Annotated in this window: 53 protein-coding genes and 1 tRNA gene (2 of these 54 cut by a window edge); 29 read left to right on the top strand and 25 right to left on the bottom strand. The window is 66.7% G+C overall.

Features of this window, described 5'->3' with window-relative positions; all coding sequences use genetic code 11:
- Positions 1-549, bottom strand: the start of a protein-coding gene (locus ABD104_RS23145) for an aldehyde dehydrogenase (RefSeq protein WP_279816069.1). The gene continues 930 nt to the left of window position 1, outside the view; the window shows 549 of its 1,479 coding nt (coding positions 1-549); its start codon is at positions 547-549; the stop codon falls past the left edge of the window.
- Positions 550-813: 264 nt separating this feature from the next.
- Here ABD104_RS23145 and ABD104_RS23140 point away from each other — a divergent pair, with 264 nt between their 5' ends.
- The 11 genes from ABD104_RS23140 (at position 814) to ABD104_RS23090 (ending at position 13,746) form a co-directional block, all read left to right on the top strand.
- Positions 814-2,460: a GMC family oxidoreductase gene (locus ABD104_RS23140; RefSeq protein WP_343928281.1), complete on the top strand. Its 1,647-nt coding sequence runs from the start codon at positions 814-816 to the stop codon at positions 2,458-2,460.
- Between the two features lie 47 nt (positions 2,461-2,507).
- On the top strand, positions 2,508-3,485 hold the full coding sequence (locus tag ABD104_RS23135; RefSeq protein ID WP_279816064.1) for a Bug family tripartite tricarboxylate transporter substrate binding protein: 978 nt from the start codon (positions 2,508-2,510) through the stop codon (positions 3,483-3,485).
- A 140-nt stretch (positions 3,486-3,625) separates the two neighbouring features.
- Entirely contained in the window at positions 3,626-4,432 is an 807-nt protein-coding gene (locus tag ABD104_RS23130) for a TrbG/VirB9 family P-type conjugative transfer protein (RefSeq protein ID WP_165963056.1), read from the top strand.
- A gap of 54 nt (positions 4,433-4,486) precedes the next feature.
- Positions 4,487-6,046 (top strand): hypothetical protein, encoded by a 1,560-nt coding sequence (locus tag ABD104_RS23125; RefSeq protein ID WP_343928280.1) that lies wholly within the window; start codon positions 4,487-4,489, stop codon positions 6,044-6,046.
- Between the two features lie 6 nt (positions 6,047-6,052).
- Positions 6,053-7,366, top strand: a complete 1,314-nt coding sequence (locus ABD104_RS23120; RefSeq protein WP_343928279.1) for a type IV pilus inner membrane component PilO — start codon at positions 6,053-6,055, stop codon at positions 7,364-7,366.
- Entirely contained in the window at positions 7,353-7,883 is a 531-nt protein-coding gene (locus tag ABD104_RS23115) for a hypothetical protein (RefSeq protein ID WP_087839928.1), read from the top strand. Before ABD104_RS23120 ends, ABD104_RS23115 begins: the two co-directional genes overlap by 14 nt.
- The gene (locus tag ABD104_RS23110) at positions 7,880-9,805 is read left to right on the top strand and encodes a GspE/PulE family protein (protein WP_087839927.1); all 1,926 of its coding nucleotides are present in this window, start codon (positions 7,880-7,882) and stop codon (positions 9,803-9,805) included. The genes ABD104_RS23115 and ABD104_RS23110 overlap by 4 nt, the downstream gene beginning before the upstream one ends.
- Complete coding sequence (locus tag ABD104_RS23105) at positions 9,802-10,905, top strand: hypothetical protein (RefSeq protein WP_343928278.1); 1,104 nt, start codon at positions 9,802-9,804, stop codon at positions 10,903-10,905. The genes ABD104_RS23110 and ABD104_RS23105 overlap by 4 nt, the downstream gene beginning before the upstream one ends.
- A 9-nt stretch (positions 10,906-10,914) precedes the next feature.
- On the top strand, positions 10,915-11,499 hold the full coding sequence (locus ABD104_RS23100) for a prepilin-type N-terminal cleavage/methylation domain-containing protein (protein WP_087839925.1): 585 nt from the start codon (positions 10,915-10,917) through the stop codon (positions 11,497-11,499).
- Positions 11,500-11,508: 9 nt separating this feature from the next.
- Complete coding sequence (locus ABD104_RS23095) at positions 11,509-13,077, top strand: type II secretion system protein (protein ID WP_343928277.1); 1,569 nt, start codon at positions 11,509-11,511, stop codon at positions 13,075-13,077.
- A 9-nt stretch (positions 13,078-13,086) separates the two neighbouring features.
- Positions 13,087-13,746, top strand: a complete 660-nt coding sequence (locus tag ABD104_RS23090; RefSeq protein WP_343928276.1) for a hypothetical protein — start codon at positions 13,087-13,089, stop codon at positions 13,744-13,746.
- A gap of 29 nt (positions 13,747-13,775) precedes the next feature.
- Here ABD104_RS23090 and ABD104_RS23085 read toward each other — a convergent pair whose 3' ends face one another.
- Entirely contained in the window at positions 13,776-14,636 is an 861-nt protein-coding gene (locus ABD104_RS23085) for a CAP domain-containing protein (protein ID WP_165963057.1), read from the bottom strand.
- Positions 14,637-15,008: 372 nt separating this feature from the next.
- Here ABD104_RS23085 and ABD104_RS23080 point away from each other — a divergent pair, with 372 nt between their 5' ends.
- The 4 genes from ABD104_RS23080 (at position 15,009) to ABD104_RS23065 (ending at position 19,479) form a co-directional block, all read left to right on the top strand.
- Positions 15,009-15,200: a YqaE/Pmp3 family membrane protein gene (locus tag ABD104_RS23080; RefSeq protein WP_343928275.1), complete on the top strand. Its 192-nt coding sequence runs from the start codon at positions 15,009-15,011 to the stop codon at positions 15,198-15,200.
- Between the two features lie 164 nt (positions 15,201-15,364).
- The gene (gene alaS, locus ABD104_RS23075) at positions 15,365-17,980 is read left to right on the top strand and encodes an alanine--tRNA ligase (RefSeq protein ID WP_087839921.1); all 2,616 of its coding nucleotides are present in this window, start codon (positions 15,365-15,367) and stop codon (positions 17,978-17,980) included.
- A gap of 23 nt (positions 17,981-18,003) precedes the next feature.
- Complete coding sequence (locus ABD104_RS23070; protein WP_425543355.1) at positions 18,004-18,246, top strand: sulfurtransferase TusA family protein; 243 nt, start codon at positions 18,004-18,006, stop codon at positions 18,244-18,246.
- A 108-nt stretch (positions 18,247-18,354) separates the two neighbouring features.
- Positions 18,355-19,479 carry an SGNH/GDSL hydrolase family protein gene (locus ABD104_RS23065; protein ID WP_343928274.1) on the top strand — a complete coding sequence of 375 codons (1,125 nt, stop codon included), beginning with the start codon at positions 18,355-18,357 and terminating at the stop codon, positions 19,477-19,479.
- 17 nt (positions 19,480-19,496) lie between these two features.
- On the opposite strand, the gene ABD104_RS23060 is transcribed toward ABD104_RS23065, so the two are convergent.
- The 6 genes from ABD104_RS23060 to ABD104_RS23035 form a co-directional block, all read right to left on the bottom strand.
- A complete protein-coding gene (locus ABD104_RS23060) occupies positions 19,497-19,799 on the bottom strand; it encodes an addiction module antidote protein (RefSeq protein ID WP_087839919.1) in 303 nt (100 codons plus the stop codon).
- Entirely contained in the window at positions 19,796-20,137 is a 342-nt protein-coding gene (locus ABD104_RS23055) for a type II toxin-antitoxin system RelE/ParE family toxin (RefSeq protein ID WP_343928273.1), read from the bottom strand. The genes ABD104_RS23060 and ABD104_RS23055 overlap by 4 nt, the downstream gene beginning before the upstream one ends.
- Positions 20,138-20,259: 122 nt before the next feature.
- Complete coding sequence (locus ABD104_RS23050; RefSeq protein WP_087839917.1) at positions 20,260-23,109, bottom strand: valine--tRNA ligase; 2,850 nt, start codon at positions 23,107-23,109, stop codon at positions 20,260-20,262.
- 108 nt (positions 23,110-23,217) lie between these two features.
- On the bottom strand, positions 23,218-23,622 hold the full coding sequence (locus ABD104_RS23045) for a hypothetical protein (protein ID WP_087839916.1): 405 nt from the start codon (positions 23,620-23,622) through the stop codon (positions 23,218-23,220).
- A 6-nt stretch (positions 23,623-23,628) separates the two neighbouring features.
- Entirely contained in the window at positions 23,629-24,060 is a 432-nt protein-coding gene (locus tag ABD104_RS23040; RefSeq protein WP_087839915.1) for a DNA polymerase III subunit chi, read from the bottom strand.
- A gap of 13 nt (positions 24,061-24,073) precedes the next feature.
- Positions 24,074-25,582: a leucyl aminopeptidase gene (locus tag ABD104_RS23035; protein ID WP_343928272.1), complete on the bottom strand. Its 1,509-nt coding sequence runs from the start codon at positions 25,580-25,582 to the stop codon at positions 24,074-24,076.
- A 76-nt stretch (positions 25,583-25,658) separates the two neighbouring features.
- On the opposite strand from ABD104_RS23035, the gene lptF reads away from it, so the two are divergent.
- The 3 genes from lptF to ABD104_RS23020 all read left to right on the top strand — a co-directional run bounded on the left by lptF (position 25,659) and on the right by ABD104_RS23020 (position 28,359).
- Entirely contained in the window at positions 25,659-26,738 is a 1,080-nt protein-coding gene (gene lptF / locus ABD104_RS23030; protein WP_132979232.1) for an LPS export ABC transporter permease LptF, read from the top strand.
- A 159-nt stretch (positions 26,739-26,897) separates the two neighbouring features.
- On the top strand, positions 26,898-27,845 hold the full coding sequence (locus tag ABD104_RS23025; protein WP_087839912.1) for a CysB family HTH-type transcriptional regulator: 948 nt from the start codon (positions 26,898-26,900) through the stop codon (positions 27,843-27,845).
- Positions 27,846-27,972: 127 nt separating this feature from the next.
- Entirely contained in the window at positions 27,973-28,359 is a 387-nt protein-coding gene (locus tag ABD104_RS23020) for a DUF2325 domain-containing protein (protein WP_371695436.1), read from the top strand.
- Here ABD104_RS23020 and ABD104_RS23015 read toward each other — a convergent pair.
- The gene (locus tag ABD104_RS23015) at positions 28,313-28,948 is read right to left on the bottom strand and encodes a C40 family peptidase (RefSeq protein ID WP_343928271.1); all 636 of its coding nucleotides are present in this window, start codon (positions 28,946-28,948) and stop codon (positions 28,313-28,315) included. The genes ABD104_RS23020 and ABD104_RS23015 overlap by 47 nt on opposite strands.
- A gap of 252 nt (positions 28,949-29,200) precedes the next feature.
- On the opposite strand from ABD104_RS23015, the gene ABD104_RS23010 reads away from it, so the two are divergent.
- Positions 29,201-29,608 (top strand): GlcG/HbpS family heme-binding protein, encoded by a 408-nt coding sequence (locus ABD104_RS23010; protein ID WP_087839910.1) that lies wholly within the window; start codon positions 29,201-29,203, stop codon positions 29,606-29,608.
- A gap of 23 nt (positions 29,609-29,631) precedes the next feature.
- On the top strand, positions 29,632-30,957 hold the full coding sequence (locus tag ABD104_RS23005) for an MFS transporter (RefSeq protein ID WP_279816034.1): 1,326 nt from the start codon (positions 29,632-29,634) through the stop codon (positions 30,955-30,957).
- Here ABD104_RS23005 and ABD104_RS23000 read toward each other — a convergent pair.
- The 3 genes from ABD104_RS23000 to ABD104_RS22990 form a co-directional block, all read right to left on the bottom strand.
- The gene (locus tag ABD104_RS23000) at positions 30,938-31,336 is read right to left on the bottom strand and encodes a hypothetical protein (RefSeq protein ID WP_132979234.1); all 399 of its coding nucleotides are present in this window, start codon (positions 31,334-31,336) and stop codon (positions 30,938-30,940) included. The genes ABD104_RS23005 and ABD104_RS23000 overlap by 20 nt on opposite strands.
- Before the next feature lie 184 nt (positions 31,337-31,520).
- A complete protein-coding gene (locus ABD104_RS22995; protein WP_132979235.1) occupies positions 31,521-33,032 on the bottom strand; it encodes a fumarate hydratase in 1,512 nt (503 codons plus the stop codon).
- Positions 33,033-33,099: 67 nt separating this feature from the next.
- Entirely contained in the window at positions 33,100-33,738 is a 639-nt protein-coding gene (locus ABD104_RS22990) for a YqhA family protein (protein WP_242621400.1), read from the bottom strand.
- Between the two features lie 239 nt (positions 33,739-33,977).
- Here ABD104_RS22990 and acs point away from each other — a divergent pair, with 239 nt between their 5' ends.
- Together acs and ABD104_RS22980 are read left to right on the top strand one after the other, a co-directional pair.
- On the top strand, positions 33,978-35,957 hold the full coding sequence (gene acs, locus ABD104_RS22985) for an acetate--CoA ligase (protein ID WP_279816029.1): 1,980 nt from the start codon (positions 33,978-33,980) through the stop codon (positions 35,955-35,957).
- A 424-nt stretch (positions 35,958-36,381) separates the two neighbouring features.
- Positions 36,382-36,471, top strand: a tRNA-Ser gene (locus ABD104_RS22980).
- A gap of 137 nt (positions 36,472-36,608) precedes the next feature.
- Here ABD104_RS22980 and arsH read toward each other — a convergent pair.
- The 5 genes from arsH to ABD104_RS22955 are packed head-to-tail and all read right to left on the bottom strand — an operon-like array spanning position 36,609 to position 39,697.
- Complete coding sequence (gene arsH / locus ABD104_RS22975) at positions 36,609-37,349, bottom strand: arsenical resistance protein ArsH (RefSeq protein ID WP_165963058.1); 741 nt, start codon at positions 37,347-37,349, stop codon at positions 36,609-36,611.
- The gene (gene arsC, locus ABD104_RS22970) at positions 37,327-37,749 is read right to left on the bottom strand and encodes an arsenate reductase (glutaredoxin) (RefSeq protein WP_087839905.1); all 423 of its coding nucleotides are present in this window, start codon (positions 37,747-37,749) and stop codon (positions 37,327-37,329) included. The genes arsH and arsC overlap by 23 nt, the downstream gene beginning before the upstream one ends.
- A 21-nt stretch (positions 37,750-37,770) precedes the next feature.
- The gene (arsB, locus tag ABD104_RS22965) at positions 37,771-38,790 is read right to left on the bottom strand and encodes an ACR3 family arsenite efflux transporter (RefSeq protein ID WP_371695439.1); all 1,020 of its coding nucleotides are present in this window, start codon (positions 38,788-38,790) and stop codon (positions 37,771-37,773) included.
- A gap of 57 nt (positions 38,791-38,847) precedes the next feature.
- Positions 38,848-39,339, bottom strand: coding sequence for an arsenate reductase ArsC (locus ABD104_RS22960; protein ID WP_087839903.1), 492 nt, complete (start codon positions 39,337-39,339; stop codon positions 38,848-38,850).
- Between the two features lie 31 nt (positions 39,340-39,370).
- Entirely contained in the window at positions 39,371-39,697 is a 327-nt protein-coding gene (locus tag ABD104_RS22955; RefSeq protein WP_087839902.1) for an ArsR/SmtB family transcription factor, read from the bottom strand.
- Between the two features lie 331 nt (positions 39,698-40,028).
- Between ABD104_RS22955 and ABD104_RS22950 the strand changes: the two genes are divergently transcribed.
- Entirely contained in the window at positions 40,029-40,772 is a 744-nt protein-coding gene (locus tag ABD104_RS22950; protein ID WP_279815993.1) for a sulfite exporter TauE/SafE family protein, read from the top strand.
- Between the two features lie 19 nt (positions 40,773-40,791).
- On the opposite strand, the gene ABD104_RS22945 is transcribed toward ABD104_RS22950, so the two are convergent.
- Positions 40,792-42,735 carry an FAD-binding monooxygenase gene (locus ABD104_RS22945; RefSeq protein WP_343928270.1) on the bottom strand — a complete coding sequence of 648 codons (1,944 nt, stop codon included), beginning with the start codon at positions 42,733-42,735 and terminating at the stop codon, positions 40,792-40,794.
- 119 nt (positions 42,736-42,854) lie between these two features.
- On the opposite strand from ABD104_RS22945, the gene ABD104_RS22940 reads away from it, so the two are divergent.
- The gene (locus tag ABD104_RS22940) at positions 42,855-44,237 is read left to right on the top strand and encodes a GntP family permease (protein WP_087839899.1); all 1,383 of its coding nucleotides are present in this window, start codon (positions 42,855-42,857) and stop codon (positions 44,235-44,237) included.
- Between the two features lie 31 nt (positions 44,238-44,268).
- Here the strand turns inward: ABD104_RS22940 and ABD104_RS22935 are convergent, their stop codons facing one another.
- From ABD104_RS22935 to ABD104_RS22925, 3 genes are all read right to left on the bottom strand, one after another.
- Complete coding sequence (locus ABD104_RS22935; RefSeq protein WP_087839898.1) at positions 44,269-44,748, bottom strand: bacteriohemerythrin; 480 nt, start codon at positions 44,746-44,748, stop codon at positions 44,269-44,271.
- A gap of 94 nt (positions 44,749-44,842) precedes the next feature.
- Positions 44,843-45,319 (bottom strand): hemerythrin domain-containing protein, encoded by a 477-nt coding sequence (locus ABD104_RS22930; protein ID WP_087839897.1) that lies wholly within the window; start codon positions 45,317-45,319, stop codon positions 44,843-44,845.
- 61 nt (positions 45,320-45,380) lie between these two features.
- Entirely contained in the window at positions 45,381-46,274 is an 894-nt protein-coding gene (locus ABD104_RS22925; RefSeq protein WP_087839896.1) for a LysR family transcriptional regulator, read from the bottom strand.
- Positions 46,275-46,389: 115 nt separating this feature from the next.
- On the opposite strand from ABD104_RS22925, the gene ABD104_RS22920 reads away from it, so the two are divergent.
- The 3 genes from ABD104_RS22920 to gtdA are packed head-to-tail and all read left to right on the top strand — an operon-like array spanning position 46,390 to position 49,480.
- Complete coding sequence (locus tag ABD104_RS22920; protein ID WP_087839895.1) at positions 46,390-47,265, top strand: fumarylacetoacetate hydrolase family protein; 876 nt, start codon at positions 46,390-46,392, stop codon at positions 47,263-47,265.
- The gene (locus ABD104_RS22915; RefSeq protein ID WP_338618146.1) at positions 47,262-48,452 is read left to right on the top strand and encodes a 3-hydroxybenzoate 6-monooxygenase; all 1,191 of its coding nucleotides are present in this window, start codon (positions 47,262-47,264) and stop codon (positions 48,450-48,452) included. Before ABD104_RS22920 ends, ABD104_RS22915 begins: the two co-directional genes overlap by 4 nt.
- Positions 48,449-49,480 carry a gentisate 1,2-dioxygenase gene (gene gtdA, locus ABD104_RS22910; protein ID WP_087839893.1) on the top strand — a complete coding sequence of 344 codons (1,032 nt, stop codon included), beginning with the start codon at positions 48,449-48,451 and terminating at the stop codon, positions 49,478-49,480. The genes ABD104_RS22915 and gtdA overlap by 4 nt, the downstream gene beginning before the upstream one ends.
- A 9-nt stretch (positions 49,481-49,489) precedes the next feature.
- On the opposite strand, the gene ABD104_RS22905 is transcribed toward gtdA, so the two are convergent.
- A complete protein-coding gene (locus ABD104_RS22905; RefSeq protein ID WP_087839892.1) occupies positions 49,490-50,383 on the bottom strand; it encodes a LysR substrate-binding domain-containing protein in 894 nt (297 codons plus the stop codon).
- Between the two features lie 107 nt (positions 50,384-50,490).
- Between ABD104_RS22905 and ABD104_RS22900 the strand changes: the two genes are divergently transcribed.
- Together ABD104_RS22900 and ABD104_RS22895 are read left to right on the top strand one after the other, a co-directional pair.
- Positions 50,491-51,474, top strand: coding sequence for a Bug family tripartite tricarboxylate transporter substrate binding protein (locus ABD104_RS22900; protein ID WP_087839891.1), 984 nt, complete (start codon positions 50,491-50,493; stop codon positions 51,472-51,474).
- A gap of 22 nt (positions 51,475-51,496) precedes the next feature.
- Positions 51,497-53,176, top strand: coding sequence for an FAD-dependent monooxygenase (locus ABD104_RS22895; RefSeq protein ID WP_132979244.1), 1,680 nt, complete (start codon positions 51,497-51,499; stop codon positions 53,174-53,176).
- A 123-nt stretch (positions 53,177-53,299) separates the two neighbouring features.
- Here the strand turns inward: ABD104_RS22895 and ABD104_RS22890 are convergent, their stop codons facing one another.
- The 3 genes from ABD104_RS22890 to ABD104_RS22880 all read right to left on the bottom strand — a co-directional run.
- Positions 53,300-54,241, bottom strand: coding sequence for a VOC family protein (locus ABD104_RS22890; protein WP_343928269.1), 942 nt, complete (start codon positions 54,239-54,241; stop codon positions 53,300-53,302).
- Positions 54,242-54,275: 34 nt separating this feature from the next.
- Positions 54,276-55,112 carry a fumarylacetoacetate hydrolase family protein gene (locus ABD104_RS22885; RefSeq protein ID WP_343928268.1) on the bottom strand — a complete coding sequence of 279 codons (837 nt, stop codon included), beginning with the start codon at positions 55,110-55,112 and terminating at the stop codon, positions 54,276-54,278.
- 223 nt (positions 55,113-55,335) lie between these two features.
- Positions 55,336-55,796: the 3' end of an amidohydrolase family protein gene (locus ABD104_RS22880; RefSeq protein ID WP_087839888.1), read on the bottom strand. The gene runs 562 nt beyond the window's last position; the window shows 461 of its 1,023 coding nt (coding positions 563-1,023); its start codon lies off the right edge, out of view; it ends in the stop codon at positions 55,336-55,338.

Raw genomic sequence — 55,796 nt, 5'->3', positions numbered from 1 at the left:
CGTGACGGACGCGTGCTCCGAGGGCTTGATCACCACGCAGTTGCCGGCCGCGAGGGCGGCCGGCAACTTGTTCCCCAGCAATGCGATAGGGGAGTTCCACGCGGTGATAATGCCGACCACCCCATAGGGTTCGCGCACCACGTAGTCGAACACGTCGCGCTGGTCCAGCGGAATCACCGCGCCCCAGATCTTGTCGGCGTAGCCGGCGTAGAAACGGAAGATGCGCGCCACGTAATGCATCTGGGCGCGCGTTTCGCGTATGGCCTTGCCGTTGTCCGAGCTTTCCATGACGGACATCCGTTCGGCGTGTCGGTCGAGCAGGTCTCCCAGCCGGTGCAGCAGGCGCCCGCGTTCGGTGCCGGACACCTTGCGCCAGGTCGTCTCGTATGCACGGCGGGCGGCGGCAACCGCTTCGGCGACGTCCTCCGGCGTACCTTCGGCGACCTGGGCCCAGACTTCCTGGTTGTAGGGATTGATCGCGGGGAACATCGCGCCGCGCGCGCCGTCCCGCCATTGACCATCGATATACAGCCGGTACTCCTGGACCATGTTCGGTGTCTCCTCGGCCGGGCGCGTGTCGTCCCCCCAGGGAAACTTACTCTTGGGCGGCATGACTGAAAAATAATATTTGGGCATTCCAGTATCAGGTCAGGGAATGCTGAATCCGCTCGTCGGCGCGCATCGTCAGGATGCGAATGCGGAATGGAAGGATTCAAAAATATTATTTTCTGTAATGCTGCCGCTCCTGTACCTTGGGCCGCCAACAAGGTTCGCATCGACTCACCTGAGCGCCTGGCCGAAGAAAGGAGCGAGATGTTTGCTGAATCATTGCCGCGGGATGCGCAGTTCGACTACATCGTGTGCGGCGCGGGCAGCGCCGGCTGCATCGTGGCGGAACGCCTGTCCGCGGACCCGAGCAATCAGGTGCTGTTGCTGGAGGCCGGAGGCCGTGACAACGACATCAACGTCAAGGTGCCCTTGATGGTGGTGAACCTGATCAACAATCCCGAGGTGACCTGGCCTTACATGACCGAGCCGCAGGTGCACCTGAACGGCAAGCCGCAGCGCTGGACGCGGGGCCGCGTCATCGGCGGCTCGGGCGCCATCAACGGCAACCTTTTCGCACGGGGCGATCCCGCGGAATACGATCACTGGCGCGACCTGGGGTGCACGGGTTGGGGGTATGCCGACCTGCTGCCGGTATTCATGCGCATGGAGGATTTCCCCGAGGGCGATCCGGCGGTCCGCGGCAGGGGCGGACCCATCCACTGTACCCGCCTGGACAAGTTCGATCCCTTGTCCGATGCCTTCATCCAGGCCTGCCGGCAGGCCGGCTATCGCGAGCTGGCGGATTACAACGACGGTAGCTACGAGGGCGTGTTCTATCTCCAGTACACCACCCGCCGGGGGCTGCGCAACAATTCGGCGGCCGGCTATCTGCGGCCCGCCCGCCGGCGGCCCAACCTGACCGTGTTGACGCGCGCCATGGTGGCACGCGTGCTGTTCGAGGGCACGCGCGCAATCGGCGTGGAATACCTCGCGGCAGGGGAGCGCCGCCGTGCCACGGCGCGGCGGGAAGTCGTGCTGAGCGCGGGACCCCTTGCCTCGCCGCAACTGCTCGAGCTGTCGGGCATCGGCAACCAGGACATTCTGCGCAAGCACGGCGTGCGGCCCATCCATCATCTGCCCGGCGTGGGCGAAAACCTGCGGGATCATCCGAACACCCGGCTGACGTTCGAGTGCGCCCAGCCCATCACTGTCAACGATGTCCTGCGCAGCCCGCTGCGCAAGCTGCGCGAGGGGCTGCGGTTCATCCTCCGGCGCGAAGGGCTGCTGAGCATCTGCTCGGCCACGGCGCAGATGAACTACCGCAGCCGGCCCGACCTGAAGCAGGCCGATCTCGTCCTGCGCCTGCAACCGTTGTCCGGGGGCGACCGCTATGCCCGGACCCCGACCACGGGCATGGACATGTTCCCCGGTTTCACGTTCGGGGTGACCACGCTCCAGCCCAAATCCGTCGGTGCGCTGCACATCCAGTCGCCGGATCCCACGCGGCAGGCGAGCATGGATCCGCGCTACCTGTCGCACGAGGACGATGCGCAGCTGTTCCTGCGCGGCATGCGGATCTCGCGCGGCATCGCCGGCATGGAGGCGCTCAAGCCCCTGGTGGTGCGCGAAACCCGTCCGGGACCGGGCGTGGTCGACGACCGCGACATGCTGGCCTATGTCCGGGAGACCTTGCAGACCTCCTGGCACATGGTGGGGACCTGCAAGATGGGAGTGGACCCCATGTCCGTGGTCGATCCCAGGTTGCGCGTCCATGGGGTGCAGGGCCTGAGGGTGATCGATTCGTCCATCTGCCCGACCCTGCCTTCATCGGGGACCAATGTGCCGACGATGGCCATTGCCGAAAAGGGTGCCGAGATGCTGCTGGAGGATGGAAACCGGCACCGTACATGAATAACCATGAGCCGGAACGGCCACGCCGGGCCGGCAGGAGACCGATCATGTTGAACCTCAAGGCTTGCGCGTTCGCGTTGTCGTTGGCGTTACCGTGGGCGCCCGCCGGCGCCTGGGCGCAGGCCGCCTATCCGGCCAAGCCGGTGAAGGTGGTGGTGGGTTTCACCGCCGGCGGCCCGACCGACGTGGTGGCCCGCGTGATCGCACAGCACCTGGGCGAGCGCATGGGGCAGCCTTTCATCGTGGAGAACCGGGCCGGGGCAGCGGGTTCGATCGGCGCGGCAGCCGTCGCGCGCGCCGCGCCGGACGGCTACACCCTTTATCTGGCGGTCCAGACCACGCACGCCGTCGCACCCGCCCTTTATCCGGATGTGGGTTACGACCCCATCAAGGATTTCCGCGGCGTGGTGCGCATCGTCCACAATCCCCTGATGATGGTGGTCGACCCGGCGTTGCCGGTGCGCACGGTGGCCGACTTGGTGGACTACGCGAAAGCCCGTCCCGGCAAGCTCAACTACGCGACGGGCGGCCTGGGATCTTCGCCGCACATGTCCGTGGAGCTGTTCAAGAAGGTGTCCGGCGTCGAGCTGACGCCAGTCCATTACAAAGGGGATTCGGCCGCCATCGTCGACCTGCTGGGCGGCCAGGTGCAGATGATGATGTCCAGCATCTCCGGCCTGCTTCCCAACGTGCAGAACGGCAAGCTGCGGCCCATCGCGGTAACGGGCAGGACGCGGTCCCCGACCATGCCCGACCTGCCTACCATCGCCGAGTCGGGCTATCCCGATTTCGAGGTCATCACCTGGTTCGGCCTGGTCGCGCCGGCCAGGACCCCGGATGCCGTCGTCGCGCGCCTGAACCGGGAAGTGCTGCAGGTGCTCAAGCAGCCGGAGGTCAGGGAGAAACTGACCGGCATGGGATTCGAGGTGGTGCCGAATTCGGCGGAAGCGTTCTCGCGCTTCATGGCCGAGGAGAACGTCAAGTGGGGCTCGCTGGTGCGCGAACTGGGGCTGAAGGGACAGTGATGGATGTCCTGCCCGCCATCGCCGGACCTGGATGAAAACATCCGGCAGTAAGTAGTTCACACGCTACCCGGGCACAGAGCTGCCCGGCACGATGCATGCCTGGGCGCGGTCTGGCCGCGCCGCTTTGCCAAGGGTCCTCTATGCATCCGTGTCTCATCACCATCGCCGCCGCATGGCTCGCTTGCGGAACCGCCGCGGCGCAAGCCCTGCCTGCGCCGCACGCCGGCAGGGATGGCGCTTTCGATTTTTCCTATCGCATCGTGGGCGACAAGCGCGTGGCGCCCGTGCAGGTCTTCGACGACGGGCGGCAGACCTATCTGCAATTTCGCGTCGGGCAGGTGTTGCCTGCCGTCTTCAGCGTCGGCGCGCAAGGGGAAAGGCTGGCGCCGGTCGCATGGCAGGGCGGCTACGCGGTGGTGGCCGGCACGGCGGGCGAGTACCTGTTGCGGATAGGCGAAGTCGTGGCGCGTGCCCAGTACCACGGGGGCCGCGGCCGCGCCGGCACGAGTGGTTCCGGCGGAGCGGGCGGCTACCCATCCGACCCGGACGATTCGTCTTTCGCCGCACCAGGCTATCCCGGGCCAGTCCAGGGGCAGACGGTCGCCATCGGCAGCGGGCGTCCCGCAGCGGACCCCGCGCCCGTCCGTCGGGGAACGTACGACGCCACGCCGGCGGACCGGACCATGCGCCAGGCCCTGCGGCGGTGGGCCATGGCCGCGGGCTGGACCTTCGACCCCGAACACTGGACGGTCGACGTCGACATACCGCTTGCCGGGTCGGCCAGCCTGGGCAGCGACTTCAAGACGGCCGTGCGCGAACTGCTGGCCTCCACCGAACTGTCCACCCATCCCCTGCAGCCGTGTTTCTACTCGAACCGCGTGCTGCGCGTCGTCCCCCATGCGGAATCGTGCGACCGTACCAGCACGCCGACGGGACGCCAGGGGTAGGCCATGGTCCATGCATGCAGTGTGTCGCCGCGGTTCCTCCGCGGCACGGCGGCCATGGTTCTTTTCGTGTCGGGCTGCGGGCAGTTCGAGGCCATGCGCCACATCGACGCCGACGCGGCGCGTGCGTCCGACAACATCGCCACCGCCCGCATTCCGTTCCAGCAGTCCGTGGCGGGCGGGCCCGGGCGCGCACGTGCCCAGGAAGTCGCCCGGCCCTGGCTGGCGGGCAAGCCCCAGCCATTGTCGCGCGAGGTCACGCTGCCCGAGGCGCTCCGGGCGTCGGTCGAGACGGCATTGATGTTTCCCGGAGGCCGGGTCGACCTGCCCACGCTGGGCGAACAGATTGCGCTTGCCACCGGCATACAGGTGCGCATCCAGCCGGACGCGCTCCTGCCGCAGGAAGCCTTTCTTCCGCGCCTGACCCTGGCGCAGGCGGCCGGCGCGGGGACGCCATCCGCCGTCCAGGTCAGCCTGCCGACGGGGCTGCATCCGCTGCCCCGCCTGCTGGACCTGGCGGCCAACCGGCTGGGCGTGCACTGGAAGTACCAGGCCGGCGCCATCGTCTTCTTCCGCACGGATACCCGGGTATTCAACGTACGCGCGCTTACCTTGAAGGCCTCCGCGGCCGCCAGCCTGGGACGGGCGGGCGGCGGCAACGCAGGCGCTTTCGAAAGCACATCGTCCACGCGCATCGAATCGACGGGCAGCGACGCCCTGGGGGCGGTCAAGGCCAAGCTCGAACCCTTCCTCACGCGTGCCGGCACGCTGGTCGCCAATGGCGACGCCTCGGGGCTCATCGTCGTCACCGACACCCCCGAGGCGCTGGACCGTGTCGCGGCTTTCCTGGAACGCGAGAACAAGGCCCTGACCCGGCGCGTGCGCCTGATGTTCGAGGAGATCGAGCTGGTGGCCAGGAATCAGACCGAGCAAGGCATAGACTGGAACCTGGTCTATCGCCGTACACGGGATGCCGCCCAGGCCGGCTCCCCGGCATCGCTGGTGTCGGACGTCGCGGGGTCGGGCCTGGGCCTGTCCATCGCCGGCGGCCGCTGGGACGGCTCGGCGGTGGTACTGAAGGCACTGAGCGAGATCGCCACCATCACCCGCCATACCACGGTGCCGTTGCAGACCCTGAACCGGCGCCCGGTCACGCATGCGGTCCGCACCACCTTCACTTATATCGACCAGGTGCAGGTCACTACCGTCGCGTCGTCGGCGGGCACGTCCACCGCGCCGTCGGTCACGCAGAAGGAGGAAACCGTCGGGTCCTTCCTGACCGTGATTCCCGATGCGCAGGACGACGGCCAGATCCTCCTCACGATCGCCTACGACAACACGGTCGCCCAGCCTCTCAAGACGCTGACTTTCGGCGCCAGCGGCAACCAGGTCCAGTTGCAGCAGAAAACCGTGGATGGCATGGGGACCGTGCAGCAGGTCGAGCTGAGGCCCGGCCAGCCGGTGCTGGTGTCGGGTTTCGAGCGCTCGCAGGACCAGTACGACAAGCGCCGGCTGGACGAGGGGGCGCCGATGCTGCTGGGCGGCTCGGGCAAGACCGCGCGCGAGCGTCGCAATACGGTCGTGCTCATCACCGCGCAGGTCGAGGAAGGCTTCTGACTCGCCATGAACGATTACGTCCTGCTTCGATTCGACGGCGACGAGCGCGTGCTGGTCCTGGGCATGCGCTGGCACACCATCCTGGGCAGCCGGCTGGACCAGCGGGCGCGCCAGAAGGCTCGGGAGGCCAGGGCTTCGCACTATGCCCATGCGCCCGGTTCGGAGGCCGTCGGCGTGGTCCGTCTGAGCCGTGCCGATCGTGGCCTGGCGGCCAGTCTCCACAGCGGGGCGCTGGCCTTCGCCGCCGACCACAGGCAAGGGGTGGTCGCGCTGCGGGCGGTGCTGCCCGACGGGCGCATATGGGTGGTCGCCTCGCAGGGTGGCAAGGTACTCACGCATTCGGACCGCGTCCATGACACCGCCGCCGATGCCCAGGAGGCCCTGGACGCCCTGGCCGCGCATCACGGCGACGAACTCGTCGTCCTGGACGCCGACTCGGAAAATTCCGGCGACGTCTCGCTGCCGGCGCTGCTGGGCGAATCGCCGGATCCATACCGGCTCCAGCCATGCGGTTGGAGCATGCCGACGCTGCCGCGGCCGCTGGTCGTCGCGACCCTGGGGTGTGCCGCCGCATTTCTGCTGCGGGCCGGCTGGGACTGGTATCGCCACCTGGGCGGCACCCAGGCGCCCGCGCCGGCAAGCATCGATCCCGACGCGGCATGGGCCCGCGTGTTCGAGACCTTTCGACAGCGGGTACGCCTGCACGCCCAGGAGGACGGGCTGGCCGTCCTGGATGCGCTGGCCGAGCTGCCCGCCGAATTGGGAGGCTGGAAGCTGTCGTCCGCCCAGTGCACGCGAGATGCCGGGCCGGGCTGGACGTGCCGCGCCGGGTATGGCAGGGGGCATCGCCTGGCCACCAACGCCAGCTTTCTCGCGGCCCGCCCGCCAGGCTGGAAAGAGACATGGCAGCCCATGGATGCCGTCGTGGCGCACTTTTCCATCGCCGGCGGCGGCCAGGCGCTCGAGCCATCGCGGCTCAGGAGCCAGGAGGAGCATGACGACCAGACCGTCACGGCCCTGCAGCAGGTCATGCCGCTATTGTCGGGCATCACGCTGGGAGACGCGGCGCCCGCGCGGCTGGAGCCTCCACGCGACGAATACGGGGCCGTCATTCCCGCGCCGCCTTCGATGCCGGCCATATTCGAGCGGCCGCTGGCGCTGGAAGGACCGTTGCGGTCCCTGTTCCTGATGCCGGAGCTGCTGGCCGGCCAGGTCGAATGGCGGTCGGCCTCGCTTACCGTGGCTCCCGACGCCGAACTTTCCTTGAATCGGAGCCGGCTCATGGCCGGCATTTCTGGAGTCCTCTATGCGCGTGATTGAGTGGGGCGGGCGGCCCGCCGTGGCCATGATCGCCGCCCTGTTCCTGATCCATCCCCGGGTGGAAGCGGCTGAAAGCGAACTGGACAAGGTGCGCGAGATGCTACGCATCGATACCGCCCGCGCCCTGGCCGCGGAGCGAGCCCGCCAGGCGCCTGCCCCGAGGGCGGCCGCGGCGCCGGCCCGCCATGGCGACAAAATCGTCCTGACTTCCCTGTATGGCTTGAGCGGGGGCTTGAACGCGGTCGTGCTGGTCAATGGCGAATCGCGGCTGTATCGCCAGGGCAGCGAGCTGCCTCGCGGTACGACCCATCCGGGCCGGGAATATCGGTTGCAGCGTATCGACGACGGCTGCGTCTATCTGAAAAAAGGCGCGGAAGAACGTTCGGCCTGCATCCCGCCCGCCGTGCCCATGCCGGCCGCGGCGGCGGGAGCCGGTTCGGCCGGCATGGCGCCGGTGCCGGCGCCGGCGCCGGCAATGCTGCCCATGCTCGTTCCCGCACTCGGAGCGCGGCCATGAGCCCGCTCATCTGGGGCCGGCCGGGCGTGTCGGCGCTGCTGGCCGGCAGCCGCCTGAGGGCGTCGGGCGCTACCGCCGCGGCGTCCGCGGACAAAGAAAAGGATCCGTCCGCATGCAAGGGCATCGCGTTCCCGGAGCTCGTCATGCGGCTGGACGGCCGCGACCAGCTCGCCCGGATGACGCCAGCCTTCCGGCGGGTGCTGCGTTCCGGCTTCGACGTCGGCAACCTGCTGGACAAGCTCTGTCCCGTCGAACTCGAGGACGGCCGGGTGGCCCTGTTCACCGTCGATGATTATGCGCGCAGCGAGCAGATCGAGGAGTTCGAGCGCATGGTGCAGGCGCGCGGCCGAACGCTGGCCAGTCCCGCCCGCGTCGTGGTGCCGGCGACGCTGTTGCTGTCGATCGTGCGTGGCCAGATCACGGGGGATACCCTGCGGTCGCGCCGCCGGGTACTGCTCGATCCCGTCAAGAGCTCCATGGCTTCGGCTTTCCACGACATCGTCGCCTGGGGCGCGCGCCACGGTGCGAGCGACATCCATGTCAACCTGCGATCCGCGCATCCGGAATCCGAGATCCGATACACCCTGGGCGGCCGCTACGTGATGCCCGAACGCTTCCGTGGCATGCAGACCAGTACGCTGCGCGAGGTGCTGGCCGTCGCCTATATGGATATACAAGGCGGCAACGGCGCGGTCTTCGACCCGATGATCGAGCAGCAGGGCAGCATCCTGCACGATGTGGAAGGGGTGTCGTTCATGTTGCGCTGGGCGTCGCTCGCCACCGATGCCGGGGCGTCGGTCACCATGCGCCTGCTGCGCATGGACATGCGTGAACAGCCCCCGGATTTCGCCCGGCTGGGGTATCTGCCTTCCCAGGTACGAGTGGTCGAACGCGCCTTGGTGGCCGAAGGGGGAGCCATCGTGCTGGCAGGGGTGGTGGGATCCGGCAAATCGACCACCATCGCCTCGATGATGTCCCGCATCCCGTCCACCCGCAAGGTCATCACGCTCGAGGACCCGGTCGAATATCTCATTCCCAACGCGCTGCAGAACAGCGTCAGCCGGTCGCTCGACGGTTCGGTTTCCAACGAGTTCGACGCCAAGCTCAAGACCATCAAGCGATCGGCCATGAACGACCTGCTCATCGGCGAGATACGCGATCGCTCCACCGGCAGGGCGTTCATGGACCTCGCCAGCTCGGGCAGCAACCTGTACACCACGACGCATGCGGGCGGCGCGGCCCTGATCCCGGACCGCCTGGCCTCGGACTTCATCGGCGTTTCCCGAAGGCTGCTGGCGACGCCCGGGATACTGAAGCTCCTGGTCTATCAGACGCTGTTGCCGGCGTTGTGCCCCGCCTGCGCCTTGCCGTTGTCCAGCCTGTTCGACCGGGCCGGCGGGGGCGGCATGGCCAGCCACGAGCCCGATCACTGGCGACGCTATGCCGATCGGCTCCATGCCTTGTACGCCATCGACGTCAACGCGCTGAAGGTCCGCAATCCCGATGGATGCCCCGCCTGCCGGCAGAGCACCCTGCCGGAACTGCATGGCTACGCCGGGCGCACCGTCGCCGCCGAAATGATCGATCCCACCGTCGACGACGGGTTCCTGCGGCTGGTGCGCGACGCGGACACGCTGGCGTTGCGCGACTACTTCCGGTTCCAGCGGCGCAGCGCGTTCGATCATGCCGACATGACGGGCAAGACGGCGATGGAGTGCGCGATCTACAAGGCGTCGCAAGGGCTGGTCGATCCCCGCGACATCGAACCGAGATTCGTCAGTTTCGAGACCGTCGAACTGCGGAGGACCCGCGCGCCACAGGTGCCGCCTGGGCGCAGGCGGCCCCGCAGGTTGGCCTCCGGCCGGGTGCAGGCGCCGCTCGGGCGCCGCCGGGATGCCGAACGGGGAGGCCGTCCGGCATGAACACGCTTCGCGAACGCGCGCGCATCGCGTGGTGCGCGGCGCAGTTCCGGCCCGGCCGCGCCGATTACTACGACTATCTGGCCGATGTCATGGACGCCTGCAATGGCCGCAAGACATTGCGCGATATCTTCCTGGACGACGCCCGGCGCTATGGAGACCATCCGCGGGGCGTGTTGTCCGCGTACTGGGCGGCGCGCTATCAGCATGCGGGCGGCGATCTCCACGAGACCCTGCGTTCGACGCTGCCGGACGACGACCTGGTCCTGCTTCGCATGGCCCAGCGAGGCGGCGCGGGTGCGCTCGAACAGACCTTGCGCGACGTGGCGGCGGTGACGAGATTGGCCGACGAGGCACGGCGCACGTTGTCCGCCACGCTGTCGGCGGCCCTTGCCGCCGTGCTGGTCTCGTTTGGCATGATCGTCGCCGTGCCCATGTTCACCGTGCCGCGCCTGAAGCGGGCGTTCGGTGCCGTTCCCGACGAATTCCTGGGCAGCCTGACCCGGCGTCTCTATGCCTTCGCCGAGCTCGTCCAGGCGCACCTGTTCGTGTCCGCGCTGGCCGTGGGCCTGGCCGTCTACTTCGTGGCCTGGTCCATGCCCAACCTTACCGGCCGTGTCCGCCGTGTGCTGGACCGGTATTTTGTCTGGCGCCTGTATCGGGACCTGCAGGGCATACGCTTCCTGGCGTCGTTGGCGACCATGGTGAAGTGGCGCGGCAACGTCAGTACCGCGCTGCGCGAAGCTCTGGAACTGCAGGTGGAGGGCGCCAATCCGTGGCGGCGCTGGCACCTGGAAAGAATGATCGCGAATATCGACGACGGCCGCGTGGGCAGCGCCACCTTCGACACCGGCATCGTCGAGCCCGAGACCTTGTGGTTCCTGGCCGACCTGATCTCGGCCCGCGGCATGGACAGCGCCTTGCAGCAGACGCGCGTGCGCCTGGAGGCGCGGTCGCTGGGACAGGTTGCCAGGAAAGCGGCCGCCGCCCGCTGGGTGCTGCTGCTGGCCGCCGTAGGCGTCGCGTTGTCCCTGGTCTTCTGGCATGTCGGCGTCGTCAACGAAATGCGTTCCGCCTTGACCAACTATTACTCCAGCCGATGAGGTATCCCCATGTCTCGCTTTCTTCACGTTCGTCCCGGGCGCCAGCAGGGCTTCACCCTGGTGGAGGTCGCCATCGTCGCCGCCATCGTCCTGATCGCCGCCATCATCGGCATTCCCGCCATCAACGGCTATGTCATCGAGAACAAGGTGCCGGCGGTGGGGCAGGAACTGCATCGCTTCATCGCGCGCACCAAGGTCTCCAGCCAGGGGTTGGGCAACACGCCCTATACGGGCATAGGAATCGCCCAGCTCGCCAATTCGCTGCGCAGCAGCAGCGTCATCACCGTCGCGGGCTCGGGGGCCACGGCCACGGTCCGGCATGGCCTTGGCGCCACGGACGGCAGGATCGTGCTCGCTGCCGATACCCTGACTTCGTCCGGGGATGCCTTCGGACTGACGCTGGACAAGGTCAATGAAGCGGCATGCCCGGCGCTGGCCGCGGTCATGCAGCGGGTGTCCGAGCGCATCGTCATCAACAGTGTCACCGTCAAGCAGCCGGGCACCGGCGGAGCGGCGGGCACCTATAACGCCGCCGGCGCGGACGCCGCCTGCACCAGCGGCGATACGAACTCCTTCTCGTTCACCGCACGATAGGGCGCGCCCATGTCGCATACGACGGCTCTCCATGCCGCGCCGGCTGCCCGCGCGGCACGCCAGCGCGGATGGACCCTGATCGAACTGGCCATCGCCGCCAGCATCGCCATGGTGCTGGCCGTCCTGGCGGGGAGCCGCCTGGTGCGCGAGGTGGACGACGCGGCGGCCCAGGCGACGGGAACGTACCTGCTCGCGATCAAGGGAGCCATGGATGGCTACCTGGTCCGGCACTACGACGCGCTGGCCGGCGGAGCACCCGTTGCCGGCGTGGCGCAGGCATTCGCGCCCACCCTGGCCGAACTGAGGGAGGCCGGACTGCTGCAGCGCGGATTTCCCGATCGCACGCCGTTCAACCAGGCTGTCGCCATCCGTGTCGAGCGCAGCGGCTCCTGCCCAGGGACCGGATGCAGGGTGGATGCGCTGGTGCATACCGCCACGCCGCTGCGCGCGCCGGGGGCTTCCGAGCCGGATCCCGGCATCCTGGCCCAGGTCGTCATGGCCACCGCCGGATACGGCGCCGCCGCCTATCCCGACCAGCCGGCGCTGATGCGCGGCGCGACACACGTCCTTCCCAATCCATTGGGCGCGACGGCGGGTGTCGTGGGAGCCCTGGCAAGCCTGGATACGACCTTGTTCCAGCAGTTCGTGCGCATGCGGGATAGCCGCAATCCCGACCTGCAGGGGAGCCTGGATGTGCGAGGCGGCGTGCGGCTGCACGATTCCCTGGCGCTGCGGGGTACGGCCGGCGATTGCCTGACGGCGACCAACACCGGCGTGCTGACCGTGCAGTGCGCCGGCGTGCTGCAGACCAAGACCGGCCTGTTCCGGGCCGACAACGGCAGCATCGTCCAGATCGATCCAGTCTCGGGCATCGTCGCCAGCCAGCGGGTCCGTGCCGCCGCGGGACTGTCCACCGACCGGGGATCGATCTTCGACGCCGCCGACGCGCAGCCCACCTTGCGCGTGAACACGGGCCAGATGATCGTTGCGACCGGGGCCGGCCTTGCGCTCTCGGTCGTCGGCCGCGACCTCGTCGGACATGCCGGCGTGTCCGTCGATCGGCTGGGCGTCAGGGAGGTGGCCGCGGCCAACACCCCCTGCCTCTCACGGATATCCACCGAGGCCGGCGCCAACGCCGAATTCGCCCGCACGTCGGCCGGAGGCCTCCTGGTCTGCGCCGGCGGCACATGGCGCGAACTGGCAGCCATGGCATCGACCGGCACCGCCTGCGCCCCCAACGGCGCGTTCGCCACCGACTCCGCCTCGGGCACCGGCCTGGTCTGCCGCCTTGGCGTCTGGATGCGCGCCGACGACCTGCTGTCCAGCTACGTCATGGCCGGCAGCCAGATCGTCGCGTCCGGCGACACCGTCCAGAAACCCGCCTGCGGCCGGCTTGGTACCGCCGCCGGCACACCGCTCATCTATCTGTTGCCCCAGATCGAGTCCTCCAAGGCTTCGTCGTTCACCCGCAAGGCAGTGGACGCCGGGACGGGCTGGCAGGTGCAACTGCTGGACTACGACGGAACGGTTCTTGGCGGCCCCGCCAAGGCCATCGCCCAGGTCTATTGCAAATACTAGGGAGGAAGAATGAAGCGAATCATCGCCGCGGGCGCGGGCTGCGTCCTGGTTTCATGGAATGCCGGCGCGCAACCGGCACCGCCGCAGATGCGGACACCTTGGGTGGATTCCACGCATATAACGGGGGTGGCGAAGAGGGTGATGCCGGATAGTCCGGTCACGTCTCCGCCGCCGGATATAACACCAGGGCCAGTAAGCCCGGCCAGTATTCAGGAGCTATTGGATCGAATGAACGGTGTCCAACTGTATTTTCGGGAAATCTGGGATGGTCGGAGTGGCTGGAACGAGCTTCCCGCAGTCTTGCGCGTCGAGGTGAGAGGAGATGGGGCAGAAATTCAATCGCATGGTCAGTGGAACAACTACTGGGCTCCGGTGTGTGTCTTGAACCCGACGAACACTCGCTGCGTTTTCTCGCCTGGCTCATTGAATGTGAACCTTGTAATGGAGATCAGTAGTTCGGCAATTACGATCGTAGGCGCCTCCTGCTCCGCCTGGACTAATGGGAGCGCCAATGCGTGGGCCACTTATACATGGGAGCAGTACAGCGCCAGTTCTGGCAAATTCTCCAACCAGAACCGTTACCAACAATCCGTTAATAACGGATATTCCGGCTATTTCTTCCAGAGCGGAAGTTTTCAATCATCTTGTTATTACGAGATGTCAGGGTAGATCTTGGGAGGGGACTCCCCTCTTGCAATCTAATGAACATGTCGGGTTGAGAACGTCCATGTTTTTTCGACGTTTTTCCCCGCCTGAGAAGCTTCGAGTCTTACTTCATAGGTCTTGCCAGATTCGAGTTCAACAATGGGAAGCAGGAAAATGCATCCTTGATGAATGGTACCGAGATTGGAGTCGATGACTACTTCGGCATTGACTCCTTCTCCGATTTCCACAGTTGAGTGGCGCAGAAGCCGGAGTGGTAGCTCATTGGACTCATGCTCTTTCCTAACCGCCACCCGAAGGACGTGCAGCGGGGCATAGTTGCCTTCCGAGCCGCAGAACATGATTGGTGTGCCGGTGACAGCCAAGTCAGGCGCAGGGTTTGGTGATTCTCCAGATGGGAGGAAACGGGGGGCGACGTCAGTCTGTCGATCGACGGGCCAGTGCCAGACGGGAGTAACGGGAAGAAGTCCGGGGGCCGTGGCCCCGAGCGTAATGCTGGTGCTGTTTAGAGGACCGGGAAGGGTAATTTGATCAATACCCAATCCGATTTGGTTAGCACGAGGCTCCAGTAATCCATACAGGTGGTACACCGAATGCAAGAAGGATTCTATGGCTTCGGTTCCCGGAGGGGCGTGAGTGATGACTTCTCCCATGACTCTTCCCGAATATCCCTGGGCTATGGCTCTTGCTGCATGGTTTGTCCCCGTGAACCACGGTTTATTCGGGTCTTCACCGTGTCCGACCACATAATTCCTAACCTGATACGTCGCATGAGCCTGGGCAGCCGCGTCTAATTGGGCATTCTGCTTTACAGCGCCAACCCCCGCCGCCAATCGGGCTTCGTTCAGCCGCACAAAGGCAGCGAGTTTGTCCCCCGTATGGCTCGACGTAGGCATCTCTGTGATGGGCTGGGTGATTTCCTGGCCGGGTGGGGGAGCAGGAGGGGCAGGAGGAGGGGAACCTCCTCCTTCTCCTCCGCCGCCGCAGGCGGCCAGTACCGCTGTGAGTGGAAGTGTGCAGATGAGGCCGGGGAAGGATCCCGGGCCAGCGGGTCGTGCCGGATGTTTCATGACTAGCCTTGGTGCGATGCCGTCTTGGGAGCGATCCCGCTGGCGGCGAATGAGCCCCTAGCCGGGGGATATCCGGTCTAACGGGTCCTTGGCCCGACACAAGATACGGGGCTCCACGTACGTGGTTGCCGAGGGGTCGCCCGGCTGGCGTCCTGCCTTACCGGTAGAATGTCCGCATCACCGTTTCCATTCCGTCCCATGCGTCTGCTTCTCGCGCTGCTCCTTCCCTGGCTCCAGTTCTTCACCATCGGCCGCCCCTTCGCCGGCATCTTCTGCCTGATCCTGCAATTGACGCTGATCGGCTGGATCCCGGCCGCGATCTGGTCGGTCTACGCGCTCAGCCAGTACAAGACCGATCAGAAGATCAACAAGGCGATGGCAGGCCGGTAGCCCGGCTCCGGCGCTCGCCGGTCCGGCGATCCGCCCCCGTTTTCCCCGTTCCGGCCCGGGCGCGCACCCCGGGGCCGCCGTCCCTCTATAATTGACGATTCGATATCTATCCGGGGATGCAAACGGGTGCAGTTGGCGATTCATCCCCCTACCTGCGTGCAGCGATGAAATCCGCCGAGATCCGTCAGAAGTTCCTTCAGTTCTTCGAGTCCAAGGGCCACACCGTGGTGCCGTCCTCGTCGTTGGTGCCGGCCAACGATCCGACCCTGCTCTTCACCAACTCGGGCATGGTCCAGTTCAAGGACGTCTTCCTGGGCAACGAAGTGCGCCCGTACAAGCGCGCGACCTCGTCGCAGCGCAGCGTGCGCGCCGGCGGCAAGCACAACGACCTGGAAAACGTGGGCTACACGGCCCGGCACCACACGTTTTTCGAGATGCTGGGCAATTTCAGCTTCGGCGACTACTTCAAGCGCGACGCCATCCACTACGCCTGGGAACTGCTGACCACGGTCTACAAGCTGCCCAAGGAAAAGCTGTGGGTCACGGTCTACCAGGAGGACGACGAGGCCTACGGCATCTGGCAGAACGAGATCGGCGTGCCGGTCGAGCGCATCGTCCGCATCGGCGACAACAAGGGCGCGCGCTACGCGTCCGACAACTTCTGGCAGATGGCGGATACCGGTCCCTGCGGCCCGTGCTCGGAAATCTTCTACGACCATGGTCCCGAGATCTGGGGCGGCCCCCCGGGATCGCCCGAGGAAGACGGCGACCGCTACATCGAGATCTGGAACCTGGTGTTCATGCAGTTCGACCGCGACGCGTCGGGCACCCTGAACCCGCTGCCCAAGCCCTGCGTGGACACGGGCATGGGCCTGGAGCGGATCGCCGCGGTGTTGCAGCACGTGCATTCGAACTATGAAATCGATCTGTTCCAGAACCTGATCAAGGCCGCGGCGCGCGAAACCGGCTGTACCGACCTGGCGAACAACTCGCTGAAGGTGATCGCCGACCATATCCGCGCCTGCTCGTTCCTGATCGTGGACGGCGTGATCCCGGGCAACGAAGGCCGCGGTTACGTGCTGCGCCGTATCATCCGCCGCGCGCTGCGCCACGGCTACAAGCTGGGCCAGACCAAGCCCTTCTTCCATCGCATCGTCAAGGACCTGGTGGCCGAGATGGGCGAGGCCTATCCCGAGCTGGCCAAGGCCGAGGCGCGGGTCGAGCAGGTACTGCGCCAGGAGGAAGAGCGTTTCGGCGAAACGCTGGAACACGGCATGAAAATCCTGGACGGCGCGCTGGCCGCGCTCAAGCCGGGCGCCGCGCTGGACGGCGAGACGCTGTTCAACCTGTACGACACCTACGGCTTCCCGGTGGACCTGACGGCCGACATCTGCCGCGAGCGCAACGTGGACGTGGACATGGACGGCTTCGAGGCCGCGATGACCCGCCAGCGCGAGCAGGCCCGCGCCGCGGGCAAGTTCAAGATGGCCGCCGGCCTGTCGTACGACGGCGCCAAGACGGTATTCGAAGGCTATGCGCACCTGGCCGCGCAAGGCAAGGTCACGGCCCTGTACGTGGATGGCGCCTCGGTGCCGCGCATCGAGGCCGGGCAGGCCGCGGTGGTGGTGCTGGACCGCACGCCGTTCTACGCCGAGTCGGGCGGGCAGGTGGGCGATGCCGGCGTGCTGGTGCAGGGCGCGGCGCGTTTCGACGTGGAAGACACGCAGAAGATCCAGGCCGACGTGTTCGGCCATCATGGCAAGCTGGTCTCGGGCTCGCTGGCGGTGGGCGACACGGTCGATGCCCAGGTAGACGAAGTCCGCCGCGCGCGCACGATGCGCAACCACTCGGCCACCCACCTGATGCACAAGGCGTTGCGCCAGGTCCTGGGCGAGCACGTGCAGCAGAAGGGGTCGCTGGTGGACCCGGACAAGACCCGTTTCGACTTCGCGCACGACGCCCCCATGAGCGCCGACCAGATCGCGCAGGTGGAAGCCATCGTCAACCGCGAGGTGCTGGCCAACACGCCGGTGCAGTCGCAGCTGATGGCCTACGACGACGCGGTCAAGGGCGGCGCGATGGCGCTGTTCGGCGAAAAGTACGGCGACGAGGTGCGGGTGCTGGACATCGGCTTTTCGCGCGAGCTGTGCGGCGGTACCCACGTGGGTCGCACCGGCGACATCGGCCTGTTCAAGATCGTGAGCGAGGGCGGTGTGGCCGCCGGCGTGCGCCGGGTCGAGGCCATCACCGGCGACAACAGCCTGTCCTATCTGCAGAACCTGAACGCCACGCTGGCTTCGGCCGCGGGCGCGCTGAAGGTGCAGCCGGGCGACCTGCCGGCGCGCATCGGCCAGGTGCAGGACCAGTTGAAGGGCCTGGAGAAGGAAATCGCCCAGTTGAAGAGCAAGCTGGCCAGCAGCGCCGGCAATGACCTGGCGGCCTCGGCGGTCGAGGTCAAGGGCGTGAAGGTGCTGGCTGCCAAGCTGGACGGGGTCGATCCCAAGTCGCTGCGCGAGACCGTGGACCAGCTCAAGAACAAGCTCAAGTCCGCCGCCATCGTGCTGGCCGCCGTCGACGGCGGCAAGGTCAGCCTGGTGGCCGGCGCCACGGCCGACGTGTCCGGCAAGGTCAAGGCCGGCGATCTGGTCAATTTCGTGGCCCAGCAGGTGGGCGGCAAGGGCGGCGGCCGGCCGGACATGGCGATGGCCGGCGGCACGGATCCCTCGGGCCTGCCGCAGGCGCTCGCCAGCGTGCAGGGCTGGGTGGAAGGCCGCCTGTGAGCGGTGCGGCGGGAGAAGGCGCAATGAGTACCGAACCGGTGGCGTTCGATCTGGAGGTGGATGCCAAGGGGCTCAAGTGCCCCTTGCCCATCCTGCGTGCGAAGAAGGCGCTGGCCACGCTCGAGAGCGGGCAGGTATTGAAGGTGGTGGCCACCGACAAGGGGTCGGTGCGTGACTTCCAGGCTTTTTCCAAGCAGACCGGCAACGAGCTGCTGGCGCAGACCGACGATGGCGAAGTGTTCATGCATTACATGAAACGCCGCTGACGGGCTACAGGTACTTTCTCCGCCCGCGGCGCTGAACCTGCCGTCGGGCGGCGTGTCATACCGCAGCTGGCGTTCGCCGGCGCGACCGTTCTCCCCAAGGTGACCCCCATGCGGCTACCGTCATTGCGTTGGCTTCTGGTCCTGGCGCTGCTCGTCGTGGGCGGCTTGGCGGCAATGGCCTTTCGCGACCGTGCCGTGCGCCCGGTCGTGACCGGGCCGATCAGCGCCATCGTGTCCTTTGGCGACAGCCTGAGCGACGTCGGCACCTACAATCCCGGCGCAACCTATCCCGACCCGGCCACGCGCAGCGCGGCAGGGCAGCGTTTCACGACCAAGCCCGGGGAGGTCTGGGTGGAAGTGGTGGCCGACGCGCTGGGCCTGCCGATCAAGCCGAACCAGCAGGTCGATTTCGGTCCGCGCGGGCAAGGCGGCCGCATCGTGGACCTGGGCGGCAATGGCTATGCGCAGGGCGGTGCCCATATCGAGACCGACGCCGCGACGGCGCCGGCTCCGGATGGCGTTCCGGCCGATGGCGGACTCCAGGGCGAGACCGCCGTTTCCATCAAGGCCCAGATCGACCGCTACCTGGCCACGCACAAAGGCTTCGACGGGACGGAACTGGTGCTGGTGCAGGGCGGCGGCAACGATTTCCTCGATGCCTTCCAGACCCTGGGGGAAGCCGAGCCCGAGCCCGCTTCCGACGCCGACGACCGGATGGAGGCGCTGGTCCGGGCCAAGGCGGCCGCCATGGTGGCCCAGCTCAAGCGTCTGTCCGCGGCCGGCGCCAAGCGGATCGTATACGTCAACCTTCCCGACCTGGGCATGCTGCCGTTCATCCGCAATACCGAGCTGGAAGACCTGGCCACCGACGTGTCCGAGGGCTACAACGAACTCGTGGCCGGCGGGCTGTCGGGAACGGGCGTGCAGGTGTTCGACCTGGCCGGCCTGATCGACGATGCCGTCGACGACCCCGCCGCGGTGGGCCTGACCGTGACCGACAAGCCCGCCTGCACCAATTACGATGCGTCGCAGGGCGAGGTGGATGCACTGCTGTGCACCCCCGCCACGCTGGTGGAGCCGGACGCGGACCAGCACTATTTGTTCGCGGATTCCATGCATCCGACCACGGCCGGGCACCGGCTATGGGGGGAGAAGGTGGCGGCCTTCATCCACGATCGCTTTGGCGCGGTGGTCAAGCCGGTCCGGGTGGCCAGGGATACGACGGCTCGTTGAGCCGGGCAGGGCGAGCGTCACGGGGCTTTGGCTGCAATGGTGAAGACGACACCGAGCGAGTCCATGACCTTGCGCAGGGTCAGATAGTGCGGATTGGCCCCTGGAGCCAGGGCTTTGTACAGGCTTTGCCTGCCCAGTCCGGCTTTGCGCGCAATGTCGCTCATGCCGCGCGCACGCGCCACGGCTGCCAGCGCGGCAAGAAAGACGTCGGGGTTTGCGTCGCCGGCCGCTTCCGCGAGAAAGCAGGCGATGCTTGCTTCGTCTCGCAGGAATTCAGCCGCATCGAATTCGGCGGTGGTTGTTTTTGTCGGCGCTATCATGCGTGTCGCTCCCGCTTCAAGTCCCGCCAGATGGTCCTGGCGAATTCGATATCGTGTTTCTGCGTGTCCTTGATGCCCGCACAGAGCAGGACGTAGATGTCGGCACCCTCCCGTGCGATGTAGAGCCGGTAGCCTGGGCCGATATGCAGGCGAAGTTCGTGGATGCCTTCGCCGATGGAACGCATGTCGCCAAAGAGCCCGTGCTGGACGCGCAGAAGCCGCATCAGGATGGCGCCACGGTCGCTTGGGCTTTTCAGCCGATGCAGCCATTCCGCGAACTGGTTCGTTCTCTTGATGATCAGTATGCCAAGTGTCTCCTCGTGGAGACAGCTTGTCAAGCATGCAGCGATATTTCAACCGTCGGGGTGATCTTTTTGTCATCCTTCGGTTCAGGGGGAGGGCGTTGCGGATAAGGAAACGGCCCCGGAAGGGGCCGTTCTCGCCGGTCGAAAATCCGCTGTCAGCCCAGTTTCGCCCGCTGCTCCCGCACCTTGTCCAGCGTATCGCTGAACTGGGCCAGCCGGGCGCGTTCCTGCTCCACCACGGCGGCCGGGGCGCGGTCGACGAAGCTGGCGTTGCCCAGCTTGCCGTTGGCCTTGGCGATCTCGCCTTCCAGGCGGGCGATCTCCTTGTCCAGGCGGATCTTCTCGGCGGCCACGTCGACCTCGATGTGCAGCATCAGGTGTGCGTCGCCGACCACCTGCACGGGGGCGCCGACGACGTCGGGCAACCGGTCGACCACCTTGACCTCGGTCAGCCGGGCCAGGGCCGCCAGGTAGGGCGCATTGCGTTCCAGGGCGGCGCGGTTGCCGGTGGCGTTCAGCGGCGCCTTCTGCGAGGGCGGCACGTTCATTTCGCCGCGCAGCGCGCGCACGGCGTCGACCTGGGCCTTGAGCTCGGCCATCGCGGCTTCGGCGGCCTCGTCGATCTTCTCGGCCTGGGCGGCGGGGTAGGGCTGCACGCCCACGCTGGTGGATTCGCCGGCGCGGCGCTTGCCGGCCACCACCGAGACCTTCTGCCAGAGTTCTTCCGTGATGAACGGGATGATGGGATGCGCCAGCCGCAGCACGGTTTCCAGCACACGGATCAGCGTCTGGCGCGTGCCGCGCTGCTGGGCTTCGTTGCCGGTCTGCAGCTGGACCTTGGCCAGCTCCAGGTACCAGTCGCAGTATTCGTCCCAGACGAAGCGGTACAGCGCGGTGGAGATGTTGTCGAAGCGATAGTCGTCGAAGCCCTTGGCGACCTCGGCCTCGGTGCGCTGCAACTGGCTGATGATCCACTTGTCGAACACCGACAGTTCCACCGCTGCGCCGGCTTCCACGCCGCAGTCCTTGCCTTCGACGTTCATCAGCACGAAGCGGGTGGCGTTCCACAGCTTGTTGCAGAAGTTGCGGTAGCCCTCGCAGCGCTTCAGGTCGAAGTTGATGTTGCGGCCCAGCGTGGCGTAGGCGGCCATGGTGAAGCGCAGCGCGTCGGCGCCGAAGGCCGGAATGCCCTCGGGGAATTCCTTGCGGGTCTTCTTGGCGATGCTCTCGGCCTGCCTGGGGTTCATCAGGCCGGTGGTGCGCTTGGCCAGGAGGCCGTCCAGGTCGATGCCGTCGATCAGGTCGACCGGGTCCAGGGTGTTGCCCTTGGACTTGCTCATCTTCTGGCCTTCGGCATCGCGGATCAGGCCGTGCATGTAGACGTGCCTGAACGGGACCTGGCCGGTGAAGTGCGTGGTCATCATGACCATCCGGGCGACCCAGAAGAAGATGATGTCGAAGCCGGTGACCAGCACCGACGAGGGCAGGTAGCGCGCCAGGTCGGGCGTCTGTTCGGGCCAGCCCAGCGTGGTGAACGGCACCAGCGCCGACGAGAACCAGGTGTCCAGCACGTCGGGGTCGCGGGTGAGCGCGCCGGCGTAGCCGGCGGCCGCGGCCTTGTCGCGCGCTTCCTGCTCGTTGCGGGCCACGAAGATGCGGCCGTCGTCGGCGTACCAGGCGGGAATCTGGTGGCCCCACCACAGTTGGCGCGAGATGCACCAGTCCTGGATGTTGTTGAGCCACTGGTTGTAGGTGGTGGTCCAGTTCTCGGGGTAGAACCTGACGCGGCCGTCGGCCACCACTTCCAGCGCGACGTCGGTGATCGACTTGCCGGGATGGTGGGTGCCCTCGGGCGCCGGCTTGCTCATGGCGACGAACCACTGGTCGGTCAGCATGGGCTCGATGATGGCGTTGGTGCGGTCGCCGCGCGGCACCATCAGCTTGTGCTTCTTGACCTCGGCCAGCAGGCCCTGGGCCTCGAGGTCGGCCACGATGCGGGTACGGGCCTCGAAACGGTCCAGCCCCCGGTAGACCTCGGGCGCCTCGTCGTTGATGCGGCCGTCCAGCGTCAGGATGGAGATCATGGGCAGGCCGTGGCGCTGGCCCACAGCATAGTCGTTGAAGTCGTGCGCGGGCGTGACCTTGACCGCGCCGGTGCCGAATTCACGGTCGACGTAGTCGTCGGCGATGACGGGAATCAGGCGGCCGGTCAGCGGCAGGCGGACCTGCTTGCCGATCAGGGCCTGGTAGCGTTCATCCTCGGGATGGACCATGACGGCGACGTCGCCCAGCATGGTCTCGGGACGGGTCGTGGCCACGACGATGGCGGCATCGCTGCCGTCGACCGGGTAGCGGATGTGCCACAGGTGGCCGTCTTCTTCCTCGCTGACCACTTCCAGGTCGCTGACGGCGGTCAGCAGCTTGGGGTCCCAGTTGACCAGGCGCTTGCCGCGATAGATCAGGCCTTGCTCGTACAGCCGCGTGAAGACCTCGGCCACGCCGCGCGACATGTCCTCGTTCATGGTGAAGTATTCGCGCGTCCAGTCGGGCGAGGTGCCCAGCCGGCGCATCTGGCCGGTGATGGTGCCGCCGGAGTGCTGTTTCCATTCCCAGACCTTCTCGACGAACTTGTCGCGGCCCAGGTCGTGGCGGCTGACCTTCTGCGCGTCGAGCTGGCGCTCGACCACGATCTGCGTGGCGATGCCGGCGTGGTCGGTGCCCGGGATCCACAGCGTGTCGAACCCGCGCATGCGGTGGTAGCGCGTCAGGCCATCCATGATGGTCTGGTTGAAGGCGTGGCCCATGTGCAGCGTGCCCGTCACGTTGGGCGGCGGCAGCTGGATGGTGAAGGCCCGGCCGTTGTCGGGGCCCTGGACGTGTACCCCGGCCTTGAAGTCCCCCCGTTGTTCCCACAGCGGATACCAGCGCGCCTCGATGGCGGCCGGCTCGAAGCTCTTGGGCAGTTCGTCGGTCTCGGTTTGAGGTTGGGGAGAGGCTGAGGTCATCGGTGTTCCGGAAATACGTCGGTCGGGCGCGCGGCGGTGCGCCGCAGGCGCCAAACCGAGGATTTTAGTGGATTCTTCAGAGGCTGACGGCAGGCGGCCGGCGTCTCTTCAGCGCGGGGAAAGGGGCTTGCTCTCGACGGCGGCGCGCCGGATCAGTTCTTTCTGGACGGCCTCGTCCACCAGCCGGCCGAGTTCTTCCCGCAGGTTGTAGGCGATGTCTTCCAGTGCGCGGGCGGCCGCCACTTCCAGCGAGGCCCGCATGCGGGTCTTCAGCAGGGGTTCCACCCGGTCGAGCAGGTCCTGCAGGATGGCGGCGCGCAGCGCCTCGATGCCGTCTTCGTCATCCGGACCGGGCGGGGCGGCGGGGGCGGCGGCAGGCGCGGCCACGGGCCAGGATGGAGCGGGCGGCAAAGGGGCCGGCTCCGCCTTCCTGGCCGGCTGCGGCAGGTCCAGGACTTCGGTCAGGAGCGGGATGCCGGCGTCGTCGCGCGGAGGGAAAGAAGGGGCTTGCATATCGGCTCAGGGCAACTGGTGGCGCGACACGTCGTGCCGCACGATGTTGTGGCCGCACTCCTGGTAGAAGCGCCAGCGTGCCCGTGCCGCTTCGCGGTCGGCGGGATCGTTGGTGACGATCTCGATGACGCGCTGGAAGCGGGTGTAGATGGGCGGCCAGGTGTCGTCCAGGTTCAACAGCCAGTCGTGGTGGGGCGTGGGCGCGTCCGAGGCGGTCAGCACGATGGGCGTGTCGGCCGCCAGCGGATCGTTGACGCGGACGTGGGGGATGAAGGAAATGTCGTCCAGCGCCCAGAGCATCTGATCGAAGGCGTTCAGGCGCCCCGTGTCGCGGCAGTACACCACCAGCCGGTGCCCCGCCTGGTGGCGGCGGGTGGCGATCTGGCAGGCGGTGCGCAGCCGGTCGGGGGCGCTGAAGGCGAAGTCGATTTCGGTCATGGGCGGGACGGCGTCAGACCAGGGACAGCAGGTACTGCGTCAGCAGCGGGACGGGGCGGCCGGTGGCGCCCTTGTCCTTGCCGCTGCGCCAGGCCGTGCCGGCGATGTCCAGGTGCGCCCAGCGATAGCCCTTGGCGTAGCGCGACAGGAAGCACGCGGCGGTGACGGCGCCGGCCGGCGGGCCGCCGATGTTGGCCATGTCGGCGAAGTTGGACTTGAGCTGTTCCTGGTAGTCGTCGTCCAGCGGGAGGCGCCATACCGGGTCCAGCGCCTGGCGCGACAGGCTGGTCAGCGTGTCGGCCAGGGCGTCGTCGGGGGTGAAGAGGCCGGTGTTGACGTGGCCCAGCGCCGTGACGCAGGCCCCCGTCAGGGTGGCGATGTCGATGACGGTGGAGGGCTTGAAGCGCTCGACGTAGGTCAGGGCGTCGCACAGGATCAGCCGGCCCTCGGCGTCGGTGTTCAGGATCTCGACCGTCTGGCCGGACATGGTGGTCACCACGTCGCCCGGCTTGTTGGCCCGGCCGCTGGGCAGGTTCTCGCACGCGGGCACGACGCCGATCACGTCCAGCGGCAGGCCCAGCTCGGCCACGGCGCGCAGCGTGCCGAACACGCTGGCGGCGCCGCACATGTCGTACTTCATTTCATCCATGCCGGCGGCCGGCTTGAGCGAGATGCCGCCCGCGTCGAACGTGATGCCCTTGCCGACCAGCACGACCGGGCCGCCGGCGGCTGCCTTGCCGCGCCCCGCGGGCTTCTGCCTGGCGCCTTCGTAGCGCAGCACGATGAACTTCGGCGGTTCGTCCGAGCCGCGCGCCACGGACAGGAAGGAGCCCATCTTCAGCGCCTCGATCTGCTTGCGGTCCAGCACCTCGACCTTGAGCTTGTGCGACTTGCCCAGCTTCTTGGCGGTCTCGCCCAGGTAGGTGGGGGTGCAGACGTTGCCCGGCAGGTTGCCCAGGTCGCGCGCGAGCGACATGCCGTTGGCGATGGCGCTGCCTTCGCGCAGGCCGGCCTCGGCCTCCCTGGCCTCGGATCGCTCGACCGCGAGGACCAGGCGCGCCAGCTTGGGCCGGCTGACGGCATCGCGCTTGCCGAAGGTGGCGTCGAAGCGGTAGGTGACTTCGCCCGCCGCGATGGCAGCCAGCCGCGCGCGGGTGCGGACGTCGGCCGACTGCATGGGGACGGCGGCCAGGGCCGACACGGTCTCGGTCACGCCCAGCGCCGCGACGGCGGCGAGGGCGGCGCGATGGGCGGCGGCCAGCGCCTTGGGCGACAAGGCCTCCTGCGACCCCAGCCCGGCCAGCACGACCCGCTGGGCCGCCACGCCGGGCAGGGACCTCAGCACCAGCGTTTCGCCCGCCTTGCCCTTGAAGTCGGTCTTGACGGCGGCGCGCACCGCGCCCTGGGCCGCCCGATCGACGGCATCGGCCGCCTGCGTCAGCACGCCGTCGTCGTGCACGCCGACCACCAGCGCGGCGGTCTTGATTTTCTCGGGGGCGGAGGTCTGTGTGCTAAAGTCCATGCGCGATTCTTCCTGTATGTAGTCGCGAGATTGTCAATTATCCCGCAGATGCGGGCCCCTCGCACAGGCCAGTACCGTGTCCCTGTTCCAGCGCTCCGTCAAAGACGAACTGACCAGCCATGCCAGCGTCGTATTCTCCACGCTCGTGGTCGTATGGATCAGCGTGCTGCTGGTGCGCCTGCTGGGCGAGGCGGCGGCCGGCCGCATCGGCGCCGACGTGGTCACGGGCATCGCCGCGTTCTCATCCATCAACGCCCTGCCCACCATCATCGCGGTCTCGGTGTTCATCGCCGTGCTGACCACGGTCACCCGCAATTACCGCGAATCCGAGATGGTGGTCTGGTTCTCCAGCGGCCTGAGCCTGGCCGACTGGTTCAGGCCCATCCTGCGCTTCGCCATTCCGTCGGCGGTATTGATCGCCACCTTGACCCTGGCCGCCTCGCCCTGGGCCCAGAAACAGATCGCCGAGTACCGCCAGCGCTACGAGCAGCGTTCCGACGTCTCCAAGGTCACCCCGGGCCAGTTCCTGGAGTCCAGCGGGATCGACCGGGTGTTCTACGTGGAGTCCGCCAACGACGCCGTGGACCGGGTCAGCAACGTGTTCGCGCGCTGGATAGAGAACGGCCGGCTCAACGTGCTGGTCTCGGGCGGGGGCATGCTCGAGGACCAGCCCAACGGCGACCGCTTCATGGTGCTGGAATCCGGCCATCGCTACGAATTCGTACCCGGCACGCCGCAGTTCCGCCTGATGAGTTTCGAGAAATACGGCGTGCGGATGGAGAGCAAGGGCCCGCCTTCCGCCGATGACCTGTCCACCAAGGCGCGCTCGACCATGCAGTTGCTGCGCGAAGGCGGGCAGGGCGCCGCCGGCGAATTGCTCTGGCGCGTCAGCATGCCGCTGCTGGCCATCAACCTGGCGCTGCTGGCCATTCCGCTGGGCGCGGTGAATCCGCGGCTGGGCCGCTCCGGCGACATCGTGATCGCGCTGCTGGTGGCCCTGTTCTACCTGAACATGGTCAACCTGGCCAAGGCCTGGGTGAACAACGGCCGGGTGGACTTCTTCGTCGCCCTGGTCGGGTTGCACGGGGCGGTCGCCGCGCTGACGGCGGCCCTGATGTATTTCCGCCTCAGGGTGAAGGCGCCGAAAGGGGCCTAGCCGCGGGGGCTGCGCAGGTTCCGTGGCCTCCATGCTGCGAAATCCGACTATGCTAATTACTAAATATAATAAATAGCATGTCGTATATTACATTATGATCTATGGGTTGCCACGGCCCATCCGTCCGGGTTGGATGGCAGATCCATAGTGAATCGCACCATGAACCTGCAGCAATTCAAATTCGTCCGGGAAACCGTGCGCCGCGACTTCAACCTGACGGAAGCCGCGAGGATGCTCTACACGTCCCAGCCAGGGGTGTCCAAGGCCATCATCGAACTGGAAGACGAACTCGGCGTGAAGATCTTCGAACGCCATGGCAAGCGCATCAAGGGCCTGACCAAGCCCGGCCTGGCCGTCTCGCAGATCGTCGACCGCATCATGCGCGAGGTCGACAACCTCAAGAAGGTCAGCGACGAATATGCCCGGCGCGACGAAGGCGGCCTGACCATCGCCTGCACCCACACCCAGGCCCGCTACGCCTTGCCGCAGGTGATTCCCGCCTTCCGCAAGCTGTTTCCCAAGGTCCATCTGTCGCTGATCCAGGGCAGTCCGGGCCAGTTGGCCGACATGGTGCTGAACGAGCAGGCCGACCTGGCGGTCGCCACCGAGGCGCTGGCCTTGACTCCCGGCATGGTGACGCTGCCCTGCTATACCTGGGAGCATGTGGTGGTGGTCACGCCGGACCATCCCCTGGCCCAGCTGACGTCGTCCCAGGCCAAGAAACTGACGCTGGAGCAGCTCGCGCAATATCCCGTCATCACCTATGACCGCGCCTTCGCCGGCCGCAGCGCGATCGACCAGGCCTTCAGCTCGCAGGATGTCCACCCGGACTTCGTGCTCGAGGCCATCGATGCCGACGTCATCAAGACCTACGTGGAACTGGGACTGGGGATAGGGATCATCGCCGGGGTCGCCTACGACCCCCGACGCGACACCGGACTGGTCGGGCTGCCGGTGGGGCGCCTGTTCGGCATGCACACCAGCCGGATAGGCGTGAAGTCCGGCACCTTTCTGCGGGACTACGTCTACACCTTCGTCGAACTGCTGGCGCCCAGCCTGACGCGGGAAGTCGTCCAGAATGCGATCAAGCCATCGGACCAGGGCTGACAGGCTTTTCCTATCTCCGGAGCGATGTCGATCAGTTTAATCAAATGAGAATTCATATCATTCTTGTTGACTCTATAACGAGAATGATTATCATTTGGCGAAAGCAATCGACATCACGGAGATCGTCATGGCAGTCAGCGCAGTCGTGGTCGGGGCAGACCGGCTAGGCAACATCCCGGACCTGCTCAAGGGGCACAACATCGCCATCACCCACCATATCAGCGGGCGGGATCCGGCGCATCAGAAGAAGACGCTGCAACTGCCGTCGGGCACGGAGTTGCTGATCCTGCTGACCGATTTCCTCGGGCACAACGTGATGAAGGCCTTCCGCCAGGCCGCCCAGCGCGCGGGCATACAGGTGGTGGCCTGCCGGCGATCGGTGTGTTCGATGCAGCAGGCGCTCGAGAACTGTGGATTGTGCGGCGCCGAGGCGGGCGCGCCGTGCGCCCGCCTCGCGCAGGAAGAAGTCAGCGTGAAGCTGATTCCGAGGAAGCCAGGCGGCGGGCGCCGTTGAAGCGCTTCTTCCAGTAGGCCATGTCCATGCTTTCGACCCGCACGACCCCTCCCGACGAGGGGGAGTGCACGAAGCGGCCGTCGCCCAGGTAGATGCCCACGTGCGAGAATTTCCGGCGCAGGGTGTTGTAGAACACCAGATCGCCGGGTTGCAGGTCGCCGATGTCGATGGGGTCGCCCACCCGGCTGATTTCCTCGGCCCGGCGCGGCAGTTGCAGGCCCAGGACTTCACGGCTGACGTAGGCTACCAGCCCGCTGCAATCGAAGCCGGCCTCGGGCGACGAGCCGCCCAGGCGGTAACGCACCCCCAGGTAATTCAGGGCGTAGGCCGCCAGTTCGGCCTGGCCGCCCACGGTGGCGTTGGACTTGTCGTCCTGCCATTGGCCCGACAGGATCTTTTCCGGATCCAGCGGTTCGGTGCGGGACGGCACGGGGGAGATGCTGTCTTTCCACGACGGAACGGGGTGGCTGGGCAGACTGTACCGCGCCACGCGCTTGGCGGGCGTATCGGCAGCGGCCGAGGGACCGTTCTGCGGGGAGGGCGGCGATTGCGTGGCGCAGCCGGCCAGTATCGCGGACCCGACCAGCATGGCCAGCTTCCCACCCGCTTTCCGGACCTTCGCCCCGCCGGCCGGGAATCGTGGCCGGGATGCAGGGAGGCGAAGGGGAATGCGGGCCTTTTTCATTCGTATAGGGGGACGCTGGGCACAAGATGATACAAAAGTGGCGCTAAGATACCTCTTTGGCGGCGCCCAGGTCAATGCACTTGTGCGTGCAAAGCTATAAATCCGGCATGGGGACGCCCTACAATCCCCGTTTTTCCCCAACGAGGATTCCGCTCCATGAAGACCAAGCACGTCCTGACCGCCGACGACGTCAAGAAAATCCTGGCCGCCGCCGAAGCCGAGGCGCTCGCCAACAAGTGGGCCGTTTCCATCGCCGTGGTCGACGACGGCGGCCACCTGCTGGGCCTGCTGCGGCTGGACGGCGCTCCCGCGATCTCGGCCCACATCGCCCCCTCCAAGGCCCATACGGCCGCGCTGGGCCGCCGTGAATCCAAGGTCTACGAAGACGTCGTCAACAATGGCCGCACCTCGTTCCTGTCCGTGCCCACCATCCATGGCATGCTGGAAGGCGGCGTGCCGGTCGTGGTGGAAGGCGAGACCATCGCCGCGGTGGGCGTGTCCGGCGTGAAGTCCAACGAAGATGCGCAGATCGCCCGCGCGGGCATCGCGGCGCTCGGAATCTGAGTCCGCCAGCCGGGTTGGCCGCCATGTCCGGGCCGTCCATGCGCGGCGCCCTGAACCCGGGCGTCCGCCGGCGCGAGGTCTTCGCCTGGGCGCTTTATGACTTCGCCAACTCCGGCTACACGACGGTCGTCCTGACGGCCGTCTTCAATGCCTATTTCGTCGGCGTGGTGGCGGGCAATGCCCACTGGGCCACGCTGGCGTGGACGGCGACCCTGTCGCTGTCCTATTTGATCGTGATGCTGGCCATGCCCGGCCTGGGCGCCTGGGCCGATGCCCAGGCCGCCAAGAAGCGGCTGCTGGCGGCCAGCACCGTGGGCTGCGTGGCGGCCACGGCGGCCCTGGCGCTTGCCGGGCCGGGCGGCTTCTGGATCGCGGTACCCGCGATCATCATCTCCAACGTCTGCTACAGCGTGGGCGAATCGGTCATCGCCGCCTTCCTGCCCGAGCTCGCCCGGCCCCAGTACCTGGGCCGCGTTTCAGGCTGGGGGTGGAGCTTCGGCTACGTGGGCGGCATGCTGACCCTGGGACTGTCGCTGGCGGTCGTGATCGCGGCGCAGGCGGCGGGCCGGCCCGCCACCGACTTCGTACCCTGGACCATGCTGGTCACCGCCGCGGTCTTCGCCGCCGCCGCCGTGCCGGTCTTCCTGTTCCTGCGCGAATGCGCCCGGCCCGCGCGCGCGGCTGGCGGGCGGCCAGGCTTCATGCCGGTCATGCGCCAGCTCGCGGCTTCGTGGCGCGACTCGCGTGCCTTCCCCGATTTCCGCCGGCTGCTGATCTGCGGCGTCTTCTACCAGGCCGGCATCGCCGTCGTCATCACGCTGGCCGCCGTCTATGCCGAGCAGGTCATGAAGTTCGGCCAGACGCAGATCATGACCCTGGTGTTCCTGGTCAACATCGCGGCCGCCGCCGGGGCCTTCGCCTTCGGCTTCGTCGAGGACCGCATCGGCCACCAACGGGCCCTGGCCGCCACGCTGCTGGGCTGGATCGCGATGGTGCTGATCGCCTTCTTCGCCACCAGCCAGGGCGGCTTCTGGGCAGCCGCCACCATCGCCGGACTGTGCATGGGATCCAGCCAGAGCGCCGGGCGGGCGATGACCGGCGCCCTGGCACCGGCTTCCCGCCTGGCCGAATTCTTCGCCCTGTGGACCTTCGCCACCCGGCTCGCGTCCATCATCGGCCCGCTGACCTACGGCCTCGTGACCTGGGCCACCCAGGGCAACCACCGCCTGGGCATCCTGTCCACCGGACTGTTCTTCGTGATCGGATTGGCGGTGCTGCGGCACGTCGACATGGCCCGCGGCGTCAAGCGGGGCCACGAGGCCGAAGGGCTTACGCCTTCAGGTAGTTGAGCAGACCGAGCACCAGCGCGGTCGCCGGCACCGCCGAGGCGGCATACCACTTGACGTAACCGATTTCACGCCCGACCGAATCGATCTTGGTGTCGAGCCGGCTTTCCATGGCGCGCATTTCGCCGCGCAGTCCGGCCAGCGAGGCATCCGTGCGCTGCTCCATGGATTTCATCTCGCCCCGCAGGGCGTTCAAGCCGAGATCTATCTTGTGATCAAGAGCCTGTATATCCCGATGCAGGCTCTCGATGTCCCGCCGCATGCCTTCCTGCCCATAGTCGATTTTCGCATCCATAGCGGAGTCCATGGCAAGCACGACGGCCTTGGCGCGCTCTTCCGATACGCCCACAGCTGTCAGCGAGGTAAAAAGTTCAACATGCACGATGCCGGCTCTCGATCGTAGAACGAGGAGCGATCATAGGCAACATCTCGATCCTGCGGGCATAGGGTCGGACAATTCCATCCGCCTCGCCGTTGCCTCCGCAGTTGCCAGGGCACAGCGGATCCGGCTTTGCCGGTCCGCCAGTGCCGCCCCCTGGGGGGCGCGCGTAAGCGCGTAGGGGGGGTCAAGCCATCTCAGCGATCTTGACCTTCCACGTCTTCGGCCCGGTTTCATGCACCGACGTGCCGTTGGCATCCACGGCCACGGTCACGGGCATGTCCTGCACGTCGAACTCATAGATGGCTTCCATGCCCAGGTCCTCGAAGCCCACGACCTTGGCGCTGCGGATGGCCTTGGACACCAGGTAGGCCGAACCGCCCACGGCCATCAGGTAGGCCGACTTGTGCTTGCGGATGGACTCGATGGCGACGGGGCCGCGCTCGGCCTTGCCGATCATCGAGATCAGGCCGGTCTGCTCCAGCATCATGTCGGTGAACTTGTCCATGCGCGTGGCGGTGGTGGGGCCGGCCGGGCCGACGACCTCGTCGCGCACCGGATCGACCGGACCGACGTAGTAGATGACGCGGTTGGTGAAGTCCACCGGCAGCTTCTCGCCGCGCGCCAGCATGTCCTGGATGCGCTTGTGGGCGGCGTCGCGGCCGGTCAGCATCTTGCCCGACAGCAGCAGGGTCTGGCCCGGCTGCCACGAGGCGACTTCTTCCTTGGTCAGCGTGTCCAGGTTGACGCGCGTGGACTTGTTGTAGTCCGGCGCCCAGTGCACGTCGGGCCACTCGTCCAGCGACGGCGGGGTCAGGATGGCCGCGCCCGAACCGTCCAGCACGAAGTGCGCATGGCGGGTGGCGGCGCAGTTGGGGATCATGGCCACCGGCTTGGAAGCGGCGTGGGTCGGGAACATGCTGATCTTGACGTCCAGCACGGTTGTCAGGCCCCCCAGGCCCTGGGCGCCGATGCCCAGCGCGTTGACCTTCTCGTACAGCTCGATGCGCAGTTCTTCCAGCTTGTTGCTGGGGCCGCGCTCGAGCAGTTCGTACATGTCGATGTCTTCCATCAACGACTGCTTGGCCATCAGCATGGCCTTCTCGGCCGTGCCGCCGATGCCGATGCCCAGCATGCCGGGCGGGCACCAGCCGGCGCCCATCAGGGGCACGGTCTTGAGCACCCAGTCCACCAGCGAGTCGCTGGGGTTGAGCATGACGAACTTGGTCTTGTTCTCGGAGCCGCCGCCCTTGGCCGCGACCTGCACGTCCACGGTATTGCCGGGAACCAGCTCCACGCTCAGCACACAGGGCGTGTTGTCGCGGGTGTTCTTGCGCTCGAACTGCGGATCGGCCAGCACCGAGGCGCGCAGCTTGTTGTCCGGGTTCAGGTAGCCGCGGCGCACGCCCTCGTCGCACAGTTCCTGCAGAGTGCGCCGGGTGTCGAAGCGCACGTCCATGCCGATCTTCATGAACACGTTGACGATGCCCGTGTCCTGGCAGATGGGGCGCTTGCCCTCGGCGCACATGCGCGAGTTGGTCAGGATCTGGGCGATCGCGTCCTTGGCCGCCGGATTCTGCTCGCGCTCGTAGGCGCGGGCCAGGTGGCGGATGTAGTCGACGGGGTGGTAGTAGCTGATGAACTGGATCGAGTCGGCGATCGACTGGATCAGGTCTTCTTCCTTGATGACGGTAGTCATGGGCGCTCCGAAAAGAGAAGGGTGGGGCGCTGGCATGCCGCCGCGCCGGGAGGTTGTGGCCGTGCTGTCAGTGTCCGTGGGCGTCCTGCTTGAGCATCGGCGCCATGAGGCGGTCGCAATAGGCGATCGCCATCGCGGACAGCAGGAAGGCCAGGTGGATGCCGGCCTGCGCCAGGATGGTCTTGGCGTCGTAGTGCGCGGCGTTGATGAAGGTCTTGAGCAGATGGATGGACGAGATGCCGATGATGGCGGTGCCCAGCTTCACCTTCAGGACCGAGGCGTTGACGTGGGACAGCCATTCCGGCTGGTCGGGATGGCCTTCCAGGTGCAGCCGCGAGACGAAGGTTTCGTAGCCGCCCACGATGACCATGATGAGCAGGTTGGAAATCATCACCACGTCGATCAGCCCCAGCACCACTAGCATGATGGTGGTCTCGGTCAGCTTGGTGGGCGGTGCGGCGGGCGCGGCGCCGGGCACGACCGGCATCACGGCCTCGGCCAGCATGGCAATGGCCTCCTTGTTGCCGAAGGCCGCTTCGATCAGGTGCACCAGCTCGACCCAGAAATGGTAGACGTACACCCCCTGGGCGACGATCAGACCAAGGTAGAGCGGCAACTGGAGCCACCGGCTCATGAAGATGAGCTTGGGCAGCGGGCGCAGGGGTTCCGTCCGGGAAAGCCCCGGTGGCATGAGAGGGGAAGACATGTTTTCCAGGTAGGCTGGGGCGCGCAGAATGACGGTTTGGCGGGAATTGTATGCCAAGAGGAAGGACCACCCCCTACGCGCTTCGCGCGCCCCCTCAAGGGGGCGGCACTGGCGGACCGGCGGAGCCGGATCCGCTGTGCCCTGGGTGGGTTTGTTGCAGTGCAGCGCGTACGGACCACCGGCTTTCGGTAACCTATGGGTATCCGCTCCCTATCACTTCCATCAAAGGACGCAAGGCGATGTCTACCATCGATTCAGTGCTGACCGAGACGCGTGTTTTCCAACCCTCGGCGGAGTTCGTCAAGCAGGCGAACGTTCCCGGCATGGCCGCCTACCAGGCCCTGTGCGACGAGGCCGAGCGCGACTTCGAGGGGTTCTGGGCGCGGCTGGCGCGTGAAACCCTGCAATGGAGCAAGCCGTTCACGCGGACGCTGGACGAGAGCAATGCCCCTTTCTACAAGTGGTTCGACGACGGCGAGCTGAACGTCTCGTACAACTGCCTGGACGTCAACCTGGCCAACGGCAACGCCGACAAGGTCGCCATCATCTTCGAGAGCGATGACGGCGCCGTCACCAAGGTCACCTACCGCGAACTGCATGCCCGCGTGGGGCGCTTCGCCAACGGCATCAAGGCCCTGGGCTACAAGAAGGGCGACCGCTCCATCATCTACATGCCCATGTCCATCGAGGCCGTGGTCGCCATGCAGGCATGCGCCCGCCTGGGCATCACCCACTCCGTGGTGTTCGGCGGCTTCTCGGCCAAGAGCCTGCAGGAGCGCATCGTCGACGTGGGCGCGACGCTGGTCATCACCGCCGACGAGCAGGTCCGCGGCGGCAAGACCATCCCGCTCAAGCCCGCGGTGGAAGAAGCCTTCGCCATGGGCGGCTGCGAGGCGGTCAAGAACGTCGTCGTCTATCGCCGCACCGGCGGCAAGGTGGCCTGGACCGAAGGCCGCGACCTGTGGATGCACGACGTGGAGAAGGGCCAGTCCGACCAGTGCGAGCCGGTCCAGGTCGAGGCCGAACACCCGCTGTTCGTGCTCTACACCTCGGGTTCCACCGGCAAGCCCAAGGGCGTCCAGCATTCGTCGGCGGGCTACCTGTTGTGGGCCGCGCTGACCATGAAGTGGACCTTCGACCTCAAGCCGTCCGACGTCTACTGGTGCACGGCCGACGTAGGCTGGGTCACCGGCCATACCTACATCGCCTACGGCCCGCTGGCCGTGGGGGCTACCCAGATCGTGTTCGAGGGCGTGCCCACCTATCCGAATGCCGGCCGCTTCTGGGAGACCATCCAGAAACACCGCTGCTCCATCTTCTATACCGCGCCCACCGCCATCCGCTCGCTGATCAAGGCGGCCGAGGCCAGCCCCGACCACCACCCGAAGAAGTACGACCTGTCCAGCCTGCGAGTCATCGGATCGGTGGGCGAGCCCATCAATCCGGAAGCCTGGATGTGGTACTACAACAATGTCGGCGGCGAACGGTGCCCGGTGGTCGACACCTGGTGGCAGACCGAGACCGGCGGCCACATGATCACCCCGCTGCCGGGGGCCACCGGCCTGAAGCCCGGATCCTGCACCCTGCCGCTGCCAGGCATCATGGCCGCCATCGTGGACGAGACCGGCGAGGACGTCGAACTCGGCAAGGGCGGCTTCCTGGTGGTCAAGCGTCCGTGGCCGGCCATGATCCGCACCATCTGGGGCGACCCCGAGCGCTTCAAGAAAAGCTACTACCCCGAGGAACTGGGCGGTACCTGCTACCTGGCCGGCGACGGTGCCAATCGGGATACCGACGGCTACTTCTGGATCATGGGCCGCATCGACGACGTCCTGAACGTGTCGGGGCATCGCCTGGGAACCATGGAAGTGGAGTCGGCGCTGGTGGCCCACCCCATGGTGGCGGAAGCCGCCGTGGTGGGGCGCCCGGACGACCTGACCGGCGAGGCCGTGGTCGCCTTCGTGGTGCTCAAGCGGGCCCGGCCCGACGACGCCGAGGCTGCCGAGATCGCCAAGGAACTGCGCAACTGGGTCGCCAAGGAAATCGGCCCCATCGCCAAACCCAAGGAAATCCGCTTCGGCGACAACCTGCCCAAGACCCGCTCGGGCAAGATCATGCGTCGCCTGCTGCGGGTGGTCGCCCAGGGCGAATCGGTCACGCAGGACGTCTCCACGCTGGAGAACCCGGCCATCCTGGAGCAGTTGGGCAAGGCGCTCTGATTGTCGTAGAATGCACAGCTTTGGTGCATTTGTATCCAAAGCTGTGGTGCGCACCGCACCATAATAGGGGTCAATCCCTAGTGTCACAGTCCAATTGCGGGCGCAGAATATCGTTATGCAGTGGAGGAGACAAAACCCCTGCAGTCTTTAGAAAAGCAAAACGCCCGCGCGGCCGACGACCTAGAGCGTCGGCCGCCGTGGCAATAACGGCAAGGCGCAGCGGTCTCCTCCATTCTCGCCAAATCGTTCGATCTGGTGCCCGGCTCACTCCCCATTCTGGTTCCCGTCTTGCCGCGTGGCACGGTTTTGTGCATTGCAATGTGCCATGCTGGACGCTTTTGCTCGGCCTTATGGCGGGGCTTGGCTGCATGGCCCGCAATCTGGTATTATTGCGGGCTCTTCTGCCCAGCCTCTTGGGTAGCAAGGACAGGTGGCCGAGTGGTTGAAGGCGCACGCCTGGAACGCGTGTATATGTGAAAGCGTATCGTGGGTTCGAATCCCACCCTGTCCGCCAAGGACACCGCAACGGTTAGCACCCGTTGCCCAAAAAGCCGCTTCTCCCCAGGGAAAGCGGCTTTTTCTTTGCCCGCCGTCGCCTGGCGTGAGCCAAAGTGTTGCGCCTGAATGAGAAGCCCGGTGATGCTTGGTTCGTCAGATCGATCGCTGATTCACGCGCTTCGATAGTTCCTCCGCACTCTCTTTCCGTTCGCTGTATCGATCCACCAGGTAGTCCCGAACACCGCGTGTGAGCAGCGTGAACTTCATCAGTTCCTCTATGACATCCACCACGCGGTCGTAGTAGCTCGACGGCTTCATGCGTCCTGCCTCGTCGAACTCCAGGAAGGCCTTGGGCACCGAAGACTGGTTGGGAATCGTGAGCATCCGCATCCAGCGCCCCAGGAGCCGCATCTGGTTGACGGCATTGAACGATTGCGAGCCGCCCGATACCTCCATGACCGCCAGCGTTTTGCCCTGTGTAGGACGGACGGCGCCGAGGGATAGAGGGATCCAATCGATTTGGGCCTTCATGATGCCGGTCATCGCGCCATGGCGCTCCGGCGAGACCCAGACCATGCCGTCGGCCCATTGGACGAGATCGCGCAGCTCTTGGACCTTGGCGTCGGAGTCCGGTACGCTGTCCGGAAGGGGAAGTCCGACAGGGTTGAAAATCCGGGTCTCTCCGCCCATGGCCTGGAGGAGCCGGCGGGCTTCTTGAGCCAGAAGCCGGCTGTATGACCGTTGACGAACGGAGCCATATAGCACCAGGAATCTGGGCGGTTGCCCAGACCGCGACCAGGGGAACTGAAACTGGCCCAGCTCCGGACGAGTGAAAAGCGTTTCGTCAATATTCGGCAAGTCTGGCCAACGTTCAGACACGACGGCCCTCCGCATCCACGACGACCTGGCCGTCTTCCTTCGTGTACGCCCCTTGCTGTGGACGAGGCAGGATGTCCAGCACTGCTTCGGACGGCCGGCACAGGCGGGTGCCGAGCGGCGTCACCACGAAAGGCCGGTTCATCAGGATCGGATGCTTACCGATGAAGTCGAGCAACTGTTCGTCGGTCCACTTTGGGTCGTCCAGGCCCAGCTCGTCGTAGGGTGTGCCCTTGACGCGCAACGCCTCCCGGACTGTCAGTTCCGCGTCGGCAATCAGCCGAGAGAGCGTTTCGCGCGACGGCGGTTCGTTCAGGTATTCGATAACGATGGGTTCTTCGCCGCTGTTGCGGATCATGGCGAGCGTGTTGCGCGACGTGCCGCAAGCCGGGTTGTGATAGATGGTGACGTTGCTCATGGGAGTGGTCCAGGTGGGATGTTAGGCACGCTCGTACCAGTTACGGGACCGGTTGACGACGCGCACCACCAGCAGCATGACGGGAACTTCGATCAGCACGCCTGCCACGGTCGCCAATGCAGCGCCGGACTGGAAGCCGAACAGGGCGATCGCGGCCGCCACGGCCAGCTCGAAGAAATTTGATGCGCCGATGAGGGCGGAGGGGCAGGCGATGTCGTGTTTCTCGCCGACACGCCGGTTGAGCCAGTAGGCCAGGCTGGAGTTGAAGAAGACCTGGATCAGGATGGGGACGGCCAGCATGGCGATGACCAGCGGTTGCTGGATGATGGCTTGGCCCTGGAACGCGAACAGCAGGACCAGCGTTAGTAGCAGGGCCGCGATGGACAGCGGGCCGATGCGGGCCATGGCGCGCTCGAAGGCGGCTTGGCCCCGCTTGAGCAGCGCGCGCCGCCAGAGCTGCGACAGGAGCACGGGGATGACGATGTAGAGCACGACCGAAGTCAGCAAGGTATCCCAGGGTACGGTGATGGACGAGATTCCCAGCAGCAGGCCGACGATGGGCGCGAACGCAAACACCATGATGGCGTCGTTCAGCGCTACTTGCGAAAGCGTGAACACGGGATCGCCGCCGGTGAGTCGGCTCCAGACGAACACCATCGCGGTGCAGGGCGCGGCGGCCAGCAGGATCAAGCCGGCGATGTAGCTGTCGAGCTGGTCCTGCGGCAGCCAGGGGGCGAATACCTGCCGCACGAACAGCCAGCCCAGGAAGGCCATGGAAAAGGGCTTGACCGCCCAGTTGACGAACAGGGTGACGCCGATGCCGCGCCAGTGCCGGCGCACCTGGCCCAACGCAGCGAAATCCACCTTGACCAACATCGGGATCACCATGATCCAGATGAGCAGGCCCACGGGCAGGTTGACCTGGGCGACCTCCATGTGTCCGATCGCTTGGAAGATGCCGGGGGCGATCTGGCCTGCTGCGATACCGATGACGATGCACAGCAGTACCCAGACGGTGAGGTAGCGCTCGAAAATGCTCATTGAAGGCGCCGGTGTGGCACATCCCAGCGCGGGATTCTGCGCAGACATGCCGGCCCCTTACCGCTTGCCGATGCTCTGCAGCTCGTGCTGCAAAGACATACCGTCCAGCTTCTGGATCGGCAGCGCCAGGAATAGCTCGATGCGGCGTTTGAGCGCGATGGCTGCATCGTGGAAGGCCTTGCGCTGTTCATCATCCCCTTCCACCGCGGCGGGGTCGGGCACGCCCCAATGGGCCGATACCGGCTTGCCCGGCCAGATCGGGCAAACCTCTCCCGCCGCGTTGTCGCAGACGGTGAAGATGAAATCGAGCGGCGGGGCATCGGCACGCGCAAATTCGTCCCAGTTCTTGCTGCGATATCCCGTGGTCGGCAAAGCCAAGCGCTCCAAGGTAACCAGTGCCTGCGGGTGCACTTCGCCTTTGGGATGGCTGCCGGCCGAGTAAGCGCGGAAGCGTCCCTTGCCCAGTCCGTTGAGCAAGCCTTCAGCCAGGATGGATCGAGCCGAATTGCCGGTGCAGATGAACAGAACGTTGTAGGCCTTGTTTTCCATGGGGGTCTCGCGAGCGCAGTTCATTGGGAAATCAACATGCGGTGCATGCGTCGGCGCCGGAGATTTCACAGGCGGCGCCTTGGCAGCAGTGTTCGGTCAAATAGCCGAGCAGCCCGTTCATCTGGGCGAAGTCGGCGCGATAGATCAGGTTGCGCCCCTGTTGCTCCACGGTCACCAGGCCAGCGTGCGCCAACTCTTTCAGGTGAAAGGACAGGGTATTGCGGGCGACCTGGAGCTGGTCTGCCAGGGTGCTCGGCGTCAGTCCGGCCGGCCCTGCTACGACCAGGGCGCGAAAGGTTCGCAGCCGTTGGGCATGGGCCAAGGCGGAGAGCGCATTGATGGCTTGGATCTCGTTCATTATTCTACGATACAACATTCATTGAACTATTGTGTGAGTAATATGTTGCAGGTTTTGGAAAGCGGAACGGTGCCAGTTGCGTCAGGTGAACGGCTGAAGTTTCACCATTGGCTGTGCTGGACGTAGATGCCGCCGAGCGCTTGACTGGCGGCACTGTCGGCAGGTCGGGACACGCGTTCCCCTTACAGGGTCAAGGAAATTCTCCTATTTTCTCACAAAATGATATCGATTCGCATTATTGTTCTTGCAGTGCGGCCAGCAGGGTTGCGGCGGGGCTATACTCGCCGGCGAAAAAAGAACCGTAATGAAACGGTTCCATGGGGGAGCAGCCATGACGGCTGGAATTTTCGCCATTGTCAGCCTGTTGACCGTATTTGCCGCCTTCCTGTCGGGCGTATTCGGCATGGCGGGCGGCATGGTGCTGATGGGCGCCTTGCTGTTGCTGATGCCGGTCTCGGCGGCCATGGTCGTGCAAAGCGTGGCCTTGCTGGCGTCGAACGTCTGGCGCGCGGTGCTGTGGCGCGCGCATACCGATTGGCGGATCGTGGGGCGTTTCGCCATGGGGGCCGCCGTCGCGTTTGCGCTGATGTTCAGCGTCCGGTTCGTTCCCAGCCGCAGCCTGGCGCTGATCGTGCTGGGGTTGAGCCCTTTCATCGCGCTGGCGGTGCCGGCCCGCCTGGCGCCCCAGGCGGAGCGGCGCATGGCCGCGGAAATATGCGGCTTCGTGTGCCAGGTCATGCATCTGCTCAGTGGCGTCACTGGGCCGCTGCTGGATATTTTCTTCGTGCGCTCGACCACCATGGACCGCCGGACCGTGGTGGCGACGAAGGCAACGTGCCAGGTGCTGGGACATGCCTCGAAGCTGGCGTATTTCGGCGGCGCGCTGGGCGCGGCGGAGCTGTCGGCCCAATGGTGGCACTGGGTGGCGATCATCGGGTGCGCCGTGGTCGGCACCTCGTTGAGCCGGGCCGTGCTCGAACGCATCACCGACGCGCAGTTTCGCCGCTGGACCCGGACGATCGTGCTGGGAATCGGGACCGTCTACCTGATCCAGGGCGTGGCGTCCATGATGTAGCTGGCGCGCCGCAGCCTTCCTAGCCTGCCTCCACCATGAAGCCGTCGAAGAACCTCGCCAGTTCGGCGTGGGCATCCAGCGGCAACACGTGCGCCACGTACTGGTCCGGCCGCACGATCACCACGCAGCCGCGCCGGCGGTCGATGCCGCGCATGTCGAAGATGTCCTGGCCGCTCTTGAGGTCGGGGCAGAACATTTTCTCGTAGTCGATCAGCCCATGGCGGCCCTTGCGCGGCAGCAGGAAGGACGGCATGGTTTCCAGCGCCAGCGTGCGATGGCCCTGCTGGAAGACCGCGCGCACATCGATCACGGCGTCGACGTCGGCCCCTGCGGGCGTGTATTTGCGGATCGGCGACTGGCTTGATCCGGCCAGGAAACGGCACAGTTCCCCGATGGCCGAGGACGGCGCGGCGGGGTCCGCGGCATCGGCGAAGGCGAACACGCGCCAGCGGCCGTCGGCCTTGACCGCGTGGCCCAGGTGCATGGGCTTGGCGTCGGCCAGGCGGATGACCGGGGCCGAGTGGAAGCGCATGCCGATGGTCAGGCCGCGCGCCAGTTCCTGGTGGGTCGGCTCCGCGCTGATGATGGACGGGTAATAGCGGGTTTCGGTGCCGGCGGTGAAGCGGCCCTGTTTGACGAAGTAGCGCTGGAATTCGGCCGGGTCGATGCCTTCGCTGTCGTCCCTGGAAGGATCCTTGGGCGCGGCGCTGAACATCTTGGCGAACTCGCGATCGAAGTCGATCAGTTCCTTGGCGACGGTCTGGCGTTCCTTGGAATAGGTATGCAGGATCTGGGGCGTGCTCTGGCCGCGCAGGACGGCGGCGAGTTTCCAGCCCAGGTTGAAGCCGTCCTGCATCGAGACGTTCATGCCCTGGCCCGCCTTGGGGCTGTGGGTGTGGCAGGCGTCGCCGGCGATGAAGACCCGGGGCAGGCGGGCGTGTTCTTCCTGTTCGGGCACGTCGTCGAACTTGTCGCACAGGCGCTGGCCGATCTCGTACACGGACCACCACGCGACTTCCTTCACGTCCAGGGTGTAGGGGCGCAGGATGCGCTGGGCGGCGGCGATCAGGCGGTCGGACGTGATCTGCCGGCTGGCGACGCGCTCGTTCTCGTTCAATTTGTCGAGTTCGATGTACAGGCGCACGAGGTAGCCGCCCTCGCGCGGGATGATCAGCACGCTGCCTTCGCTGGCCGAGTGGATGGCCGACTTGATGCGGATGTCGGGGAAGTCGGTGACGGCCAGCACGTCCATCACGCCCCAAGCCTGGTTGGCGGATTCGCCGTGCAGCGCGCGTCCGAGCGATTTGCGCACCGCGCTGTGGGCGCCATCGCAGCCGACCGCGAAGCGGGCGCGCACGGTCTCGACCTGGCCTTCGTGTCCGGCATCGGTGCGTTCGAAGCGCGCCGTGACCGGGTGGGTGGGCGTGCCGCCGGCCGGGGATTCGGCAACGGCCAGGTCCAGCAGGCGGCGCGAGTAGTGGGGCTCGAGCCGCGACGGCGCGTTGCGCATGACGTCCAGGTAGAAGTCGTGGACGCGGGCCTGGTTCAGGATCACGTGGGGGAACTCCGAGAGTCCGTCCTCGGTGTCCTGGATGCGGCCGCTGCGAACGATGTGGTCGCGCTGTTCGTCGTCGGGCTTCCAGAACGAGGTCTCGTTGACCCAATAGGCTTCCTTGAGCACGCGCCGGCTGAAGCCGAAGGCCTCGAACATCTCGACCGTGCGGCAGGCGATGCCGTCGGCCTGGCCCAGTCGCAGGGGACCGGGTTTCTGTTCGACGATACAGGTCTTGAGGTCGGGAAAGGCCGCCAGTTGCGTGGCCAGGGTCAGGCCGGTGGGGCCGCTGCCCACGATCAGGATGTCGACCTCGTCCGGCAGCGCGTCGGCGCGCGGGCCCGCGGCGTGCCCGGCAGGTTCGGAGATTTCAGGGTCGCCGGGCTTGAACCCGTTCAGATGGAATTGCATGGCGCATCGGATTCGGCAAAGTGACCCTGTCATTATCTCAGTTATCCCCCCGGGTGTTTCGTATAGACTGGGCAACGGTACGAGTTCTTTCCTACGGCTTCGGCATCCACAGGGAAACCATGACCCACGACGATATTCAGCTTCTGGTGGCCGCCCTGATCAGCGTGCTGGCGCTGGTCGGGCTCATCGTGTCGCGGCTGCGGCTGCATCCCTTGCTGGCGCTGCTGGTGGTGTGCGTGGGGGTGGGGTTCGCCACCGGCATGGCGCCCGACACCCTGGTCAAGGCCATCACCAACGGGGCGGGCAAGACGCTCGGAGCCGTGGGCGTCGTCATCGCCCTGGGGGCGATGCTGGGCAAGGTGCTGGCGGACACCGGGGTGACGGACGGATTGGCCGGGGCCATCCTGACGAAGGCGTCGCCATCCAGCATTCCATGGGCCATGGCGCTGGTGGCCTTCATCGTCGGCATCCCCATGTTCTTCGAGGTGGGTCTGGTGGTGCTGCTGCCGCTGATCTTCAGCGTGGCCCGCAAGCTGGAGGAGCAGAAGGCCATCAAGGGCTCCGCCTACGTCTACGTGGGCGTGCCGGTCATCGCCGCGCTGGCGTCCATGCACGGCATGGTACCGCCGCACCCCGGGCCCCTGACCGCCATCGCCACGCTCAAGACCAGCGTGGGCGCCACCATGATCTACGGTTTCATCGCGGCGATACCCTCGATCGTGCTGGGTGGCCCGGTCTATGCCCGCTTCATCGCGCCGCGGCTGACGGTGCGGCCCGACCAGGCGCTGGTGGACCAGTTCTCGGTGGGCAAGGCGGACCCCGGCCGGCCGGTCGGGATCGGGCTGGGCGTGCTGGTGGCGCTGCTGCCGGCCATCCTGATGCTGGTGCACGCGCTGGCCGAGATGCTGGTGCCCAAATCCTCGTTCACCTTCAAGATGGCGGCTTTCCTGGGCAATCCCATCATCGCGATGCTGATCGGCGTGCTGTTCGCGGCCATCGTGCTCGTCTACGCCCGGCACGGCGACGCCGAGAAGCTGCGCGATGCGCTGGGCGCCAGCCTGAAGCCGGTGGCCGGCATCCTGCTCATCATCGCCGGCGGCGGGGCGTTCCAGCAGGTGCTGACGGACGCCAAGGTGGGCGATGCCATCGTGCACCTGACCCAGGCCTTCGCGCTGCCGCCGCTGGTACTGGGGTGGATGATCTCCATGCTGCTGTCGGTCTCCACCGGCTCGGCAACGGTGGGCATCGTGGGCGCCTCGGGCCTGCTGGCGCCGCTGGCCGGCGCCGACCCGACGCTGAACCTGCCGCTGCTGGCCCTGTCGATCGGCTGCGGATCGCTGTTCTTCAACTACGCGAACCACGCCGGCTACTGGATGGTGAAGGAGTCCTTCGGCATGACCATGGGCGAGGCGACGAAGACGATCTCGGTGGTGCAGTCCATCGTGGCCGTGGTCGGCCTGGCCATGGTGCTGCTGATGAACCTGCTGCCGCCGCTGGCGTAGCGCGGCGGCCTTCCCGCCTTATATTTCCACCTTATATTTTGCGCCGCAGCACGATGGGCTTGCCGCCGTAGGCCCGCTTGCTCATCCAGGCGGCCAGCGCCGCGTCCAGGTAGTCGGCATGGCCGGGGAACCACTGGAACAGGTGCAGGGCGAAGTCGTGCACCAGCGCCACGTCGGCCTGCCCGCTCAGGAACAGTTCGCGCACCTCGCGGGTGGATTTCATGACCGCTTCGTGTTCCTGCACGTGGCAGTCGGACGGCGGGAAGTCGGTGGTACGCATCCACTCTTCTTCCTGGCCGAAGTGCGATTTCACGTGTTCCTCGAACGCGTCCAGCGCGGCCGGCGCGGAGTCCTGGGTACAGGTCAGCAGCCGGAAGGCGACGTCGTAGAACTCCTTGTGCGACTCGTCCATGGGGTGGAATCCGAGCAGCCGGGCATCGGACCAAAGAAAGCTGGTGTCGCTTTCCGGGCGAGGAGCGCTGTCGTCGCGCAAAGTCGGTTCTTGCTTCATGGGGCTTCTGGGTAGTATCGACAAGCAGGTGCACATGGTACCCCGCTTTTGGGGGCAGCCGGGCAGCGAAGCCTCCCGCCCGGCTGCCCGGCCGTCAGGCCGGGACGGTGCCCATCAGCTCTTCCTTGCGCGTTGCCATCATGTCCGCCGCTTCCCGCAGGTCGATCTTCTTGCTGACGATCTTGGGAAACAGTTCCTCTTCTTCTTCCTTGACGTGATGGTTGATGTATTCGCCCAGGACGGTGACCTTGGCATCGTACATCTCGTCGGTGGGCTTCATCGCCTGGATCTGCGCGATCAATTCCTTGGCGCTGGCATGCTCCACGACCGCCTCGTCCAGCAGGTCTGCAAAGGGTTCCCCGCCTTCCTGCCGGACCAGGGGATAGAAGATTTCCTCTTCCAGCTTGGTATGGATGGTCAATTCTTTACAGACCGTCTGGGCGATTTCTTCCTTTTCCGCGTCGGATCCCGCGTCCTTGAACTGCTTGAACAGCTTCTTGGCATTGCGATGGTCGTCCAGCAACAGGCTCAGGGCGGCCTTTTGCGGGGCCGGTATGGTCGATTTGTTCATAAGGGTTTCTCCAGAGTGCCCCTCTCACTGAGGTGGGGACCCTTAGCAAACGCCGTGCCCGCTACTCCTGGAACACGCTGGCCGCGACCGCCCGCAGCCATTTGCAGCCTGGATCGCGGTGATAGCGCTCGTGCCAGTACTGGCGCACCAGGTAGGACGGCAGATCGAACGGCACCGCCAGGTAGCGGATCGTTCCGTGGGCGGCCAGGATGCGAGCCAGGTGGATGGGGGCCAGCGCGAGCAGGTCGGTCCTGGCGACGATTTCCTCCAGGCCCAGGAAGGACGGTACCCACAAGGCCGTCTTGCGGACGATGCCGGCGTCGTCGATCGCCTTGTCCAGCAGCCAGTGGGCCGTGCCGGTGGTCATCACGGCCACGTGGGACTCCGACAGGAACTGGGATTTCGTCAGTTTCGCCTTGACGCGCGGATGGCCGGCACGGACCAGGCAGACATAGTGTTCGCTGAACAGCGTCTGCTGGTGGAAACCCGCCTGCATGCTGGTCGTGTAGCCCATGGCCAGGTCGGCATCCCCGGTTTCCAGGCGGCGCGGCGTGTCCGGATCCAGGTCTCGTATCTCCAGGCGTACGTGGGGGGCGATCTCGGCCAGGCGGTTCAGCAGACGGGCCAGGACGACCATCTGGCCGGTGTTGGTCATGCAGATGCGGAACACCCGGTCGGACGTGGCGGGATCGAAGTCCGGGTCCCGGCCTTCCGTACCGTCGAACAGGGCGAGCGCGCCCTGCACCGCGGAGGTGAGCGAGGCGGCGCGGGGCGTGGGCACCATGCCGGCGGACGTGCGCACGAACAGCGGGTCCTTGAAGTGCCGGCGCAGCTTGCCCAGCCGGATGCTGACCGACGGCTGGCTCAGGCCCAGTTCGTCGGCCGTGGCCGATACGGTGCCGGTCTGGCCCAGGGATTGCAAAAGGCGCAGGTCCGTCAGGTCGAGTTTGCTCATGGAGGGCGAGAAAGGGATATTGTATTTTTAAATATGATGAATAAATTCTAGTCGATTGACGCAATAGTGCGGCATCCCTAGTCTTCCTGCCTGACATTCCTGCAAGGAGACATCCATGCTGCTTTGCCGCTTCGACGCGGACCGGCTGGGGCTGGTGGAAGGGGACCGGGTCCGCGACGTCACGCCCGCTCTTGCCGTCCTGCCCGCCCATACCTATCCGCTGCCGCCCTTCGACCCGCTGATCGCCAACCTGGACGTGGTCCGGCGCTGCATCCGCGACCTGTTGCCGGGGGCGCCCAGCCTGCATTTGAAGGACGTTTCCCTGCTGAGCCCGGTGGCCAGCCCGGGCAAGATCATCGCGGCGCCGGTCAACTACCTGAAGCACCTGGACGAAGCCCGGAGCGATGCGCAAATCCATCATCGCAACCAGGTCGGCGAAATCCAGCGCGTGGGCCTGTTCCTGAAGGCCACCAGTTCCCTGGTCGGTCCGGCCGCGGGGGTCGCCCTGAAGCATCCGGATCGCCGCAACGACCACGAGGCCGAGGTGGTGGTCGTGATCGGCCGGCGCGGCCGCGACATTCCCGCCGCGCGGGCGTACGAGTACATCGCCGGCTATTGCGTGGGGCTGGACATGACCACCCGCGGGCCGGAGGAGCGCAGCCTGCGCAAGTCCATCGATACCTATTCGGTCCTGGGACCATGGATGGCGACGCCCGACGAAGTACCGGATCCGGCCAACCTGGATTTCTGGCTGACCGTGAACGGCCAGCCGCGCCAGCGGGCCAATACCCGGGACCTCGTGCTGGGGATACCCGAGCTGATCGAGCTGGCCTCGTCGTTCTACACGCTGCATCCCGGCGACCTGCTGTTCACGGGGACGCCGGAAGGCGTCGGGCCGGTCGAGGCGGGCGACGTCATCGACGTCGAGGTGGCCGGCGTGGGCCGGATGACGGTGGCCGTGCGCCAGGCGCAGGCGGGAGACCCGGCATGAGCGCGGACGATACATCCCGGGTCCTGGTGGCGGGGGGCGGCATAGGCGGTCTGGCGGCAGCGCTGGCGCTGGCGCGCACCGGGCGCCCGGCGACGGTGTTCGAGCAGGCCGAGACCTTCAAGGAAATCGGCGCCGGCATCCAACTGGGCCCCAACGCCTTCCATACTTTCGATGCGCTGGGCATCACCGACAAGGTGAACCGGCTGGCCTCGTTTCCCGACGACATCGTCGCGATGGACGCGCTGTCCGGCGAACGGTTGGTCCAACTGCCCGTCGTTCGCCTGTTCCCGCAACGCTTCGGCCGGCCCTACGGACTGATCCACCGCGCGGATTTGCATGCGGTCCTGCTGGAAGCCTGCCGCGAAAGCGGGCGCGTCACGCTGCATGCCGCCACCAAGGTGCAGGACTACGAGGACACGCCGGACGGCGTCGTGGTCCGTACCCAACGTGACGAGACGTTCACTGGCGCGGCCCTGATCGGCGCCGACGGGCTCTGGTCCACCATCCGCGCGGGCATCGTGGGCGACGGCAAGCCCCGCGTCTCGGGCCATATCGCCTACCGCGCGGTGCTGCGCGCCGACGAAGTGCCCGACAGCAATCGGCTGAACGCGATGGTGGTCTGGATGGGGCCCAAGTATCACCTGGTCCACTACCCCCTGCGCGGCAACGAGCTGTTCAACCTGGTGGCCGTGTTCCACAGCGATCGCTACGAGGACGGCTGGGATACCTACGGCGACCCGGAGGAACTGCACCTGCGCTTCCAGGGCGCGCATCCCCTGGTCCTGGGCATGCTCGAGAAGATCGAGTCCTGGCGCATGTGGGTGCTGTGCGACCGCGAACCCGTGGCCAACTGGAGCAAAGGGCGGGTCACGCTGCTGGGCGATGCCGCGCATCCGATGCTGCAATACCTGGCGCAGGGCGCCTGCATGGCGATGGAAGATGCCGTGTGCCTGGCCGGCAAGGTGCAGGCCCATCGGGGCGACATGGCCGCCGCGTTCCTGGACTACCAGCAGGCGCGCTACCTGCGCACCGCCCGCACGCAGCTGACGGCGCGGCTCTATGGGCATGCCTACCACGCCGCGGGCGCCACGCGCGACTTGCGCAACGCGTTCCTGGGCGCCAGGACGGCGGAGCAGACCATGGAAAGCATGGCCTGGATGTACGACCCGAAGGAGATTCCGCGATGACGGACGACATGCGCGCGCGGCGCGAGGCGTTCTACGGCCGCATCGACGCCAGCCATTGCACGCCGCTGTGGGAAGTGCTGCACGGCCTGATCACGCCCACGCCGTCCACGCCCTGCCAGCCTTGCCATTGGCCGTGGGCAACCATGTGGCCCTACCTGCGGGACGCGGGCAACCTGATCAGCGCCGAAGAGGCCGAGCGCCGGGTCCTGGTGCTGGAGAACCCGGGGCTGCGCGGCCGGTCCCGCATCACGCACAGCCTGTATGCGGGGCTGCAGCTCATCCTGCCCGGCGAAGTGGCGCCGCCGCATCGCCACTCGCAGTCGGCCATGCGTTTCGTCCTGCAGGGCAAGGGCGCCTATACGGCGGTGGACGGACGCCGGATCGCGATGGAGGAGGGGGACTTCGTCATCACCCCGTCGTGGGCCTTCCACGACCACGGCAATCCCTCCGACGAGCCCATGGTCTGGCTGGACGGGCTGGACGTGCCCATCGTGGAACTGTTCGACGCGCAATTCATGGAGAAGGGCGAGGCCGCGCCGTCGGGGCAGGGCGGCGATGGCGCGGACAACCTGGCGGCCTTCGGCGCGACGATGAAGCCGGTGGGTTTCGAGCCGGCCAGCCGGACCTCGCCGCTGTGCTGGTACCCGTACGCGCGCAGCCGCGAGGCCTTGCTGGCCTTCGCGCGGTCGCAGGCGCCGCATCCGTGCTGGGGCCACAAGCTGCAATACGTCAACCCCGTCACCGGCGGGTGGCCCATGCCGACCATGGGTACGTTCCTGCAGTACCTGCCGGCCGGTTTCGACGGCGCGGCCTATCGTTCGACCGACGCCACCGTCTATGCCGTGCGAGAAGGCAGCGGGACGTGCCGCATAGGCGGACGGGAACTGCGCTTTGGCCAGCGCGACGTGTTCGTCTGCCCGTCATGGATGCCCTACACCCTGCATGCGGATGCCGATACCGTCCTGTTCAGTTTCTCGGACCGGCCGGCGCAGCAGAGCCTGGACATCTGGCGCGAGCAGGCGGGCTGAGGGCCGCGGTCACATCGAGACCGCGGCGCGTTCGAACAAGGTGGACAGATAGGCCGCCGCCGGCGTCAAGGGTACGCCGGCGCGCGAGATCTGCACGATGTCCGGGCCCTCGATGTGCTCGCGCACCGGGATGGCCTCGATCACCCCTTCGAACAGGCGGGCCTGCAGCCACTGCCGCGGCAGCATGGCGAGCGCATCGGTCGAGCTGAGCAGCGCCGCCACGCCCACCATGGATTCGGCCTGGGTCATGGGCACCGGCGGGGGCAGCCCCTGGCTGGCGAAGGCATCCTCGAATTCGGCCTCCACGCGTTCGCGCACGCCCGTCAGGACCCAGTCCTCGTCGACCAGTTCCGCCAGGCTGGTGGCGTGGCGCCGGGGATGGCCCTTGCGGCCCACGACCACCCGGTCATTGTGGAACAGCAGGTCCACCTTGTAGCCGTCGCCGATGGGGCGCGCGGGCCGGGGACCGATGAAGAAATCCAGGGTACCGTCCTGCAGGCGGCCTTCCAGCATGGAGAAGAAGCCTTCCATCATGCGCAGCCGCACGCCTGGATATTTCTTGCGGAACCCCTGGTGCGCCCGCGCCGCCATGACCAGCCAGACCGCGCTGGACAGGCCGACGGTGACCGTGCCCGATGGGGTGCCCAGCAACTGCGCCACTTCTTCGCGCCCGCGCTGGAGTTCCGCCATGGCGGCGTGCGCGCGGCCGTAGAAGGCCTGGCCGATGGGGGTCAGCACCACGCCGCGCGCGTGCCGCTCCAGCAGGGGCGTGCCCAGTTCGCCTTCCAGTTCGCGCAGGCTGCGGGTCAGGGCGGGCTGGGCCAGGCCCAGCGCCCGCGCGGCGCCGCGCACGCTGTGCGCGTCGGCGATGGCGACGAAGTCGCGCAGGTGGTGCAGTTTCATGTCGATAACGCCTAGGTATCGATGGAAGGATTTTGCCATCTTTCTGTAAGCACTGACCTTACCTAGACTCGTCTCCGACAACAAGTACCCCATTACGGAGACAAACCATGACCCTAGCCAGATTCGCGGCAACCCTGTTCTGCGCCATGGCATTGCAGCCCATGGCCGCCGGCGCGGCGCAGCCGGATGCCTTTCCCACCCGGCCGGTGCGGCTGCTGAGCCCGTTTCCGGCGGGCAGCGGCCCCGATGCCGTAGCCCGCATGGTGGGCGAGCAGTTGTCCAAGGACTGGGGCCAGGCCGTCGTGGTGGAACCGCGGCCGGGCGGCAACGGCTTCATCTCGATGGAGGCGGTGCGCCGCGCCGCGGCCACCGGCTATGACCTGGGCGTCGTCGACGTGGGCCACATGGCGATCAATCCCAGCCTGTTCCGCAAGCTGCCCTACGACCCGGTCAAGGATTATGTCCCCGTCGGCGGGCTGTACCGGACCTCGTTCTTCGTGGTGGTCTCCAGCGGCAGTCCGGTCAAGTCGGTGGCCGAGCTGATCGCCGCGGCCAAATCTTCGCCGGGCAAGGTGACGTACGGTTCGTGGGCGGTCGGCAGCCCTGGCCACCTGGGCGCCGCGCAGGTCGAGGCGGCCACGGGCACGCAGATGCTGCACGTGCCGTTCAAGGACACCGCGCAACTGTACGCGGCCGTGGCCAACGGAGAAGTGACCTGGGCGCTGGGTTCGTACGCCACTGCCGGCGCGCTGATCCAGGCCGGCAAGCTGCGCGTGCTGGCGGTGGCCGACGGCCAGCGATCGTCGGCCCTGCCCGACGTGCCCACGCTGGAAGAGGCGGGCGGACCCCGGGGCGTGGATGCCTCCACCTGGGTCGCCCTGGTGGCGCCGGCGGGCACGCCGGCCGAGCGGGTCGAGGCGATCTCGCGCGCGGTGCGCGCGGCGCTGGACGTGCCCGAGGTCAAGGCCAGGATGGCCACGTTCGGATTCGTGCCCGCCGCCGTTCCCGGCGCGACGGTGTCCGAGTGGATGCGCAAGGACACTCCCCGCTATGCCGAGATGGTGCGGCGCACGGGGGCGACGACGGACTGAAGGAAGCCTTACCGTGAATACCATGCAGACAGAAGTCGCCATCGTCGGCGGCGGTCCCGCCGGCCTGATGCTGGCCATCGAACTCGGGTGCCGGGACATTCCCTGCGTCCTGCTGGAAGAGGATGCCGATCCGCCGGCCTTTCCCAAGGCCAACGCGACCTCGGCCCGGACCATGGAGCACTATCGCCGGCGGGGTTTCTCCGACGAGATCCGGGCCCTGGGCCTGCCGCCGGATTATCCGCAGGACGTGGTCTATTGCACGCAGCTGGCCGAGCACGAGCTGGCGCGGTTCAGGATCCCGAGCCGCGGCGAGGCGGCTCGGCGCAGCGAGGCCGGCGGCCATGCTCCGGACAATGCCGGCGACTACGGCAGCGATGCGTGGCCGACTCCCGAGCTGCCGCATCGGGTGCAGCAGATGCTGATCGAGCCGGTGCTGCGCCGGCGCGCGGCCGCGTATCCAAGCGTGCGGCTGTGCCTGGGGCAGCGCGCGGTGGCCGTCGAACAGGACGAGCAGGGCGTCACGGCCACGGTCGAACCCGAAGGCGGTGGTCAGGCGTGGCAACTGCAAGCGCGCTACCTCGTCGGGTGCGACGGTCCCCGCAGCCTGGTGCGCAAGTCGCTGGGCGTGGGCTATTCCGGACAGGGCAGCGAGCAGCGCGATTTCTTCGGCGGCCAGATGTTGTCCATCTACTTCCGGTCCAGGCGGCTCTACGACGCGATCGGCAAGCAGCCCGCCTGGCAGTATTGGGCCGTGAACGCGCGCCAGCGGGGGCTGCTGATCGCCGTGGACGGCATCGAGACCTTCCTCCTTGCCGTGCAACTGGCCCCCGGCCAGGCGCCTGGCGACATCGATCCGGTCGCCACCGCCCATGCCGTGGTGGGCAGGGAATTCGACTTCGAACTCATCGATCGCCTGCCCTGGGTGGCCGGCTATACGCTGGTGGCGGACAGGATGGCCGGTGGCCGCGTGTTCCTGGCGGGCGATGCCGCGCATCTTTTCACGCCCACCGGAGGCATGGGCTACAACACCTCGATCGACGACGTGGTGAATCTGGGCTGGAAACTGGCCGCCGTCATCCAGGGCGCGGCCCCGCCCGCGCTGCTGGACAGCTACGAGCGCGAACGCCGGCCCATGGCGCTGCGCAATACGGCCTTCGCGCGCAGCATGGCGGACAGCATCGGCAACCTGCGCGCCGGCGCCGACATCGAGGAAGAGAGCGAGGCCGGCGTGCGGGCGCGCGCCGAGCTCGGCCGCCGCCTGGCCGCGCACGTGGCCAGCGAGTTCAACATTCCCGGCCTGCAATTAGGCGTGCGCTACCTGGACAGTCCCATCGTCGCGGTCGAGCCAGGTCCCGCGCCGCAAGACGATCCGAACCGCTACGTGCCCCTGGCCTTGCCGGGGTCGCGCGCGCCGCATGCCGTCGTGCGCGGCAAGGTGCTGTTCGACTTGTTCGGGCGCGACTTCACGCTGCTTGCCTTTGGCGCGCTGCCGGCCGGCGAGCGCCAGGCGTGGCACGCGGTGGCGGACGAGTACGGCCTGGGCCTGGAGGTGCTGGAGCTCGACGATGACGCCGCGCGGGCGCTTTATGGCGCCGAGCGGGTGTTGATCCGGCCGGACCACCATATCGCCTGGCGGGGGCGGGCGGGGGCCGATGCGCGGTCGACGCTGGCCCGGGCGACAGGCCGGGGGCGGATGGGCTGACCGCCGCCGGCGGCACCATTGCGCGAACGCACCGTCCTCGACCGCTTCGCGTATTTCGCTGGCCAGGGCCAGCAGTGGGGTGGAGTCTGCATGCCGGTCGCATCGACCGGCATGTATGCTCGATCAGGCCTCGGTGTTGTGAATGAAGTCCGGCGGCACGTCCGGCCCCCACTGATACAGGCTGTCCTCGGGCGGGAAATCTCCCGAGGGCCACCCGTGCTCGGCCGAGATGTAATCGATGTCGGCCGAGTATTCGCAGTACGAACCCCACGGGTCGCGCACGTAGTGGAAGAAGTTCGATCCCAGCACGTGCCGGCCCGTTCCCCATCCGCGCGTGTAGCCCGCTGCGGCCATCTGCGCCGCTCCCTGGCCGACCTGGTCGATGCTGGCCACGTCCCAGGCCGAGTGATGCCAGCCGCGTGCCGAACTGCGGGCGAAGGCAACCAGGTGATGGTCGCAGCCATGCGGGGCGTGGGTGAAGGCGATGCCGTCGCCGGACCGGTCGGACAGCCTCAGGCCCAGCGTCTTTTCATAGAAAGCCAGTGCGCGCGAGACGTCGGGCGTGAACAGCAGCACGTGAGACAGGCGGCGCGGGCGGACCTGGGCGACCTGGCTGCGGAAGCGGGCGCCGCGCGCGTCGGCCTGCACGTGGATGTCGTCGAGCGGGCTCTTGGCGTCCGGGGTGATCTTGGGGCCGGCCTTGACCTGGATCAGGTTGCCGTCCGCGTCGTGGAACCAGATGCCCTCGGCGGTGGCGTGCGGCACGCCGGCGGCCGTTGCGACGCCGGCCTGCTCCAGCTGGGCGCGGATGGCCGCCAGGTCGCCGGCATAGCAATTGAAGCTGAGGTAGGCCAGCGCCTTGCGCGGGCCCGCGTGGAGGCGGGCCGAGACGTGTCCGTCCCGCGCCCGCAGCGCCAGGCCATGGCCCTCGTCCTCGACCGTGAGGCCGAAGGCCTCGTGGAAATGGCGGGCGAGGGGCAGGTCCGGAACCATCAACGCGTAGTGGTCGATGGAGTGCACCGCGGCTTGCCGGTCGCTCGCGCCATGCTGGGTCTGTGTGGTCATGAGTCTCCTCCGTCGTGCGGTCGTGGCCGGACGTTCAGGTTTCGTCGGCGATCGGGTTGCGCAGGGTGGCGAAGCCGGTCACCGATATCTCGCAGACATCGCCGGCGCGCATCAGCAACTTGGGCGTGCGAGCCCAGCCGATGCCGGCGGGCGTGCCGGTGACGATGACGTCGCTGGGTTCGAGCGTGATCGCTTCGCTGATGACGCTGATCAGCGTGGGGATGTCGAAGATCATGTCGTCGGTGCTGGCCGACTGGACCACTTCGCCGTTCAGGCGGGTTTCCAGGCGCAGGCCGCGCGCCGCGGGGGGGACTTCGCTGGCGGTGACCAGTTCCGGGCCGAAGGCGCCGGTGGCGTCGAAGTTCTTGCCCACCGTCCATTGCGGGGACAGGAACTGGTATTCGCGCACCGAGCCGTCGTTGAACAAGGCATAGCCGGCGACGCAGTCGAGTGCGTCTTCCTTGCGGATGTGCCGGCCGCCGCGCTTGAGCACCACCGCCAGTTCGCCCTCGAAATCCAGGGAGTCGGACACACGAGGCCGGACGATGGGCTGGCCGTGGCCGACCAGGCTGGTGTCGTAGCGCGGGAAGATGGTGGGATAGGCGGGCTGCTCGTACTTGCTTTCCTTGGTGTGGTCGGCGTAGTTCAGGCCGATGCAGAAGATCTTGGCCGGATGCTCGACGACGGGCAGGTAGGCGACGTCGGCCTCGTCCACCAGCTTGCCGCCGCCGCGGGTGCCGGCGTAGGTTTCGAGGTCGATGCCGGCGGCTAGCAAGGATTCGATCGATTCCTCGCCCAGGATCCGGATCTTGTTGCCCTCGCGGGTGCCGAGGTAGGGGGTGCCGTCGTGGAGGAAGCGGACGTAGCGCATCGGGGATTCCTGTCTCTGTTATGGGGGCGCGCGGGAAGAATGAGCACGCCCTTGTGCCCGATGCAAGCGTAAAGCGGGGGAGCGATGGGGAAAAGATGGCGGGTTTTCTCCACCGATACCTGACAAGTATCGGTGGAGGCCTTTGGAGGCCGGAATGCACACGGGGCCTGCCGGCGCGTCGATGACGCCGGCAGGCCCCGTCAGGCAAGGGGGAAACCGCGGTTTACAGTCCCCGTGCCTTCAGTTGCGCGTCCAGGCGCGGATAGACCCGGCGCGCGTTCAATTCGAACACCTTGCGCTTGTCTTCGGCCGGGATGTCCAGTGCGTCGATGTAGCGCTTGGTGTCATCGAAATAGTGCCCGGTCTGGGGGTCGATGCCGCGCACCGCGCCCACCATTTCCGAACCGAACAGGATGTTGTCGACGTCGATGACCTCGAACAGCAGGTCGATGCCGGGCTGGTGGTAGACGCAGGTGTCGAAGTAGACGTTCTTCATCACGTGCTCGGCCAGCGGCGGGCGCTTGAGCATGTCGGCCAGCCCGCGGTAGCGGCCCCAGTGGTAGGGCACGGCGCCGCCGCCATGGGGAATGATGAAGCGCAGCGTCGGGAAGTCGCGGAACAGGTCGCCTTCGATGAACTGCATGAAGGCGATGGTGTCGGCGGCCAGGTAGTAGGCGCCGGTGG

The organism is Pigmentiphaga daeguensis (assembly GCF_039523035.1).
GTDB classification, from domain to species: domain Bacteria; phylum Pseudomonadota; class Gammaproteobacteria; order Burkholderiales; family Burkholderiaceae_B; genus Pigmentiphaga; species Pigmentiphaga daeguensis.
Note: the sequence above shows the minus strand (reverse complement) of the source record. Positions and strands in the feature narration are given on the sequence as shown.

Bases quoted from the DNA above. Each gene is read 5' to 3' on its own strand.
- ABD104_RS23140 (WP_343928281.1), top strand. From the start codon at position 814: ATGTTTGCTGAATCATTGCCGCGGGATGCGCAGTTCGACTACATCGTG.
- ABD104_RS23135 (WP_279816064.1), top strand. From the start codon at position 2,508: ATGTTGAACCTCAAGGCTTGCGCGTTCGCGTTGTCGTTGGCGTTACCG.
- ABD104_RS23130 (WP_165963056.1), top strand. From the start codon at position 3,626: ATGCATCCGTGTCTCATCACCATCGCCGCCGCATGGCTCGCTTGCGGA.
- ABD104_RS23125 (WP_343928280.1), top strand. From the start codon at position 4,487: ATGGTTCTTTTCGTGTCGGGCTGCGGGCAGTTCGAGGCCATGCGCCAC.
- ABD104_RS23120 (WP_343928279.1), top strand. From the start codon at position 6,053: ATGAACGATTACGTCCTGCTTCGATTCGACGGCGACGAGCGCGTGCTG.
- ABD104_RS23115 (WP_087839928.1), top strand. From the start codon at position 7,353: ATGCGCGTGATTGAGTGGGGCGGGCGGCCCGCCGTGGCCATGATCGCC.
- ABD104_RS23110 (WP_087839927.1), top strand. From the start codon at position 7,880: ATGAGCCCGCTCATCTGGGGCCGGCCGGGCGTGTCGGCGCTGCTGGCC.
- ABD104_RS23105 (WP_343928278.1), top strand. From the start codon at position 9,802: ATGAACACGCTTCGCGAACGCGCGCGCATCGCGTGGTGCGCGGCGCAG.
- ABD104_RS23100 (WP_087839925.1), top strand. From the start codon at position 10,915: ATGTCTCGCTTTCTTCACGTTCGTCCCGGGCGCCAGCAGGGCTTCACC.
- ABD104_RS23095 (WP_343928277.1), top strand. From the start codon at position 11,509: ATGTCGCATACGACGGCTCTCCATGCCGCGCCGGCTGCCCGCGCGGCA.
- ABD104_RS23090 (WP_343928276.1), top strand. From the start codon at position 13,087: ATGAAGCGAATCATCGCCGCGGGCGCGGGCTGCGTCCTGGTTTCATGG.
- ABD104_RS23085 (WP_165963057.1), bottom strand. From the start codon at position 14,636: ATGCCTACGTCGAGCCATACGGGGGACAAACTCGCTGCCTTTGTGCGG.
- ABD104_RS23080 (WP_343928275.1), top strand. From the start codon at position 15,009: ATGCGTCTGCTTCTCGCGCTGCTCCTTCCCTGGCTCCAGTTCTTCACC.
- alaS (WP_087839921.1), top strand. From the start codon at position 15,365: ATGAAATCCGCCGAGATCCGTCAGAAGTTCCTTCAGTTCTTCGAGTCC.
- ABD104_RS23070 (WP_425543355.1), top strand. From the start codon at position 18,004: ATGAGTACCGAACCGGTGGCGTTCGATCTGGAGGTGGATGCCAAGGGG.
- ABD104_RS23065 (WP_343928274.1), top strand. From the start codon at position 18,355: ATGCGGCTACCGTCATTGCGTTGGCTTCTGGTCCTGGCGCTGCTCGTC.
- ABD104_RS23060 (WP_087839919.1), bottom strand. From the start codon at position 19,799: ATGATAGCGCCGACAAAAACAACCACCGCCGAATTCGATGCGGCTGAA.
- ABD104_RS23050 (WP_087839917.1), bottom strand. From the start codon at position 23,109: ATGACCTCAGCCTCTCCCCAACCTCAAACCGAGACCGACGAACTGCCC.
- ABD104_RS23045 (WP_087839916.1), bottom strand. From the start codon at position 23,622: ATGCAAGCCCCTTCTTTCCCTCCGCGCGACGACGCCGGCATCCCGCTC.
- ABD104_RS23040 (WP_087839915.1), bottom strand. From the start codon at position 24,060: ATGACCGAAATCGACTTCGCCTTCAGCGCCCCCGACCGGCTGCGCACC.
- ABD104_RS23035 (WP_343928272.1), bottom strand. From the start codon at position 25,582: ATGGACTTTAGCACACAGACCTCCGCCCCCGAGAAAATCAAGACCGCC.
- ABD104_RS23025 (WP_087839912.1), top strand. From the start codon at position 26,898: ATGAACCTGCAGCAATTCAAATTCGTCCGGGAAACCGTGCGCCGCGAC.
- ABD104_RS23020 (WP_371695436.1), top strand. From the start codon at position 27,973: ATGGCAGTCAGCGCAGTCGTGGTCGGGGCAGACCGGCTAGGCAACATC.
- ABD104_RS23015 (WP_343928271.1), bottom strand. From the start codon at position 28,948: ATGCTGGTCGGGTCCGCGATACTGGCCGGCTGCGCCACGCAATCGCCG.
- ABD104_RS23010 (WP_087839910.1), top strand. From the start codon at position 29,201: ATGAAGACCAAGCACGTCCTGACCGCCGACGACGTCAAGAAAATCCTG.
- ABD104_RS23005 (WP_279816034.1), top strand. From the start codon at position 29,632: ATGTCCGGGCCGTCCATGCGCGGCGCCCTGAACCCGGGCGTCCGCCGG.
- ABD104_RS22995 (WP_132979235.1), bottom strand. From the start codon at position 33,032: ATGACTACCGTCATCAAGGAAGAAGACCTGATCCAGTCGATCGCCGAC.
- ABD104_RS22990 (WP_242621400.1), bottom strand. From the start codon at position 33,738: ATGTCTTCCCCTCTCATGCCACCGGGGCTTTCCCGGACGGAACCCCTG.
- acs (WP_279816029.1), top strand. From the start codon at position 33,978: ATGTCTACCATCGATTCAGTGCTGACCGAGACGCGTGTTTTCCAACCC.
- arsH (WP_165963058.1), bottom strand. From the start codon at position 37,349: ATGCGGAGGGCCGTCGTGTCTGAACGTTGGCCAGACTTGCCGAATATT.
- arsC (WP_087839905.1), bottom strand. From the start codon at position 37,749: ATGAGCAACGTCACCATCTATCACAACCCGGCTTGCGGCACGTCGCGC.
- arsB (WP_371695439.1), bottom strand. From the start codon at position 38,790: ATGAGCATTTTCGAGCGCTACCTCACCGTCTGGGTACTGCTGTGCATC.
- ABD104_RS22960 (WP_087839903.1), bottom strand. From the start codon at position 39,339: ATGGAAAACAAGGCCTACAACGTTCTGTTCATCTGCACCGGCAATTCG.
- ABD104_RS22955 (WP_087839902.1), bottom strand. From the start codon at position 39,697: ATGAACGAGATCCAAGCCATCAATGCGCTCTCCGCCTTGGCCCATGCC.
- ABD104_RS22950 (WP_279815993.1), top strand. From the start codon at position 40,029: ATGACGGCTGGAATTTTCGCCATTGTCAGCCTGTTGACCGTATTTGCC.
- ABD104_RS22945 (WP_343928270.1), bottom strand. From the start codon at position 42,735: ATGCAATTCCATCTGAACGGGTTCAAGCCCGGCGACCCTGAAATCTCC.
- ABD104_RS22940 (WP_087839899.1), top strand. From the start codon at position 42,855: ATGACCCACGACGATATTCAGCTTCTGGTGGCCGCCCTGATCAGCGTG.
- ABD104_RS22935 (WP_087839898.1), bottom strand. From the start codon at position 44,748: ATGAAGCAAGAACCGACTTTGCGCGACGACAGCGCTCCTCGCCCGGAA.
- ABD104_RS22930 (WP_087839897.1), bottom strand. From the start codon at position 45,319: ATGAACAAATCGACCATACCGGCCCCGCAAAAGGCCGCCCTGAGCCTG.
- ABD104_RS22925 (WP_087839896.1), bottom strand. From the start codon at position 46,274: ATGAGCAAACTCGACCTGACGGACCTGCGCCTTTTGCAATCCCTGGGC.
- ABD104_RS22920 (WP_087839895.1), top strand. From the start codon at position 46,390: ATGCTGCTTTGCCGCTTCGACGCGGACCGGCTGGGGCTGGTGGAAGGG.
- ABD104_RS22915 (WP_338618146.1), top strand. From the start codon at position 47,262: ATGAGCGCGGACGATACATCCCGGGTCCTGGTGGCGGGGGGCGGCATA.
- gtdA (WP_087839893.1), top strand. From the start codon at position 48,449: ATGACGGACGACATGCGCGCGCGGCGCGAGGCGTTCTACGGCCGCATC.
- ABD104_RS22905 (WP_087839892.1), bottom strand. From the start codon at position 50,383: ATGAAACTGCACCACCTGCGCGACTTCGTCGCCATCGCCGACGCGCAC.
- ABD104_RS22900 (WP_087839891.1), top strand. From the start codon at position 50,491: ATGACCCTAGCCAGATTCGCGGCAACCCTGTTCTGCGCCATGGCATTG.
- ABD104_RS22895 (WP_132979244.1), top strand. From the start codon at position 51,497: ATGCAGACAGAAGTCGCCATCGTCGGCGGCGGTCCCGCCGGCCTGATG.
- ABD104_RS22890 (WP_343928269.1), bottom strand. From the start codon at position 54,241: ATGACCACACAGACCCAGCATGGCGCGAGCGACCGGCAAGCCGCGGTG.
- ABD104_RS22885 (WP_343928268.1), bottom strand. From the start codon at position 55,112: ATGCGCTACGTCCGCTTCCTCCACGACGGCACCCCCTACCTCGGCACC.